Raw genomic sequence first — 48532 nt, forward strand, 5'->3', positions numbered from 1 at the left:
GCGACTCGCCTGCCGTCGACGGTCTGCAGGCGGGCGACCAGCGACGACGGGTCCGACGCGTCCCCCGCGCGGCCGGTCGCGAAGGTGCCCGTCAGGTCCCAGTACTCAGCGGAACGAAACGCGATGCGCTCGCGTTCCCGCTCCACCACGAGTCGAGTGGCGACCGACTGGACGCGGCCCGCCGACAGGCGCGGCATGACCTTCTTCCACAGCACCGGCGAGACCTCGTAGCCGTAGAGGCGGTCGAGGATGCGGCGGGTCTCCTGGGCGTCGACCATGCGCTGGTTGAGGTCGCGCGGGTTGGCGACGGCCTCGCGGATCGCGTCCTTGGTGATCTCGTGGAAGACCATCCGCTTGACCGGGACCTTGGGCTTGAGGACCTCCAGGAGGTGCCACGCGATGGCCTCGCCCTCGCGGTCCTCATCGGTGGCGAGGAAGAGCTCGTCGGAGTCCTTCAGCAGGTCCTTGAGCTTCTTGACCTGGGCCTTCTTGTCAGCGTTGACGACATAGATCGGCTCGAAGTCGTGTTCGACGTCCACGCCGAGGCGGCGGACCTCGCCGGTGTACTTCTCGGGCACCTCCGCGGCGCCGTTGGGGAGGTCGCGGATGTGCCCGACGCTCGCTTCGACGACGTAGCCGGGGCCGAGGTAGCCCTTGATCGTCTTCGCCTTGGCAGGCGACTCGACGATGACGAGTCGGCGGCCGCCCTGTGCGGTCTCGCTGGTCGGGGACAACTTCGCTCTTCTCTCCGGTCGACGCTGGGGCCTCCCCAGGCCTTGGTCCCGGGGTCGCGGCGTTGCTGTGTGGCTCACTCGTGTGACGCTGCGGAGTGTGACGGTACATCCCGCCCCCGTGTCAAACGGGAAAAGCCCACAACGGCCACTCGAACGGTAACCCGACTACCGCCCTTCCTGCCGCCCGGAGTCCTCAGCGGCCCTTCCGCCCCCGTCCGGAGCGTGACGCTCCCCTTACTCCCGGGACACGGCGTGCGGCCCCTTCAGACGCGGGTCAGGCAGTACGTTCCGAGGGCCAGCGCGATCACCGCGGCGAGGCTCGCGAGGGTCGCCGATGCGACCTGGTTCACACCGAGGGCGACCGGCTCGCGTCGCCGGACCCGGGTGGCGGTCCACACCAGCAGTGCGGCCCCGAACAGGGCGAACACCACTCCCGCGAAGATCGCCGGTCCGCTCTCCATGACCCCGTGCGCCTCTTTTCCGCCGTCCGCGAGTGCCCTGCGCCGGGAGACTGCCACGCGCGGGCGGCGGGCGGGCGAACCCGAGGTGAACGCCGGGCCGACAACCCCTCGCGCGCTCCCTCACGCGCCCCGGGCGACCAGCGGGGCGCCAATATTTTTCCCGTCGATTTCTTGTCATCGGCGAGTCCCTGGATCACCGCGGTCCGATTCCCACACTTCTTGGCCGGTTTCCGACGCCTGTGGTGGCGGGTGCGTGCGGTGGCGGCGGAGGCGTGGCCGCGTGGACGCTGTCCGGCCGGTCGCGGGCGTGTGCTGCGGCCGACCGGGCGGGGCGGCACCGTCTGGGCTGCCGTCGGGGGGAGCCCCTCAGCTCGCCGGTTCCAGGAACCCCTGCTCGACCAGGAGCCGGATCTGGGCCGGGGTGCGGTCGCGGAGCAGTACCGGGTCCTCGCCCATGAGCTGGGCGATGGCGTCCAGGATGCGGCCGGCGCTGAGCGTGCCGTCGCAGACGCCCGCGAAGCCGGCGCCGACCGTGTCCACCTTGGTGGCCCGGCGCATCCCGCGGTGCTGGCGCAGCACCACGTGCTCCGGGTCCTCGGCGCCGGGCAGCCCGACCTGCTCCTGGACCACCTCGGCGGCGAGCCTGAAATGCCCGGCGAGCAGGGCCGCGTCGTCGTGTTCCCGCAGGTAGTCGAGGCGTTCGAAGTGGGCCAGGATCGTGTCCCCGAGTGGCTGTTCGATCGGATGCGGCCACTCCTCCACGGTGACCGAGGGCTCGGCGGCATCCGTCCTGCGCAGGGTGATCCAGCCGAAGCCCACCCCCTTGACCTTCCGCGCCTCGAACTCCTCCAGCCAGGCGTCGTACCGCGCCTGGTACTCGGCCGGGTCACCGCGGTGGTCGCCCGCGTCCCTCAGCCACAGCTCGGCGTACTGCGCGACGTCCTGCACCTCGCGCTGCACGATCCAGGCGTCGCACCCGCGCGGCACCCACGACCTGAGCCGGTCCTGCCAGTCCTCCCCCTCCACGTGCTGCCAGTTGGCGAGGAACTGCGCGAAGCCGCCCCGGTTCAGGCGGTCGCTCGCCCCTTGAACGAGCGATCGGCACAGATCGTCCCCGCCCATCCCGCCGTCGCGGTACGTCAGCCGGGCGCCCGGCGAGATCACGAAGGGCGGGTTGGACACGATCAGGTCGTACGTCTCCCCCTCCTTGACCGGCTCGAACAGCGAGCCGGGGCGCAGGTCGGCGGCGGGGGCGCCGGACAGCGCGAGGGTCAGCGCGGTGATGTGCAGCGCGCGCGGGTTGAGGTCGGTCGCCGTCACGCGCGTGGCGTGCCGGGTGGCGTGCAGCGCCTGGATGCCGGAGCCGGTGCCGAGGTCGAGCGCGGAGGCGACGGGCGTACGGACGGTGATGCCCGCGAGGGTCGTGGAGGCACCGCCCACGCCCAGCACGACCGCGGAATCCGTCTGACGTCCCTGGCCGCCGATGCCGCCCGCGCCGCCCACCGCGCACCCGAGGTCGGACACGATGAACCAGTCCTCGCCGCCGGGCCCGCCGTACGGCCGTACGTCCACGGTCGCGGCGACCTCGTCGCCACCCGTGCGCACCAGCCACCCGCTCTCGAGGCACTCCTCGACGGGCAGGACGTCCGCCACGCGCGCGTGCGGCACCGGCTGCTGGAGCAGGAAGAGCCGGACGAGCGCCTCCAGGGGCGTGTCGCCGCGGGTCGCCCGGAGCGCGGGCACGGTCTCACTACGGGCCAGCGCGGCGTACGCGGGGGCGCCGAGCAGCTCCAGCAGCCCGTCGGCGGTGAAGGACGCGCCGAGCAGGGCGTCGCGCAGCCGGGCGGCGACGTCGGGACGGTCGGGGGACGGCAGCGAGGGCAGAGTGGCGTTACTCACGCCCCTATTGTGACCCGCGCGCCGGGCTCAGCTGCTGGTGGCCGACGACGCCGTGGACACCTTCTTGCAGCTCGCCTGCTTGGCGATGGCGTCCTTGACGTCGCCCTGCTCCAGGTTCTGCAGGGCGGCGGTCCCGCTCTGGCTCTGCTTCTGCAGGTCCGTCATCTGGGCGGCGATGTCGTGCAGCCCGGTGGCGAACTTCCCCTGGTTCTTCGTGTCCAGCGCGTCGACCTTCTTCTTCAGGTCGGCGTAGGCCGCGGAGAGATCGTTGAGGTTCTTGACGGCGTCCTTCTGCCGCTTGGCGCCGTCGTCCACACCGGGGGGCGCCCCGGCGCTGCTGATGGCCGTGGCGAGCGCCTTGTAGCCGTCGGACATGTCCTGGAACGCCTGCGAGTCCGTCTTCTGGATGGTCGCCGGCGGGTTGCTGGTGTCCGAGGCGGTCTTCGTGATGGCGGCGTTGGCGGCCTTGATCTTGGCATCCTGCGCCGGCACCGCGTCGCAGACCTGCTTGGCCCACGCGTCCAGCTTGGGGTTGCCCTCGTCGCCGCTACTGCATCCCGTCAGCGCCACTGCCAGTACCGCACCGCCGGACAGCGCGGCCGCGAGCTTCTTGTTCACGGGTTTGGTCCCTTCCATGGCTCTCGGCCCCCGGAATCTACACGCCGCACGGCGGACACCCCAGACATAACATCCGCTAAGAGCCGTATTGTCACTATTTGAACCTGCGAGAGAAGGCTCACGGTGAGGTGGCGCCCACAACGCAGAGGCGGGCGGACGGCACGTCAACGCGTGCCACCCGCCCGCCCCTTGAGCAGGCCCCGTAAGACCGCCTACGAAACCACCGCGGGGTCAGCCGACTTGGACACCCGTTCCGCGTTTCCCTCCTCGTCCCCCACGGCGATGCCGCGCCGCTTGGAGATGTACACCGAGCCGACGATGACGAGCAGCGCGAGGACCGCGATCGCGATCCGCACACCCGTGTTCTTGTCGTCGCCGTAGGAGAACCGGATGACCGCGGGCGCGATCAGCAGCGACACCAGGTTCATGACCTTCAGCAGGGGGTTGATCGCGGGACCGGCGGTGTCCTTGAACGGGTCACCGACCGTGTCGCCGATCACCGTGGCCGCGTGGGCGTCGCTGCCCTTGCCGCCGTGGTGACCGTCCTCGACCAGCTTCTTGGCGTTGTCCCAGGCGCCACCGGAGTTGGCGAGGAACACCGCCATCAGCGTGCCCGCGCCGATCGCGCCCGCCAGAAACGAGCCGAGCGCGCCGACGCCGAGCGTGAACCCGATGAAGATGGGCGCCATCACGGCGAGCAGACCGGGCGTGGCGAGTTCCCGCAGGGCGTCCTTGGTACAGATGTCGACGACCTTGCCGTACTCGGGCTTCTCGCTGTAGTCCATGATCCCGGGGTGCTCGCGGAACTGCCGCCGCACCTCGAACACCACCGAACCCGCCGAGCGCGACACCGCGTTGATCGCCAGCCCCGAGAAGAGGAAGACGACCGCGGCGCCCGCGATCAGGCCGACGAGGTTGTTGGGCTGCGAGATGTCCATGATCAGGTTCATCGGCGCACCCGGTCCGGACACTCTCTCCCCGACGTCGCGCGCGCCGGTGGTGATGGCGTCCCGGTACGACCCGAAGAGCGCCGAGGCCGCCAGCACCGCGGTGGCGATGGCGATGCCCTTGGTGATGGCCTTGGTGGTGTTGCCGACCGCGTCCAGGTTGGTGAGCACCTGCGCGCCCGCGCCCTGGACGTCGCCGGACATCTCGGCGATGCCCTGCGCGTTGTCGGAGACCGGCCCGAAGGTGTCCATCGCGACGATCACGCCGACCGTGGTGAGCAGGCCGGTGCCGGCCAGCGCCACCGCGAACAGGGCCAGCATGATCGACGTACCGCCGAGCAGGAACGCCCCGTACACGCCGAGGCCGATCAACAGGGCGGTGTAGACGGCCGATTCGAGACCGACCGAGATACCGGCGAGGACGACGGTGGCCGGGCCCGTGAGGGAGGTCTTGCCGATGTCCCGCACCGGACGCCGGGTGGTCTCGGTGAAGTAGCCGGTCAGCTGCTGGATCACGGCGGCGAGCAGGATGCCGATGGCCACCGCGACCAGGGCAAGGACCCGCGGGTCGCCGTCCTTGCCCCGGATCGCCGCGTCGGTGACTCCGTCGAGGTCCGCGTACTTCGCGGGCAGGTAGACGAAGACCGCCACCGCCACCAGGGCGAGCGAGATCACCGCGGAGATGAAGAAGCCGCGGTTGATCGCCGTCATGCCGCTGCGGTCGGTGCGGCGCGGGGCGACCGCGAAGATGCCGATCATCGCGGTGAGCACGCCGATCGCGGGCACGAGCAGCGGGAAGGCGAGCCCGGCGTCGCCGAAGGCCGCCTTGCCGAGGATCAGCGCGGCGACCAGGGTCACCGCGTACGACTCGAACAGGTCGGCCGCCATACCGGCACAGTCGCCGACGTTGTCGCCCACGTTGTCGGCGATGGTCGCGGCATTGCGCGGATCGTCCTCCGGAATGCCCTGTTCGACCTTGCCGACCAGGTCGGCGCCGACGTCGGCGGCCTTGGTGAAGATGCCGCCGCCGACCCGCATGAACATGGCGATGAGGGCGGCACCGAGGCCGAAGCCCTCGAGCACCTTCGGCGCGTCGGCCGCGTACACCAGCACCACACAGGAGGCGCCCAGCAGGCCGAGCCCCACCGTGAACATGCCGACGACGCCGCCCGTGCGAAAAGCGATCTTCATGGCCTTGTGCGAGACGGTGGTGAGATCCTTTTCCGGCTCACCCTCCGCCGGAGTCGCTTCCCGGGCCGCGGCGGCGACGCGCACATTGCTGCGCACCGCGAGCCACATGCCGATATAGCCGGTGGCCGCCGAGAAGGCGGCACCGATCAGGAAGAACACCGACCGTCCGGCACGCTGGTTCCAGTCGTCCGCGGGCAGCAGCATGAGCAGGAAGAACACGAGGACGGCGAATACGCCGAGCGTGCGCAACTGTCGGCCCAGATATGCCTTGGCGCCTTCCTGGACCGCCTCCGCGATCTTTTTCATGCTGTCGGTGCCCTCGCCTGCCGCCAGGACCTGGCGCACCAGGACGCCCGCGACCACGAGCGCGGCCACGGCGACGGCCGCGATGACCGCCACGATGATCCGGTTGTCGTGGGTCAGGACTGCGGCTGCGAAGGTTGTGGGGTGGTCCAACTGATGAGGGGTAGAAAGCCCCGCCATTCGTCCTCCTTGACGCTTGGGCTGAGCTCAAGATGTGGACGGATTCTAGGTACCGGAACCTGATCTAAACAGACCGCGGTAAACGGAATTGGCCTTCACATGCTCTTCAGCAAATGATCGACGTCACGCCACTCAACCCGAAAGAGGTAATGCCTCAAAGCCATTGACACTTGATCAAATTATCGGGCGATTGATCGTGAATTCATTCACGAATTCTGGTGGCGTGCGGACAATAAGACAAAAGGACCCTGCTGAGCAGGGCCCTTCGGGTGATGCGGGGTCGGTCAGGCGAGTCGGTCAGGCGAGTCGGTCAGGCGAGTGCGGCGGCCGGCGGTGTGGTCGGCCAGGTCATACGGATCAGGCCGCCGTGTTCCCCGGTGGAGACCTCCACGTCGTCGACGAGGCCGCTGATGACCGCGAGGCCCATCTCGTCCTCCTCGGCCTCCACGTCCGCGTCGGGGGCGGCTCCGTCGGTCGGGTGACCGTCCGGGACCGAGTGCGGGGCCTCGTCGCCGACCTCGATGGAGAACTGCTTCTCGTCCTCGATCAGCGCCACCTTCACCGGCGCCGTGATGCCGACGCTCTGGTGCAGTCCGACGGCACGGGAGCACGCCTCGCCCACGGCGAGGCGGACCTCGTCCAGGACGGCCTCGTCCACTCCGGCCCTGCGCGCCACCGCTGCCGCCACCAGCCGGGCGGTCCTGACGTGCTCGGGCAGCGCGCTGAAGCGGAGTTCAACGGTGGCCATGCGTCCCCCTCGGAACTACGGGCGTGCGGTCGGGGGCCGGGCCGCCGAGAGCCCGGGCCCCCTGATGAACTTCTTCCGCCCGGGCGATCGACGCCCGGGACACGGGCCGACCGGACGACCGGACCGGTCACCGGTCCCAGGTCGCCTCGACAGCTCGGGAGACCCGAGTCAGTCGGTGGCCGCCACCGCTTCCTCGACCGAGGTGTGAATCGGGAACACCTTGGTGAGGCCGGTGATGCGGAAGATCTTCAGAATGCGCTCCTGGTTGCAGACCAGGCGCAGCGAGCCCTCATGGGCACGCACCCGCTTCAGGCCGCCGACCAGCACGCCGAGCCCGGTGGAGTCGAGGAAGTCCACGCCCTCCATGTCGACGACGAGGTGGAAATTCCCGTCGTTCACCAGCTCGACCAGCTGCTCGCGCAACTTTGGCGCGGTATATACGTCGATTTCGCCACCGACCTCGACGACCGTACGATCGCCGACGGTACGGGTCGACAGGGACAGGTCCACGGATCCTCCAGCACCTTGCTATCGAGCGGGTCGCCCCTCGGGCACCTCGGCTTGCGGCCCCCGGGACGCATCGCCAGCCGCGATGGCATTCAATCACTTACCGGCAGGCGTGCACGACGCCTTGGCTCCATTGTCCGTCACGTCAGTGACACACTCGGTGCCGATGGCCAAGAATCACCGATCCGATCGACCTCCGGCGGAGCCCGCGACCCGGTTCTCCCCGGGCACGGTCCTGGACCGGCTCGCCTCGGGGCCGAGCCGGGCTTCGCGCATCACTCATACGGAGCACTTGCCCCCGCGCGCGGGTCGCCATGCCGTTTGGCCTGATCGAATTCGCTCGGAAGTGATTGCCGCCGTACAGGCGTGCGGTATCGAGCACCCCTGGGCCCACCAGGCGCGCGCCGCCGAGCACGCCCTGGACGGCGACTCGGTGGTCGTCGCCACGGGCACGGCGTCCGGCAAGTCCCTCGCCTACCTCGTCCCCGTCCTGTCCACCCTCACGGATGGCGCCGAGACGGCGAACGGCCGAGGCGCCACCGCCCTGTACCTGGCACCCACCAAGGCGCTCGCGGCCGACCAGTGCCGTTCGGTGAAGGAACTTTCACAACCGCTGGGCACCGCGGTTCGCCCGGCCGTGTACGACGGCGATACTCCGTTCGAGGAACGCGAGTGGATCCGCCAGTACGCCAACTACGTCCTCACCAACCCCGACATGCTGCACCGCGGCATCCTGCCCTCCCACCCGCGCTGGGCCTCCTTCCTGAAGGCGCTCAAGTACGTCGTCATCGACGAGTGCCACACCTACCGGGGCGTCTTCGGCTCCCATGTCGCCCAGGTCCTGCGCCGGCTGCGCCGCCTGTGCGCGCGCTACGGCGCCTCGCCGGTGTTCCTGCTGGCCTCCGCGACCGCCGCCGAGCCCTCCGTGGCCGCCCGCCGACTGACCGGCCTGCCGGTGGTCGAGGTCGCCGACGACGCCTCTCCGCGCGGGGAGCTCGTCTTCGCCCTGTGGGAGCCCCCGCTGACCGAGCTGCACGGCGAGAAGGGCGCGCCCGTCCGCCGTACCGCCACCGCCGAGACGGCCGACCTGCTGACCGACCTCACCGTGCAGGGCGTCCGCTCGGTCGCCTTCGTGCGCTCCCGGCGCGGGGCCGAGCTGATCTCGGTGATCGCCCAGGAACGCCTGGCCGAGGTCGACCGCTCCCTGGCCCGGCGTGTCGCCGCCTACCGCGGCGGCTACCTCCCCGAGGAGCGCCGCGCCCTGGAACGCGCCCTGCACTCCGGCGAACTCCTCGGCCTCGCCGCGACGACGGCCCTGGAGCTCGGCGTGGACGTCTCCGGCCTGGATGCCGTGGTGATCGCCGGATACCCCGGCACGCGCGCGTCCCTGTGGCAGCAGGCGGGCCGGGCGGGCCGCTCCGGCCAGGGCGCCTTGGCGGTGCTGGTCGCCCGCGACGACCCGCTGGACACCTTCCTGGTCCACCATCCCGAGGCCCTGTTCGACCAACCGGTGGAATCCACCGTCCTCGACCCCGACAACCCCTACGTCCTCGCCCCGCACCTGTGCGCGGCCGCCGCGGAGATCCCGCTCACCGAGGAGGACCTGGAGCTGTTCGGCCCCGCCTGCGCGGAGCTGCTGCCGCAGCTGGAGGCCGCGAAGCTGCTGCGCCGCCGTACGAAGGCCTGGCACTGGACCCGCCGGGAGCGGGCCGCCGACCTGACCGACATCCGCGGCGAGGGCGGCCGGCCCGTGCAGGTCGTCGAGGAGGCCACCGGACGCCTCCTCGGCACGGTGGACGCCTCGGCCGCGCACTCGACGGTGCACGAGGGCGCGGTGCACCTGCACCAGGGCCGTACGTACCTGGTGCGCTCCCTCGACCTGGAGGACTCCGTCGCCCTGGTCGAGCAGGCCGACCCGCCCTACTCCACGGTCGCCCGCGACACGACGGCGATCTCCGTCCTGGAGACGGACACCGAGATCTCCTGGGGCGCGGGACGGCTGTGCTACGGCTCGGTGGAGGTCACCAACCAGGTGGTCTCCTATCTGCGCCGGCGTGTGATCACCGGTGAAGTGCTGGGCGAGACGAAGCTCGACCTCCCTCCTCGTACGCTGCGCACGCGTGCGGTGTGGTGGACGGTCACCGAGGACCAGCTGGACGAGGCCCGGATCAACCCGGAGATCCTCGGCGGCGCCCTGCACGCCGCCGAGCATGCCTCGATCGGCATGCTGCCGCTCTTCGCGACCTGCGACCGCTGGGACATCGGCGGCGTGTCGGTCCCGCTGCACCCGGACACGCTGCTGCCCACGGTCTTCGTGTACGACGGCCACCCCGGCGGCGCGGGCTTCGCGGAGCGCGCCTTCCACACCGCCCGCGACTGGCTGACCGCCACCCACCAGGCCATCGCCTCCTGCGAGTGCGACGCCGGCTGCCCGTCCTGCATCCAGTCCCCCAAGTGCGGCAACGGCAATGATCCGCTGCACAAGCGGGGCGCGGTGCGCCTGCTCACGGTGCTGTTGCGGGGCGCGCCGCAGGAGAAGCCGGCCGAAGAGGGGACGGAAGACTCCGCGCAGGCGCCGTGCCTGTCGGTCCCGCGGGACCCGCCCGTGACCTGACCTCCGCCGCGAACGGCCCCCGGCCCGACGCCGCCGTCACGTCCGAGGTCTCACCCACGAGCGCGCACCGCACCAGCCGCGCCCCCTGGGCCCGCGCCACCCGGCCGGCCCGGGCGCAGGCCGCCGTGCGGCCGTCGGCCCAGTGGTCCGCCGCCGCGAGCGCCGCGAGGTCCGCGCCGCCGGCCGCGCGGTGCCGGACGACCACGGCCTGGCCCAGGGCGAGGACGACACCGAAGACCACGCACAGCACGGCGATCCCGGCGACGCTCCACACGGTGGCGGACCCCCGGTCGGAGCCGCGGCACGAGGAACGGCATCTCATGGCCCCGCCCCCGCCGTCTCCTCCGCCGCGGCCACGGCCTCCTCCCGCACCTCGAAGGGCAGGCCGGTCAGCACCGGCGGCCTCGCGACGACCGTCACGCGCACGTGGTCGCCTTCGCGGGCCACGGTGACCCGCGCGCCGGACGGTGCCGCCGCACGGGTCACCGCCACGACCGCGTCGGGGGCGTCCTGGCGGGCCGCCGCCCGGGCGCCGGTGCGCGCGGCGTCCACGCACTGGATCCGCGCGGCCACCGCTAACAGCGCCCAGACCAGCGTCATGGTGAACGCCACCAGCACCGGCAGCACCACGGCCGCCTCGGCGGTCACGAACCCCCTGTCGGCCGCCCCTCGCTCACATCCGCGCACTGAGGGCTCGCTTCACGATGGCCTGCAGTTCCGCCCGGACCTGACCGCTCGTCACGACCTCGTAGAGCAGCAGGGCGAACCCCACCGCCGCGACGATGCCCATGGCGTACTCCGAGGTGACCATTCCCGTGTCCCGGCGCCACCGCGCCCGCAGCCGTCGCCCCGCGTCCTTCAGCCTCTTGCCCATCTCAACCCCCGTGAGGTTCGTTCCATCGACCACTACTGATCACTTCGCCGGTTTCATCCCTGCTGCCGCCTCCGTTCAGCCACCACCTCCTCCCGCCACTCCGCTCGCCAGCCCGATCACCACGGGCAGGACGCCGACCGCGACGAAGGCGGGCAGGAAGCACAGCCCCACCGGTGCGCTGACCAGAACGGCCGCCCGGCGGGCCCGTGCCGTCGCGCCCCGCGCCCAGTCCGCGCGCGCGTCCGCCGCGAGCCGTGCGACCGGCGCTGCGGCCGGGAGCCCCGACTCGTCCGCCCGCTCCAGCAGCCGGGCCAGCGCCTCGGCACCCGGCATCGAGGCCAACAGGCGCCAGGCGTCCGCCGGTTCGCCGCCCAGCCGCACTTCCGCCGCACCCCGCTCCAGTGCCTCCCCGACGGGCCCCCCGAGGGCCTCGCCGACGGCCTGGGAAGCGATCACCGGCCCGGCACCGGCCGCGATGCAGGCGGCCAGGAGGTCCGCGGCGAGCGGGAGTTGACGGGCGGCCGAGGCGGCGTCGAACCGCGCCGTCCGTCCCGCGCTCTCCCCTTGCCGGTGCCGCCACCGCCACAGCCCCGCGGCGGCCCCCAGGCCCACCGCCACCCCGGGGACTCCGCCGACCAGCGCCCACCCGGCGGCCACCACCCCGGCCACGGGCAGCCACCGCCGTACGGCACCGCGCACCTCGACGGGCCGCCGAGGGGCCGCGGTCTCCAGGGCCAGCAGTCCGGCCAGCCGGCGTCGCGCCCGGCGCTCGCGCCGCGCCGCGTCGAGCCGCCGTGCGAGCCATGCGAGGGCCAGGGCCGCCGCGACGGTCATCCCCAGCCTGTGGACGACGTCGGTGCTCATACCGCCTCCGCTCCCCGCACGATCCGCGCCGACCACCACAGCCCGGCGGCCTCCAGCAGCCCGCCGACCAGCAGACAGCCCAGCCCCGCCCCGGTGTGCAGCAGCACGTGCAGCGGGCCGGCGCCCATGGCCGTGCCGAGCAGCAGGCCCAGGGCCGGCAGAGCGGCGAGCATCACCGCCGTGGCCCGGGCGCCCGCCAACTGGGCGCGCAGGTCGGCGCGTTGGTCCCGCTCAGCACGCAGGGCCGCATCGAGCCGGTCGAGCCCGGCCGCGAGCCCGGCGCCCTGGTCCACGGCCACCCGCCAGCAGGCCGCGAGCCCCAACAGCCCCTCGGCGCCCGGTTGGCGGGCCGCCCCCGCGAGCGCGCCCGGCACATCCCCGCCGAACCTCGCCGCCGCGAGCACGGCCGCCTGCGCCTCCCCGAGCCCGCCGGAGTCCCGCGCGGCGTACAACAGCGCCTCCCCGGGCTGCCGTCCGGCGCGCACCTCACCGGCGAGCGCCCCGCACAGCGCGATCACCGCGTCCCCGCACCGCTCGCGCGCCCGCCGCGCCTCACGGGCCAGCCGCAGCCGGCGCAGCACCGGCACTCCGGCCGCCCCCGCGACGGCCGGCACGACCGAGGAGCCCAGCAGCGCCAGCACCAGCCCGGCGGCCGGCGACCACCACTCACTCCGCAACCGGCCGCGCAGCCGCCGCAGTTCACCGAGGATCCACTGGGCGGAGGGCGGGCCGGTCCCCACCACCCCACCTCCGGCCAGCAGCAGCCGCGCCCGCCGCGCCCCGCAGTGCCGTCCGCCCGTCAGCCACACCGCCGCGCCGACACACGCCAGGGCGGCGCCCATCGACACGTCGGTCGTCGAGACCTCACCCATCGCTCCCGCCTCCTCCATCGCCGTAGCCATTCGCCTCGCCACCGGTCTCACCGCGCAGCAGCCCCCGCAGCCGCTCCCACCCCCGCTCCCGCGCGAACGCCCGCGGGCCCCAGCGCAGCGCCGGCACCGTCCGCACCAGCCCCGAGGGATCCCGCTCCAGCACGTGCACCTCGGCGATGCGGCGCCGGCCGGTCCGGTCGCGTACCAGGTGCAGCACCACCGACAGGGCGGCGGCCAACTGGCTGTGCAGGGCCGCCCGGTCGAGCCCGGCGGCCGTGCCCAGCGCCTCCAGGCGGGCCGGAACGTCCGCCGCCGCGTTGGCGTGCACCGTGCCGCAGCCGCCCTCGTGACCGGTGTTGAGCGCGGCCAGCAGGTGCACCACCTCGGCGCCCCGCACCTCGCCCACGACCAGCCGGTCGGGACGCATCCGCAGCGCCTGCCGCACCAGGTCCTCGAGGGTGACCAGGCCCGCCCCCTCCTGGTTGGCGGGTCTGGTCTCCAGCCGTACGACGTGCGGATGGTCCGGCCGCAGCTCCGCGGAGTCCTCGGCGAGCACGATCCGCTCGTCCGGCCCGACCAGCCCGAGCAGCGCGCTAAGCAGCGTCGTCTTGCCGCTGCCCGTGCCACCGCTGACCAGGAAGGACAGCCGGGCCCCGAGCAGCGCCCGCAGAACCCGGTCCCCGCCGGGCGGCACCGTGCCCGCGGCGACCAGTTCGCCGAGCGTGAACGCCCGGGGGCGCACCACCCGCAGGGACAGGCAGGTGCAGCCGACGGCCACCGGGGGCAGCACCGCGTGCAGCCGGGTCCCGTCGGGCAGCCGGGCGTCGGCCCAGGGCCGGGCGTCGTCGAGCCGGCGTCCGGCCACCGCGGCGAGCCGCTGCGCGAGGCGTCGTACGGCCGCCGCGTCGGGGAAGGTGACCCCGGTCAGCTCCAGTCCGCCGCCCCGGTCCACCCACACCCGGTCCGGGGCCGACACCAGGACGTCGGTGACCGACGGGTCGGCGAGCAGCGGTTCCAGCGGGCCGCTGCCCACCAGTTCGGACCGCAACCGCTCGGCGGCGCCCAGGACTTCGGCGTCGCCGAGCACCCGCCCCTGTTCGCGCAGCGCCTGTGCCACGCGCGCGGGTGTCGGTTCGGCCCCGCTCTCGGCCAGCCACCGCCGCACGCCGTCGAGCAGCGCCGGGGAGTCCGCTCGCTGGAGTCCGGGAAGCGTGCTCATACGCCACCCGCCTCTGCCAGGGTCCGCTCCCAGAACTCCTTGCAGAAGCGCGCCAGCGGCCCGCGGCCGGCCGCGCCGGGCGGTTCGCCGCCGTCGTGCGGGCGCAGCAGTCCCGCCTCGACGGGCACCTCACCGGCCAGGGGCAGGCCGAGCAGCCGGGCCACCTCACGGTCGTCGAGGCCGGGCGCGTACGGCCCTCGTACCGCCACCCTGAGATCGCGCAGGACCATGCCGACGGCGGACGCCACCCGGCCGGCCGCCGCGACGGCGCGCAGTTCGGCCGGGACCACGAGGAGGGCGAGGTCGAGCTGGGCGAGGGCCTCGGCGACGCCGTCGTCCAGGCGGCGCGGCAGGTCGACGACGACCGTGCCGCCGCGCCGCCGGGCGGCTGCGAGCACCGCCCGTACGGCCTGGGGCGGGATGGCGACGCAGTCACCGCGGTCCCAGCTGAGCACCCGCAGGGAGTGCAACTGCGGCAGCGACTCCTCCAGGGCGCCGCCGCCGACCCGGCCGCGGGAGGCGGCGAAGGCGGGCCAGCGCAGTCCCTCGGCGGTCTCTCCGCCGAGGAGTACGTCGAGTCCGCCGCCGAGCGGATCGGCGTCCACGAGCAGGGTGCGCAGTCCCTCGCGCGCGGAGGTGACGGCCAGCGCGCAGGCCAGCGTGGACGCGCCGGCCCCGCCCCGGCCTCCTACGACGCCGACGGTGACCGCCGGGCGGCCGACGCCCTCGGCGACGTCGGCGATGCGGTCGACCAGCCACTGCTCGCCCTCGGGCAGCATCAGGACGTGGTCGGCGCCGATCTCGACGGCCCGTTTCCAGATGCCGGCGTCGTCCTGGTCGCGGCCGACCAGCACCACTCCGCGCCGGCGCGCGGCCCCGCGCACGCGCCGTGCCGCGTCGTCGCCGACCAGGACGAGCGGGGCCGACTCCCAGCCGCCGCCGCGTTCCGGTACGCCGGGGTGGACCTCGGGTGTGGCGCCGGCCGCCGCGCACAGGCGCAGCAGGTCGTCCAGGAGGTCGGTGTCCTCGGTGACGATCAGCGGCTGTGCCGGCCGTCCCGAGGTCTCGGGCGGCGGATCGTGAGTGACGGTTCCGGCCATGATGTGTTCCCCCTTCGCCGCGTCGGGCGCGCAGTCCCCTGCGGCCACGCGATTCACCAACGTGTGAAGAACCGGCAAGCGGCCTCCATATGAGCGGCCGATACGGAACCGGCCATAGACGCTCCGGCAAACAGAACCGGCCATGAACTCGCCACGGCGGAGCGCGCTGGAATCACGGTGAGGCGAACCCGGAAATCATGTGGATCTTGGTCGAAATCTGTGGACAACTCAGCGGTTGTGAATATCGCCATCACCCATACCGGTGAGCTCCGCACCGACCCCTGTGCGACTTCCGCAGAGCAGCCCGACGGCTACCCTGAGTGACGAACTATGGGCATGCCGAAGCGGTGGTCACCGCCGCACACCGGCGGCCGGCAACCACGTGAACCAAGGAGAAAACCCACCCGGACATGCGACGACCCCCGCCGGGGGGGAGAGCGGGGGTCGTCCCCACGGCCGACTCGGGGGGGGAGGAGTCGGACCGGGTTAGCACGGTCGCGAACGATCCGTGACTTCCATGGTGTACCCGAGAGCCCTCTCAGGCAAACCCACGCGCCCCACCTTACGCCGAATGGTGGGCCCCTATGCTCATGCTCGTGGAAAACCACTCCTTGCCCCGCACAGCGGCCTTCTTTGACCTGGACAAGACGGTCATTGCGAAGTCGAGCACGCTCACCTTCAGCAAGTCGTTCTACCAAGGCGGGCTGATCAACCGCAGGGCCGCCTTGCGTACCGCCTATGCCCAGTTCGTCTTCCTGGTCGGCGGCCTCGACCACGACCAGATGGAGCGCATGCGCGAGTACCTGTCGACCCTGTGCCGCGGCTGGAACGTGCGGCAGGTGAAGGAGATCGTCGCCGAGACCCTGCACGACCTGATCGACCCGATCATCTACGACGAGGCCGCCTCCCTCATCGAGCGGCACCACATGGCCGGACGCGACGTGGTGATCGTCTCCACGTCGGGCGCCGAGGTGGTCGAGCCGATCGGCGAGCTGCTCGGAGCGGACCGGGTGGTCGCCACCCGCATGGTCGTCGGCGACGACGGCTGCTTCACCGGCGAGGTGGAGTACTACGCCTACGGCCCGACGAAGGCCGAAGCCATCAGGGAGCTGGCCGAGTCGGAGGGGTACGACCTCTCCCGCTGCTACGCCTACAGCGACTCGGCGACCGATCTGCCGATGCTCGAGACCGTCGGGCACCCGCACGCCGTGAACCCCGACCGCACACTGCGCCGCGAGGCACTCGCGCGCGGGTGGCCGATCCTGGACTTCCACCGCCCGGTGCGCCTCAAAAAGCGGCTGCCCAGACTCTCCGTACCGCCGCGGCCGACCCTCGTCGCGGCGGCGGCGATAGGCGCGGCCGCGGCCACCGCCGGCCTCGTCTGGTACACCAGCCGACGCCGCGGCTCCATGGCCTGACCCATTTGGAACCTGTTTGGGCCTAAAAAGTAAAGAAGCGTGGGCGGGGGTTCCGCTTGCTCCGGGCTTGCAGTACAAATGACTTAAGGCCCGCGAGACCGAAGGACATCCGAGAGGATCCCCTTTTAATACGCATTTGGCCCACGGACCTCGCATGAACATCGGGCACCCACGCGACGTCGACCCGTCGATTACGGGCCAGCCGCACCAGGTGACGGGCAAAGTTCCCGGCCTGATGGGCAACATATCGAGGACGCCTGGTAACTCGTTGGGCATGCCAGCGGCGGTACGAGTCACTCGTACCGCCGCAACCCTGTTCAGCCCCCTCACGGGGGCTTTTTTCGTCAGGCCGCCCCGCGCTGCAGCGCCTCGCACACCGCGGTCGACTCACGCACGCCCAGCTCAACCGCCCGGCCGCAGTGGGCGATCCACGCCGCCATGCCCTCCGGAGTCCCGGAGGCATAGCCGTCCAGGGCCGCGAGGTAGGCCGCGCGGCCGAGTTCGGCGTGGCCCACCTCGGCCGGGCAGATCGCCTTCGGGTCCAGGCCGCTGCCGATCAGGACGATCCGCTCGGCCGTGCGCGCGACCAGGCCGTTGTGGGACACGAAGGGGCGCAGCGCGAGGAGCTCGCCGTGCACGACGGCGGCCGTCACCAGCGCGGGCGCCGAACTGCCCGCGATGATCAGCTGGGAGAGTCCCTCCAGCCGGCCGGACACCTCGGCCGCGTCCGGCAGCGCGAGCTCGATCAGCGACTCGTCGACCGGCTCGCCCGCCTGGCGCGGCCGTCCCACCTCGTCGTCCTTGCCCGCCGCGGCCACCAGGTGCAGCCTGGCCAGCACCCGGAGGGGAGACTGCCGCCAGATGGACAGCAACTGGCCGGCCTCCGCGGTCAGCCTCAGGGCCGCGCCCACCACGCGTGCCTCGTCGTCGCCGCTGAAGTCGGTGCGCCGGCGCACCTCCTCCAGGGCCCAGTCGGCACCGGACAGCGCCGCGGAACCGCGGGCGCCGCGCAGCGCCGCCTCGGAGGTGACCGCGTTGCTGCGGCGCCGCATGATCCGGTGTCCGTAGACCCGGTCCACGGCCTTGCGCACGGACTCCACGGACTCGGCCACACCGGGCAGTGAGCCCAAGGCCGCAAGCGGATCGGCGGACGCGCCTGTCGTACTCATGAGTACGACCCTACGCACCCCGGCGCCACACCCCACGAAGGAGTGGTCTTCTTCACTCCCATCGACACACACAGCTATCGCTTCACTACGCTTGGTGAACATGAAAATTGCTTTCGTCGGGAAGGGCGGCAGCGGCAAGACCACGCTGTCCTCCCTCTTCATCCGCCATCTCGCGGCGGGCGGCGCGCCGATCGTCGCCATCGACGCCGACATCAACCAGCACCTCGGCGCCGCGCTCGGCCTCGACGAGACACAGGCGGCCGCGCTGCCCGCGATGGGCGAACGGCTGTCGGTGATCAAGGACTATCTGCGCGGCAGCAACCCGCGCATCGGCTCCTCCGCGACGATGATCAAGACAACCCCGCCCGGGAAGGGCTCGCGACTGCTGCGGGTACGGGATCCCAACCCGGTGTACGACGCCTGCGCACGGCCGGTGGAACTCGACGGCGGTGCCGTCCGTTTGATGGTCACCGGCCCCTTCACGGCCGCCGACCTGGGGGTCGCCTGCTACCACTCCAAGACGGGAGCGGTGGAGCTGTTCCTGAACCACCTGGTCGACGGCCGCGACGAGTACGTCGTGGTCGACATGACGGCGGGCTCGGACTCCTTCGCCTCCGGCATGTTCACCCGCTTCGACATCACGTTCCTCGTCGCCGAGCCGACCCGTAAGGGGGTGTCCGTCTACCGCCAGTACAAGGAGTACGCCCGCGACTTCGGCGTCACCCTGAAGGTCGTCGGCAACAAGGTGCAGGGCCAGGACGACATCGACTTCCTGCGCGCGGAGGTCGGGGACGACCTGCTGGTGACCGTCGGGCACTCGGACTGGGTGCGCGCGATGGAGAAGGGCCGGCCTCCCCGGTTCGAGCTCCTGGAGGACGTCAACTACCGCGCTCTGCGCACCCTTCGGGCCGCCGTCGACGCGACCTACGAGCTGCGGGACTGGGAGCGCTACACCCGTCAGATGGTGCACTTCCACCTCAAGAACGCCCAGTCGTGGGGCAATGAGCGTACGGGGGCCGACCTGGCGGCGCAGGTCGACCCCGAATTCGTGCTCAGCGAGGCGGTGGCCGCGCCCGCCTGACGGCCACCGCCCCGGTGGCTACTGCCTGACCGCCGGCGCGCCCGGCACCCCCTTCGGGGCCGGGGCGGTGCGGCCCGACAGGAAGGACGCCCAGCCCTGCCGGGGCACCTCGCCCACCTTCAGGGTGCGCAGCCTGGCCAGCACCTGCGGGTCCTGGGCGTCCAGCCAGTCGGCGAGCTGCCGGAAGGAGACGCAGCGCACCTCGGGCTTGTTGCACACCTGCTCGACGACCTCGTCGATGGCGCGCATGTAGGTGCCGCCGTTCCAGGACTCGAAGTGGTTGCCGATGACCAGGGGAGCGCGGTTGCCGTCGTAGGCGCGGTAGAAGCCCTTGAGCAGGCCGTCCCGCACCTGGTCGCCCCAGTAGTCGTACTTGTCCGGGTCACCCTGGGTCGAGGTGCCGGACTGGTTGACCATGAAGTTGTAGTCCATGGTCAGTTGCTCGTAGGAGTGCCCGGGGAAGGGCACGAGCTGCATCGACAGATCCCACAGTCCGGACCTCTTCTTCGGCCAGACCTGGTCGTTGACCCCGCTGGTGTCATAGCGGAAGCCCAGCTCGCGGGCCGCCTCGACGAAGTTCTTCTGCCCCTCCAGGCAGGGGGTGCGGCCGCCGATGAGCTCCTTGTCGTAGTCGAAGGGCAGCGGCGGCGCCTGCTTCATGCCGGTGTTGGTCTTCCAGTTCTTCACGAACTGCTTGGCCTGGGCGATCTCGCTCTTCCACTCCGCCACCGACCACTTGCCGACTCCGCCCTCGTTGCCGCAGAAGTGGCCGTTGAAGTGGGTGCCGATCTCGTTGCCCTCCAGCCAGGCCAGCCGCAACTGCTTGACGGTGTCGGCGATGCCCTGATCGTCGTTGAAGCCGATCTCGGAGCTGCCCTGCTCGTGCTGCGGTGGCCGGTAGAGATCGCGCTTCTCCTCCGGCAGCAGGTACACGCCGCTGAGGAAGTAGGTCATGGTGGCGTTGTTGGCCTTGGCGACCTTGCGGAAGTGGGAGAACAGCTTCTGGCTGTCCTCGCCCGCGCCGTCCCAGGAGAAGACCACGAACTGGGGAGGTTTCCGGCCGGGCTCGAGCCGCTCGGGTGTGGGCAGGTGCGGCTGCGTCCCGGTGTACGCGGTGGAGCCGTCGCCGATCAGACGGAGCACGCTGCCCGGCGCCGCCGCTCCCTTCTGCGGGCCGGGCGCCCCTTCCGTCGAACCGCTGGAGCCGGTCGCGCAACCGGTCAGCGACGCGGCACAGGCCGCGGCGACCATGGCGCCCGCGGCGATCCTCTGGGTGGCGGCCATGTTCCGCCCACCTTCTTCCTTCTCTCAGACAAACGCTGACGAGGGCGTTTTGCGGTGATCTGTCGGTTTGTGCCGACAGAGCCGCCAAGGTCGCACGGGGCCGAGAAGGAATTAATACGACAAGCCGATAAAAAGCTCACATCACTCGGGCGAGTGAACTAATGCACCATTTGCGCCAAAAATCCATGCCTGACCTTTACTCTGCATTACGATTCATTTACCGAGCGTTGATCCTTGCGTTGATCCATCCCGCCACTGCACGCCGTGACCCACGGCCGCGACCAGTTCCGCGACCGCGCAGCCCCGGAGGAGACGGGAAACATGTCAGCCTGTGCACCCACCCAGCCCCAGCCCCCGGCGCAGACCAAGCGTCCCCGCCGACCACGCCCGCCCCGCCGCTTCGGCATCGCGGGCGCCGATCTGTCCGCGTCGATCGCCGTCTTCCTGATCGCCCTGCCCCTGTCCCTCGGTATCGCCCTCGCCACGGGCGCCCCATTGCAAGCGGGGCTGGTCGCCGCCGCCGTCGGCGGGATCGTCGCCGGGCGGCTGGGCGGCTGCCCGCTCCAGGTCAGCGGTCCCGCCGCCGGGCTCACCGTCGTCACCGCCGACCTGATCGACCGCTACGGATGGCGGGCGACATGCGGCATCACCGTCCTCGCCGGTATCGCCCAACTCGGCCTGGGCTGCCTGCGCGTGGCGCGCTCGGCGCTCGCCGTGAGCCCGGCCGTGGTGCACGGCATGCTCGCCGGCATCGGCGTCACCATCGCCGTCGCCCAGCTGCACATCGTCCTGGGCGGCAGTCCGCACAGCTCCGTACTCGACAACCTCCGTTCACTGCCGGATCAGTTGGCCCAGCTGCAGCCCGCGTCCGTGACGATGAGCGTGCTGACGCTGACCCTGCTGCTGACCTGGCCACGGCTCCCCGGCCGCACGGGCCGCCTGGTGCGCAAGGTCCCGGCCGCGCTCGTCGCCGTCACGGGTGCCACCGTGACCGCCTCGCTCACCGGGCTGACGCTGCCCAGGGTCGACCTGCCCTCCTGGAGCAGCCATGCCCTGGCCGGACTGCCCGAGGGGCCGGTGCTCGGCGTCGCCGCCGCCGTGCTCACGACCACTTTGGTGTGCAGCGTGCAGTCGTTGCTCGGGGCGGTCGCCGTGGACAAGCTGGTCACCGCCCGCCCCGCTCCACAGGCCCAGGTCGGCCGCTCGGACCTGGACCGGGAACTGCTCGGTCAGGGTGCCGCCAACATCGTCTCCGGGGCACTCGGCGGGCTGCCCGTCGCCGGGGTGGCCGTGCGGAGTTCGGCGAATGTGCAATCCGGTGCCGTGAGCCGGAACTCCACGATGCTGCACGGCGTTTTCGTAGTAGTCGCCACGCTGCTGATGGTTCCGATCCTGGAGTTCATCCCGCTCGCCTCACTCGCCGCCCTGGTGATGGCCGTCGGCATCCAGATGGTGTCCCTGCACCACATCCGCACGGTGACCCGCCACCGCGAAGTGCTGGTGTACGCCGTCACCACCCTCGGCGTGGTGGCCCTCGGCGTCCTGGAAGGTGTGCTGTCCGGTGTCGCCGTGGCCGTCGCCGTCTCCCTGCACCGCCTCACCCGTACCCGTATCACCCACGCGGAGAAGGAAGGAGTCCATTACGTCCATGTGAGAGGCCAATTGACGTTCCTCGCGGTGCCGCGGCTCAGCCGGGCCCTGCATCTCGTACCCCACGGCGCCCGCGCCGTCGTGAAGTTGCACGGTTCGTTCATGGACCACGCGGCGTACGAGTCACTGCGGGACTGGCAGCACGCGCACACCGCTCAGGGCGGCTTCGCCGAAGTGACCGGCCGCCGGGGCGGTGTCCGGGCCGCCGGACCGGCCGAGCACGACGACCACCTCACCGACAGCCGTCCCACACCCGGCGAGGACGGATCCGGCGAGGCCACCACCGGCATGGCCGCACCCACCGAGGAAGCGAGTCCGACCGAGCCGAGACCGGCCGAGACCAGACCGTCCGACACCAGACCGTCCGACGCCAGACCGGCTGAGACAAGACCGACCGACACCAGACCAGCTGCGACCAGACCGGGAAGGTTCAGGGCCAGTGCCGGTCGGCACGACCTGGCACGCGGCATCCGGGCGTTCCAGCGCGACACCGCGCCCCTGGTGCGGGGCGAGCTGGCGCGGCTGGCGCGGGAGGGGCAGCGACCGTCGCAGCTCTTCCTCACCTGTGCCGACTCCCGGCTGGTCACCTCGATGATCACCTCCAGTGGTCCGGGCGATCTCTTCGTCGTCCGCAACGTCGGCAACCTGGTCCCGCTGCCGGGCGAGGAGAAGGGCGACGACTCGGTGGCGGCGGCCATCGAGTACGCGGTGGACGTGCTGAAGGTCCGGTCCATCACGGTGTGCGGGCACTCCGGGTGCGGCGCCATGCAGGCGCTGCTCGACTCCGAGCCCGGCCGCGCGCGGACCCCGCTGAAGCGGTGGCTCGGCCACGGGCTGCCGAGCCTGGAGCGGATGACCGACGGCACCCGCCCCGGCGCACGGCTGGCCGGCCGCCCCGCCGCGGACGCGTTGGAGCAGCTCTGTCTGACCAACGTGGTGCAGCAACTGGACCACCTGCGCGCACACGAGTCGGTCGCGCGGGCACTGAAGGAAGGAGCGCTGGAGTTGCACGGGATGTACTTCCACGTGGGCGAGGCCCAGGCGTACCTGCTCAACACGGCGAGCGTGGACGAGCTGTTCGACCATGTGCGGGCTGCGGACCTGACGGCGTGACCCGCTTGCTCCCCGGGCGGCAGCCCCCTCCCCGCCGACGTGGGGGGCCGCCCGCGGCGCACCCGGGGCTCGTCCACAGCCTGTCCAGCAACACGGGCAAGGGGCCCCCTCGTCTCCCGCGATCCGATCCGCCGGACAGCCCTAGCGGAACGACTCCGGTTCGCAGGGTGCGATCTTGCCCTTGACCGCGTAGAAGAGCTCGCTCGGCATCGCCGTGGCGTCCCTCTGGCTGATGTTCTCGATCGCCAGGGAGTCGCCGGGATGCAGGGTGACCTGCCAGCGGTGTCGCAGGGCCGGGTCGGTCGGGCCGACCGGGACGGAGCCCTCGTCGGGCCGCTTGTCCCCGATGAAGCCCCGCATCATCTGGCTCGACAGGAGCTCACCGCGTGGCTGCGCACACTGGTGGCCGTACTCCAGGTCGTCGATGGTGACGTGGACACCGTCGGCACGCAGCCGTTCGGCGAGTTGGCGCTGGCCCGCCGGGCCGATACCGACCTTCAGCAGGCTGAAGGTGACCGTGCCGTCGTGATGGCGCTCCACCGCGTACGCGGGTGAGTCGGCCGGGGAGCCGGGGACCAGCACCACCGCCAGTCCGGCGACGGCACAGGCACCGGCGGCGAGGAGGAGACGGCGGCGTGTGAACAGCCGGCGTCCCGGAGCGGGCGCTTCGGTCCGACCGGCGTTCCGGCCGGCGTTGCGGCCGGCGTTGCGGCCGGGGCCGCGCTCCCGCCGTGCGGCCTCACAGCGCTCGATCTCCTGCTGCAACTCCGCGAGCAGCCGGTCCTCGAACCTCGTCTTCGTGGTCATGCCTCTCCCCCCGTTCCTCCGTTGACGTACGACAGTGATGTGCCCCGTGGGTCGGCGGCGGGCGGATCCGCCTCCGTGCGCAGCGACTTGCGGGCCCGGTGGAGCCGTACACGGGCGGTGACCTGGCGGATGCCGAGCGCGGCCGCCGCTTCGGTGACCGTGAGCTGGTCGACGGCGATCAGTTCCATGACCGCCCGCTCCCCCTCCGGGAGCCGCTCCAGCGCGGCCAAAACGCGGCGGCCCGGGCTCTCCGCGTCGAGCTTGTCCTCCAGGCGGGCGATGTCGTCGGCCTCCAGCAGTCGCCGCCCCGAGATGCGCCGGTCGCGCTCGGTCTCACGGGCGACACGGCGGCGTTCTCCGGAGACGACGTTGCGGGCGATGCCGTAGAGCCAGGCCGTCTCGCTGCCCCGGGACGGGCGGTAGGTGTGGGCCGAGTCCAGGACCGCGAGGAAGACCTCGGCCGTCAGGTCGGCCACCGTGTGGGCGTCGGCGAAACGCCGGGCCACGAAAGACGTCACCGCGTCCACATGGCGCCGGTAGAACTCTTCGAACAGCTGTGGGTCGCGAGCCGCCGCAGCCGGCCCGCCCCGTATCCCTTCCACTCGGTCTCCCCCTCGTCGTCGGTGGCACTTCATCTGTACTTGGGCGGGGGTGGGAAAGGCGTTACAGGGGTTGAACTCCCCCTGGTCGGCGTCCGTGGGTACGGATGACCCCGGCCGCCGCGAGAACCGTGGAAGAGCAGCTGGACACATAGGTCTAAACCAATTTTCCGTCGGCCCTTGTCACCGGCCCCCCGGGTCTGATGAGCTGTGGCCTGGGACACAACGGACACCCTTCGAAAGGGAGATGTCGTGAGCAACGAGAGCCTGGCCAACCTGCTCAAGGAAGAGCGCAGGTTCGCGCCCCCCGCCGAGCTGGCCGCGAACGCCAATGTGACGGCGGAGGCGTATGAACAGGCCAAGGCTGACCGGCTCGGCTTCTGGGCCGAGCAGGCCCGGCGGCTGAGCTGGGCCACCGAGCCGACGGAGACGCTGGACTGGTCGAACCCGCCGTTCGCCAAGTGGTTCAAGGACGGCAGACTCAACGTCGCCTACAACTGCGTGGACCGGCATGTCGAGGCCGGGCACGGCGACCGGGTCGCCATCCACTTCGAGGGCGAGCCCGGCGACAGCCGTGCGATCACCTACGCCGAGCTGAAGGACGAGGTCTCCAAGGCCGCGAACGCCCTGCTGGAGCTGGGAGTTCGCAAGGGCGACCGGGTCGCGATCTACATGCCGATGATTCCGGAGACGGCGATCGCGATGCTGGCCTCGGCCCGTATCGGCGCCGCGCACTCCGTCGTCTTCGGCGGCTTCTCGGCGGACGCCCTGGCGACCCGTATCCAGGACGCGGACGCCAAGGTCGTGATCACCTCCGACGGCGGCTGGCGGCGCGGCAAGCCGTCCGCGCTCAAGCCGGCCGTGGACGACGCCGTCGCGCGCGTGGACAACGTGGAGCACGTGCTCGTCGTACGGCGCACCGGCCAGGAGGTCGCCTGGAACGGCGAGCGGGACGTGTGGTGGCACGAGCTGGTCGAGCGGCAGTCCGCCGAGCACACGCCGGAGGCGTTCGAGGCGGAGCACCCGCTCTTCATCCTCTACACCTCGGGCACGACGGGGAAGCCGAAGGGCATCCTGCACACCTCCGGCGGCTATCTGACGCAGGCGGCGTACACGCACTGGGCGGTGTTCGACCTCAAGCCGGAGACCGACGTGTACTGGTGCACGGCCGACGTCGGCTGGGTCACCGGGCACTCGTACATCGTGTACGGACCGCTGGCGAACGGCGCGACGCAGGTGATGTACGAGGGCACGCCGGACACCCCGCACCAGGGCCGGTTCTGGGAGATCGTGCAGAAGTACGGGGTGACGATCCTGTACACCGCGCCGACCGCGATCCGTACGTTCATGAAGTGGGGCGACGACATCCCCGCGAAGTTCGACCTGTCCTCCCTCCGTGTCCTGGGGTCGGTCGGTGAGCCGATCAACCCCGAGGCCTGGATCTGGTACCGCAAGCACATCGGCGCCGACCGGACGCCGGTCGTCGACACCTGGTGGCAGACCGAGACCGGCGCGATGATGATCTCCCCGCTGCCGGGCGTCACGGAGGCCAAGCCCGGCTCCGCGCAGCGCCCGCTGCCCGGCATCTGCGCGACGGTCGTCGACGACGAGGCGAACGAGGTGCCCGACGGAGGCGGTGGCTACCTGGTCCTGACCGAGCCGTGGCCGTCGATGCTGCGCACCATCTGGGGCGACGACCAGCGGTTCCTGGACACGTACTGGGCGCGGTTCGAGGGCAGGTACTTCGCCGGTGACGGGGCGAAGAAGGACGACGACGGGGACATCTGGCTCCTCGGGCGCGTCGACGACGTGATGCTGGTGTCGGGGCACAACATCTCCACCACCGAGGTGGAGTCGGCGCTCGTGTCCCACCCGTCCGTGGCCGAGGCGGCCGTGGTCGGCGCGGCGGACGACACGACCGGGCAGGCGATCGTCGCCTTCGTGATCCTTCGCGGTTCGGCGTCCGAGGACGACAAGCTCGTCGGTGAGCTGCGCGACCACGTCGGCGCCACGCTCGGCCCGATCGCCAAGCCGAAGCGGATCCTGCCGGTGGCGGAGCTGCCGAAGACCCGCTCCGGCAAGATCATGCGGCGCCTGCTGCGGGACGTCGCGGAGAACCGTCAGCTCGGTGACGTGACCACCCTGACCGACTCCACGGTCATGGACCTCATCCAGGCGAAGCTCCCGGCGGCGTCCAGCGAGGACTGAGCGGGGACTGAGCGGGGCCTTTCAGGGGCACCCGGTGCGAGCGCGCCGGGTGCCCCTTTCGCGCCTACCGTGGGGATCACCGGATCCGTCTCCGGCGCATCCCGGTCGCAGAACAGCACACGTTAGGTAAACTAAACAAAGCGAATGTCAACCTCAGGTGCGCCGGGAAGTCTGGTCGGCATGTACTCCGTCCTGCCCACCGACCGGAGGTCCCCGCCGTGCCCGCGCCCCGTACCACCACTCCCCGCAAGGTCCTCGGACGGCTCTCCCTGCCCGAGCGGACCTACGTCGCGGACGCCCTGCGCACCGAGACCGTCGGCGGCGTGCTGCTGCTGGTCGCCGCGGTCGCGGCCCTGGTCTGGGCGAACGTCCCCGCACTGCGTCACAGCTACGACAGCGTCAGCCACTACCACCTGGGCCCGGGCGCCCTCGGCCTGAACCTCACCGTCGCGCACTGGGCCGCGGACGGGCTGCTCGCGGTCTTCTTCTTCGTCGCCGGGATCGAGCTCAAGCGCGAGCTCGTCGCCGGGGACCTCAGGGATCCGAAGGCAGCCGTGCTGCCCGTCGTCGCCGCGCTGTGCGGCATGGCCGTACCCGCGCTCGTCTACACCCTGACCAGCGCCACCGGCGGCGGCTCGCTCGCGGGCTGGGCGGTGCCCACCGCCACCGACATCGCCTTCGCGCTCGCCGTGCTCGCGGTCATCGGCACGGCGCTGCCCAGTGCCCTGCGCGCCTTCCTGCTGACCCTCGCCGTCGTCGACGACCTGTTCGCGATCCTGATCATCGCGGTCTTCTTCACCGACCACATCGACTTCGCCGCGCTCGGCGGCGCGGTCGCCGGGCTCGCCGTCTTCTGGCTGCTGCTGCGGGTGGGCGTACGCGGCTGGTACGTGTACGTGCCGCTCGCGCTCGTCGTCTGGGCGCTGATGTACAACAGCGGCGTCCACGCCACCATCGCTGGTGTCGCCATGGGCCTGATGCTGCGCTGCACCACCCGCGAGGGTGAGGAGCAATCCCCCGCCGAGCACATCGAGCATCTCGTCCGCCCCCTGTCGGCGGGGCTCGCCGTGCCGCTGTTCGCGCTGTTCAGCGCCGGTGTCCCGGTCTCCGGCGGGGCGCTCGGGAAGGTGTTCACCATGCCGGAGACGCTCGGCGTGGTGCTCGGGCTGGTCGTCGGCAAGACGATCGGCATCTTCGGCGGCACCTGGCTGACAGCGCGCTTCACCCGGGCCTCGCTCAGCGAGGACCTTGAATGGGCGGACGTGTTCGCCGTGGCATGCCTCGGCGGGATCGGCTTCACCGTCTCGCTGCTCATCGGCGAGCTGGCCTTCGACGGCGACACGGCGCTGACCGACGAGGTCAAGGCAGCCGTACTGACCGGGTCGCTGATCGCGGCGGTGTGCGCGACGGTGCTGCTGAAGGTGCGCAACGCCAAGTACCGCGGGCTGTGCGCGGAGGAGGAGCGGGACGAGGACCGGGACGGCATCCCGGACGTCTACGAGCAGGACGACCCGGCGTACCACCTGCGCATGGCGGAGATCCTCGAACGCAAGGCGGCCGAGCACCGGCGCCTCGCCGCGGACCTCGGGGACGGGGCCGCCGGGCGCCACACGCGTGCCGAAGTGCCGGGCAGGGCAGGCGAGGAGCACCGCCGTCCGGCATGATCTGACGAGGCGGTACAAAACGAGACGCTATACAGACGAACGCTACGAAGAAGAAAAGGGAGACCGCGATGAGCGCACCCGACGGCAGCCCGGTCGGTGCCGAACGCAGCATCGGCCAGCTGTTCGCCTCGGCGACGACCGAATTGTCGGCCCTGGTGCACGACGAGATCGCGCTGGCCAAGGCCCAGCTGAAGCAGGACGTCAAGCGCGGCGCGACCAGCGGCGGCGCCTTCACGGTGGCCGGCGCGGTCCTGCTGTTCTCCCTGCCGATGCTCAACTTCGCCCTGGCGTACGGCATCCGGACCTGGAGCGACTGGAACCTCGCGGTCTGCTTCCTGCTGTCCTTCGCGGCGAACGTCCTGGTCGCCGGCGGCCTCGCGCTGATCGGTGTGGTCTTCGCCAAGAAGGCCCAGAAGAGCAAGGGCCCGCAGAAGGTCGCCGCGTCCATGAAGGAGACGGCGGGCGTCCTGCAGAAGGCCAAGCCCCACCCCCGTACGGCCCCGGCCCTGGAGGACCAGTCCCCCGCGGCCATCGAGGCTGTGGCACGCTCGTCGTCATGACGGACCCCGCCGCCACTTCGGCGCACCCCTTTTCGGTCGCACGGCTGGACGTTCCCGGTGGCCGAGAGGTGACGCACCGGGACGTCGCCGCCAACGGCGCCCGCTTCCACATCGCGGAGCTGGGCGACGGCCCGCTGGTGATGCTGCTGCACGGCTTCCCGCAGTTCTGGTGGACCTGGCGGCACCAGCTCGTCGCACTCGCCGACGCGGGCTTCAGGGCCGTGGCGATGGACCTGCGGGGCGTGGGCGGCAGCGACCGCACCCCGCGCGGGTACGACCCGGCCAACCTCGCCCTCGACATCACCGGCGTGGTGCGCTCGCTGGGCGAGCCGGACGCCGCGCTGGTCGGCCACGACCTGGGCGGCTACCTGGCCTGGACGGCGGCCGCGATGCGGCCCAAGCTCGTCCGGCGGCTCGCTGTGGTGTCCATGCCGCATCCGCGGCGCTGGCGCGCGGCGATGCTGCGGGACCCGCGGCAGACGGCCGCGAGCTCCTACATCTGGGGCTTCCAGCGGCCGTGGATCCCGGAGCGGAAGCTGACCGCCGACGACGGGGCGCTGGTGGGCGAGCTGATCCGGGACTGGTCCGGGCCGCGGCTGCCGGACGACGAGGCGGTGGAGACGTACCGCCGGGCCATGTGCATCCCGTCGACCGCGCACTGCTCGATCGAGCCGTACCGCTGGATGGTCCGGTCCCTGGCCCGCCCGGACGGCATCCAGTTCAACCGCCGTATGAAGCGGCCGGTGCGCGTGCCGACCCTGCACCTGCACGGCTCCCTCGACCCGGTGACACGCACCCGGAGCGCGGCCGGCTCCGGCGAGTACGTCGAAGCGCCGTACCGCTGGCGGCTGTTCGACGGTCTCGGCCACTTCCCGCACGAGGAGGACCCGGTCGCCTTCTCCACCGAGCTCATCAACTGGCTCAAGGACCCGGAGCCCGACCGATGACCTGGGCGAGGCGCTGACCTCGGCCGGGGGCCCGGGTGTTGCCCGCGAAGCTCACCAACTGGCTGAAAGACCCTGAGCCGGACCGGTGACCGAGTCAATGCGCCCGGTATCCGGACCTGAACACCTGTTCCCCGAACGGCCACATGCCCAGCGCATAGGCCAATTGGGGGCCGCCGGGGCGGTTATCGACCTTGGGGCACGGGCACACGTCGGGGTATGGGCTGGACGCACGACTACAGTGACGCACCCCGCAACCGACGCTCGGCCGCAGGCCTGAGCTCGCACCGGGGAGGCGCTCCGCAGATGCAGGGCACGGACCTCCGGGTGGGAATCCCGCGCATCCTGCGCCGCCGGGCCCGCTGGGTCTCGGTACGCCTGCGTCACCCGCGAGGCTGAGCGCGGCCCTCCCAGGGACTGTCCTGCGACCATTCCCGCCTGCCTCGCGGCGCCCGGCACGCATCCCCCGTCGAGGGCGCCCCGGCGCCTTGCGATCGCACGCACCGGACTGCCGCGAAGCGCGCCCTCCGGGCGGACGACGGGAATGGCCGGTCGGGCCCTAGAGGGCGCAGCTGTCGGTGCCCACCTGCTGGTTCGCGGTGCGTCCCTTGGTGATGTCCGACTGGATCTCGTCGGCGGTGAGCGCGTAACCGGTGTCGGCGTCGTCGAGGGACTTCGCGAAGACCACCCCGTACACCTTGCCCTCGGGCGTGAGCAGGGGGCCGCCGGAGTTGCCCTGGCGGACGGTCGCGTAGAGCGAGTAGACGTCACGGCGGACGGTGCCGCGGTGGTAGATGTCCGGGCCGTTGGCCGTGATGCGCCCGCGTACGCGCGCGGCGCGGACGTCGTACGACCCGTTCTGCGGGAAGCCCGCGACGATCGCGCTGTCGCCGCTCGACGCGTCCTTCGACGAGAAGTTCAGGGCGCGCGCCTTCAGGTCCGGCACGTCGAGCACGGCGATGTCGCGGTGCCAGTCGTAGAGGACGACCTTCGCGTCGTACTTGCGGCCCACACCGCCTATCTGCACGGTCGGCTCGTCGACGCCGCCGACCACGTGCGCGTTGGTCATCACGCGGCGGTCGGCGAAGACGAAGCCGGTGCCCTCCAGGACCTTGCCGCAGCTCGGGGCGGTGCCCATCACCTTGACTACGGACCGCTGGGCGCGCGCGGCGACCTGGCTGCCGGCCAGGGCCGGGTCGGGCGGCTGTACGTCGGTGATCGGCTCGTTGGCGAAGGGGCTGAAGACCTGCGGGAAGCCGTTCTGCGCGAGCACGGAGGAGAAGTCCGCGAACCAGGTGTCGGCCTGGGCGGGCAGCGCCCGGGAGACCCCGAGGAGCACCTTGGAGCTGCGGACCTCCTTGCCCAGCGTCGGCAGGGTGGTGCCCGCGAGGGCGGAGCCGATCAGCCAGGCCACGAGGAGCATGGCGACCACGTTGACCAGGGCGCCGCCGGTGGCGTCCAGGGCGCGGGCCGGGGACCAGGTGATGTACCGGCGCAGCTTGTTGCCCAGGTGGGTGGTCAGGGCCTGGCCGATGGAGGCGCAGACGATGACGACGACCACCGCGACGACGGCGGCGGTCGTGCTGACCTCCGCCTTGCCGGTCAGGGCGTCCCAGATGACGGGCAGCGTGTAGACGGCGACGAGGCCGCCGCCGAGGAAGCCGATCACCGACAGGATGCCGACGACGAAGCCCTGGCGGTAGCCGACGATCGCGAACCACACGGCGGCGACCAGCAGCAGGATGTCCAGCACGTTCACGGGGTTCACCCTGTCATGACCGCCAGTCGAGCGGGACCTGCTTCTCCCGGTCCCAGGGGCGCTCCCAGCCCGCGTAGTGCAGCAGGCGGTCGATGATCCCTGCGGTGAAACCCCAGACCAGGGCCGATTCGACCAGGAATGCCGGACCTCGGTGGCCGCTGGGGTGCACGGTGGTGGCGCGGTTGGCGGGATCCGTGAGATCCGCCACGGGGACGGTGAAGACACGGGCGGTCTCGTTCGGGTCGACGACGCCGACCGGGCTGGGCTCGCGCCACCAGCCGAGCACCGGAGTGACGACGAAGCCGCTGACCGGGATGTAGAGCTTGGGCAGGACGCCGAAGAGCTGGACGCCGGACGGGTCGAGCCCGGTCTCCTCCTCGGCCTCCCGCAGAGCGGCCCACAGCGGCCCGTCGGCCTTAGGGTCGCCGTCCTCGGGGTCGAGGGCGCCGCCGGGGAACGAGGGCTGCCCGGCATGGGAGCGCAGCGAGCCCGCGCGCTCCATCAGCAGCAGCTCGGGACCGCGCTCGCCCTCGCCGAACAGGATCAGCACGGCGGACTGCCGGCCCGCCCCGTCCTCGGGCGGCAGGAAGCGGCTGAGCTGCAGCGGCTTGATCGTCTCCACGGCCCGCGCCACCGGGTCCAGCCAGTCCGGCAGGCCTTCCTTGCTGAGCGTCACCGCGCCGCCCTGGGTATTGCTCGCGTGTGTCATCGCCGCCCCCCGTTCTGCCGTGTCCAACGCCCGAGGGCACCGAGATCGTTCCGTCATACGGCCCCCAGCGGCGGCGCCGGCCGGCCGCCGGCGTCGAGGTAGGCCTGCGGGGGCTTCAGGCGCTGCCCCGGGAAGCCGCCCTTCTCGTACTTCAGGAGCTTCTGGGCCTTCTCGGGGTCGGTCTCGCCCTCGCCGTAGGACGGGCAGAGCGGGGCGATGGGGCAGGCGCCGCAGGCGGGCTTGCGGGCGTGGCAGATGCGGCGGCCATGGAAGATCACGTGGTGCGACAGCATCGTCCACTCGCTCTTCGGGAACAGCGCGCCGATGGCGGCCTCGATCTTGTCGGGCTCGGTCTCCGCGGTCCACTTCCAGCGCCGCACCAGCCGCTGGAAGTGCGTGTCCACGGTGATGCCGGGCCGCCCGAAGGCGTTGCCGAGGACGACGAAGGCGGTCTTGCGGCCCACGCCGGGCAGCTTGACGAGGTCCTCCAGCCGGCCGGGGACCTCGCCGCCGAACTGCTCGGCCAGGGCCTTGGACAGCCCTATGACCGACTTGGTCTTGGCCCGGAAGAAACCGCACGGGCGGAGGATCTCCTCGACCTCCTCCGGGTTCGCGGCGGCCAGGTCCTCGGGGGTGGGGTACCTGGCGAAGAGCGCCGGGGTGGTCTGGTTGACCCTCAGGTCCGTGGTCTGGGCGGACAGCACCGTGGCGACCAGGAGCTGGAAGGGGTTGTCGAAGTCCAGTTCCGGATGCGCGTACGGGTAGACCTCGGCGAGCTCGCGATTGATCCGGCGGGCGCGGCGGACGAGGGCGGTGCGCGACTCGTCCGCGGGTACCTTTTTTACTGCTTTCACTGTTTTCCTACTGTTGCCGGGATCCTGTTCGCCCACAGCGGAATCGCGACGTACAACCACCCGCCCAGCCCCCTTGGCCTGTGCTCTCACCGGCGATTTGGACACCCGGCCAGCCTAAAGCCCGGCACCGACATCCGCCCCGGACCCGGAAGATCAGCGCCCGATTGGACCCCTGCCGCTTACCTCGGGACACCTGTGCGGCATCCTTGTGACAGATCACACTGTTTGGATCGTCCGGCAAAATGGGGAACACGGTCCCCTGGCACATGGGGGAGCAAGATCCCCTGAGCAGGTCGACAAGGGAGATAACTCGTGGACGACGTTCTGCGGCGCAACCCGCTCTTCGCGGCGCTCGACGACGAGCAGGCCGCGGAGCTCCGCGCCTCCATGAGTGAGGTGACCCTCGCGCGCGGTGACTCACTTTTCCACGAGGGCGACCCCGGTGACCGGCTCTACGTCGTCACCGAGGGCAAGGTCAAGCTCCACCGCACCTCGCCCGACGGCCGCGAGAACATGCTGGCGGTCGTCGGCCCCGGCGAGCTCATCGGCGAGCTGTCGCTGTTCGACCCGGGCCCGCGTACGGCGACGGCCACCGCCCTCACGGAGGTCAAGCTCCTCGGCCTCGGCCACGGCGATCTGCAGCCCTGGCTGAACGTACGGCCCGAGGTTGCCGGCGCCCTGCTGCGCGCCGTCGCGCGCCGCCTGCGCAAGACCAACGACGCGATGTCCGACCTGGTCTTCTCGGACGTCCCCGGCCGGGTGGCCCGGGCCCTGCTGGACCTCTCCCGCCGCTTCGGCGTGCAGTCGGAGGAGGGCATCCACGTCGTCCACGACCTGACGCAGGAGGAGCTGGCCCAGCTGGTCGGCGCCTCGCGCGAGACGGTCAACAAGGCGCTCGCGGACTTCGCCCAGCGCGGGTGGCTCCGCCTGGAGGCGCGTGCGGTGATCCTGCTGGACGTGGAGAGGCTGGCGAAGCGGTCGCGGTGACCGCTGTGCGCGGTTGTCCGGCGCTGTGATCAACAAATCCAGCCGCCGGTCACCATCCCCGGGGGCACAGTGACCCCATGGCCGAAACGATTCCTCCCAAGGGTCTCGACCCCCAGGGCTACATCGCGCGCGAAGGCTCCCTCGCGCGCGTCCCGCACCCCTTCCGCCCCGTCGTCGCCGCCGCCCGCGACCGTCTCCCGGACGCCTTCGGGGCGCGCATGCACAGCGCGTACCTCTACGGGTCGCTTCCGCGCGGCACCGCGCGCGTGGGCCGCAGCGACCTCGATCTGCTGGTCGCCCTGCGGGAGGAGCCGACGGACACCGACCGGGAGGCGGCCCGGCTCCTCGGGGAGGCGCTCGACGAGGAGTTCCCGCAGATCGACGGGGCCGGGACGCTGCTGTTCGGCAGGCGGCGGCTGCTGAGCGACCTGGAGAGGTACGACCTGGGGTGGTTCGTCGCCTGCCTGTGCACCCCGCTGCTCGGTGAGGACCTCGCCGGGCACCTGCCCCGCTACCGGCCCGACTCACTGCTGGCCCGCGAGACCAACGGCGACCTCGCGCTCCTCCTCCCCCGCTGGCGGGACCGCGTCGCGGGCACCGAGGACTCCGAGGAGGCCCGGCGCCCCCTCGTGCGCTTCATGTCACGGCACCTCGTGCGCACCGCCTTCACCCTCGTCATGCCCCGCTGGCAGGGCTGGACCAGCGATCTGCGCGAGATGGCCGGGGTCTTCGGCGCGTACTACCCTCAGCGCGCCGCACCGCTGCGCGCGGCGGCCGAGTACGGGTACGAGCCGGTCGGCGACGCGGACGTCCTGCGCTCGTACGTCGACGACCTCGGCCCCTGGCTCGCGCGGGAGTACGCGCGCGTGCACGGCATCAAGGCCGCACGTCCCGGCGACGGCTAGGGGGACACCCCCTAGATGAGCCCGTGGTCCTGGAGATAGTCCATCTGCGCCCGCACCGACAGCTCCGCCGCCGGCCACAGGGAGCGGTCCACGTCGGCGTATACGTGGGCCACGACCTGGGCGGGGGTGCGGTAGCCGTTCTCGACGGCCGTCTCCACCTGGGCCAGGCGGTGGGCGCGGTGGGCGAGGTAGAACTCGACGGCGCCCTGGGCGTCCTCCAGGACGGGTCCGTGGCCCGGGAGCACCGTGTGGACGCCGTCGTCGACCGTCAGGGACCTCAGCCGCCGCAGCGAGTCCAGATAGTCGCCCAGGCGGCCGTCGGGGTGCGCCACGACCGTCGTACCGCGTCCGAGGATGGTGTCGCCGGTCAGGACGGCCCGGTCGGCCGGGAGATGGAAGCACAGGGAGTCCGCGGTGTGGCCGGGGGTCGGTACGACCCTCAGCTCCAGCCCGCCGACCGTGATCACGTGCCCGGCGGCCAGGCCCTCGTCACCGAGCCGCAGCGCCGGATCCAGCGCGCGCACCTTCGTGCGGGTCAGCTCGGCGAAGCGGGCGGCACCGTCGGCGTGGTCGGGGTGGCCGTGGGTGAGCAGGGTGAGCGCGACCCGCTTGCCGGCCCGCTCGGCGGTGTCCACGACCGCGCGCAGATGACCGTCGTCCAGCGGCCCCGGGTCTATGACCACGGCCAGGTCCGAGTCCGGCTCGGCGACGATCCAGGTGTTCGTGCCGTCCAGGGTCATCGCGGAGGCATTGGGCGCCAGGACGTTCACGGCCCGCTCGGTGGCCGGCCCCGAGACGACCGCCTCCCGGGGCTGGCCCGGCAGAGCTGCTGCGTCCGTCATGCGGGCACTCCTTCCAGGGTGGCGCTTTCCGACTGCGCCACCAGCGCGCCGAGCCCCCGGCCAGAGGCCGATGCGGCACCTCGCCGCCCGTGCAGCGGCGCGACGGGCACACGGAGAACCGGGGCCCCGCCCGGCAGAGCTGCTGCGCCCGTCATGCGCGCACCCCTTTCCGACTGCCCCACCAGTGCCACGAGCACCCCGCCGGAGCCCGACGCGGCACCTCGCCGCCCACGCGGCGGTACGAGGGGTGCGCGGAAGGCCGGGTCCCCGCCCCGGGATCCGCCCGGCAGGGCTGCTGCGTCCGTCATGCGGGGCCTCCGCCGGGTGTCGGGAGGGTCGGGATGTGTTTGGTGAACTCTTCGTGGCCCGGCCAGGACAGGACGATCTCGCCGTTCACCAGGCGGGCCCGGGCGAGGACGGGTGTCAGGTCGCGTGCGGGGGCGGCGGCGAGCGCCTCGGTGGCGGTGCCGTACGGCGCGAGCTCGCGCAGGGTGGCGATGGTGGGCGGCATCATCAGCAGCTCGCCCTTGTCGTACCGGGCCGCCGCGTCCGCCGGGCGGATCCACACCGTGCGGTCGGCCTCCGTGGAGGCGTTCCGGGTGCGCTGGCCCTCGGGGAGGGCGGCCACGAAGAACCAGGTGTCGTAACGGCGGGACTCGAACTCGGGAGTGATCCAGCGGGCCCAGGCACCCAGCAGGTCGGAGCGCAGCACCAGGCCGCGCCGGTCCAGGAACTCCGCGAAGGACAGCTCACGGGCGACCAGGGCGGCGCGGTCCGCCTCCCAGTCGGCGCCGGTGGTGTCGCCGACCACCGAGTCGGGGGTGGCGCCGGCGAGCAGGACGCCCGCCTCCTCGTACGTCTCCCGCACGGCCGCGCAGACGATCGCCTGGGCGCCGGCCTCGTCCACGCCGAGCCGGTCGGCCCACCACGCGCGCGTGGGGCCCGCCCAGCGGATGTCACGGTCGTCGTCGCGCGGGTCGACACCGCCGCCCGGATACGCGTACGCGCCTCCGGCGAAGGCCATGGAGGCGCGTCTGCGCAGCATGTGGACGATCGGGCCGGTGTCGGCGTCCTTCAGGAGCATCACCGTGGCCGCGCGCCGGGCGGGCACCGGTGTGAGGGTGCCTTCCGTGAGCGCACGGATGCGTTCCGGCCACTCCTCGGGATACCACTGCCCATTCGCCATGTGCCGGAGGCTATCCCGTGGCGCGCGAATGTTCGAGAGGTGCCCGGGACCAGCGGCTACGCCGGAGCGTTACGGGACGAGCTCCACCTGGATCTCGACCTCGACCGGCGCGTCCAGCGGCAGCACGGCGACACCCACCGCGCTGCGCGCGTGCACGCCCTTGTCGCCGAGGACCTCGCCGAGCAGCTCGCTGGCACCGTTGACGACACCGGGCTGGCCCGTGAAGTCGGCGGCCGAGGCGACGAAGCCCACGACCTTCACCACGCGCGCGATGCGGTCCAGGTCGCCGGCGACGGACTTCACGGCGGCCAGGGCGTTCAGCGCGCAGGTGCGGGCCAGCTCCTTGGCCTCCTCCGCGGTGACCTCGCCGCCCACCTTGCCGGTGACCGGGAGCTTGCCCTCCACCATCGGCAGCTGGCCGGAGGTGTAGACGTAGGCACCGGACACCACGGCGGGCTGGTAGGCGGCCAGTGGCGGCACCACCTCCGGCAGGGCCAGGCCGAGTTCGGCCAACCGCTCCTCGACGGCGCTCATGACTGCTTCTCCCGCTTCAGGTAGGCCACGAGCTGCTCGGGGTTGTTCGGCCCGGGCACGACCTGGACGAGCTCCCAGCCGTCCTCGCCCCAGGTGTCCAGAATCTGCTTCGTGGCGTGGACGAGCAGCGGCACGGTTGCGTATTCCCACTTGGTCATGTGGCCGACTGTAGCCGCTGTTATCCACAGCCTCCCGCGTAGCCCGCGGGCGGACTGGTTAGGCTCGAAGACGTGAGCAGGCTCCAGGTCGTCAGCGGTAAGGGCGGGACCGGAAAAACGACGGTCGCCGCCGCCCTAGCGCTGGCCCTCGCGACCGAGGGGAAGCGGACGCTTCTCGTGGAGGTCGAGGGTCGGCAGGGCATCGCGCAGCTCTTCGAGACGGAGGCGCTGCCTTATGAGGAGCGGAAGATCGCCGTCGCTCCAGGGGGCGGGGAGGTGTACGCCCTTGCCATCGACCCCGAACTGGCCCTTCTGGACTATCTCCAGATGTTCTACAAGCTGGGTGGAGCGGGCCGGGCCCTGAAGAAGCTCGGCGCGATCGACTTCGCCACCACCATCGCGCCGGGCATCAGGGACGTACTCCTCACCGGCAAGGCGTGCGAGGCGGTGCGGCGCAAGGACAAGAGCGGGCGGTTCGCGTACGACTACGTGGTCATGGACGCGCCGCCCACCGGTCGCATCACCCGCTTCCTCAACGTCAACGACGAGGTCGCCGGGCTGGCCAAGATCGGCCCGATACACAATCAGGCGCAGGCCGTGATGCGGGTGCTGAAGTCGCCCGAGACGGCCGTGCACCTGGTGACGCTCCTGGAGGAGATGCCCGTCCAGGAGACCGCGGACGGGATCGCCGAACTGCGCACGGCCCGGCTGCCGGTGGGGCGGGTCGTCGTGAACATGGTCCGGCCCGGGCTGCTGGACGCGGCCGACCTGGATCTCGTACGGACCGTGCCGCGCACCGCCGTCGCCCAGTCGCTGTCCGCCGCCGGGCTGGGCGGGGCGCGCCGGGGCGGCAACGCCGAGCGGCTGGTGGATCCGCTGCTGGAGCAGGCGGCGGAGTACGCCGAGCGGTACGCGCTGGAGGAGGAGCAGCGAGCGGTCCTGACCGAGCTGGGCCTGCCGCTGCACGAGCTGCCGCTGCTCGCCGAGGGCATGGACCTGGCGGGCCTGTACGAACTCGCCACCGAGCTGCGGAATCAGGGGATGTCATGAGTCCGGACCCGACCCACGCGCAGGACACCGCCCGGCACCGTCTCTCCCCCGCGCGCGTGCTCGACGTCGATCCGCTGCTCGACGACCCCAAGACCCGGATCGTGGTGTGCTGCGGTTCGGGCGGGGTCGGCAAGACCACGACCGCGGCGGCGCTGGGCCTCAGGGCCGCCGAGCGGGGCCGCAAGGTGGTCGTCCTCACCATCGACCCGGCGCGCCGGCTGGCCCAGTCCATGGGCATCGACTCGCTGGACAACGTGCCGCGCCGGGTGAAGGGCACCGAGGGCGACGGCGAGCTGCACGCCATGATGCTCGACATGAAGCGCACCTTCGACGAGGTCGTCGAGGCGCACGCGGACCGGGAGCGGGCGGCCGCGATCCTGGCCAACCCCTTCTACCAGTCGCTCTCGGCGGGCTTCGCGGGCACGCAGGAGTACATGGCGATGGAGAAGCTGGGGCAGCTGCGGGCGCGGGACGAGTGGGACCTCATCGTGGTCGACACGCCGCCGTCGCGCTCGGCCCTGGACTTCCTGGACGCCCCCAAGCGGCTCGGTTCCTTCCTGGACGGCCGGCTGATCCGGCTGCTGACGGCCCCGGCGAAGCTCGGCGGGCGCGCGGGGATGAAGTTCCTGAACGTCGGCATGTCGATGATGACCGGCACGCTGGGCAAGCTGCTGGGCGGTCAGCTGCTCAAGGACGTCCAGACGTTCGTGGCCGCGATGGACACCACCTTCGGTGGCTTCCGTACCCGCGCGGACGCCACGTACAAGCTGCTGCAGGCGCCCGGCACGGCGTTCCTGGTGGTGGCGGCCCCGGAGCGGGACGCGCTGCGCGAGGCCGCGTACTTCGTCCAGCGGCTGGCCGCGGAGGACATGCCGCTGGTCGGTCTGGTGCTCAACCGGGTCCACGGCAGCGGCGCCGACCGGCTGTCGGCCGAGCGGGCGCTCACCGCCGCGGAAAATCTTGAAGAGCCCCGCATTGTGGATCAGGGGGACGGGAAAGCTGGACTTCGTAACTCTCCCGACACGGACGGCAGTTCAGAATCTCCCGCGTCAGCGACACCCGCGGCGGATGCTCCGGCGCCGGAATCCCCCGTCGACCGGCTCGCCGCAGGCCTGCTGAGGTTGCACGCCGAGCGCATGCAGCTGCTCTCCCGCGAGCAGCGCACGCGTGACCGCTTCACCGCGCTCCACCCCGAGGTGGCGGTGGTCGAAGTGGCCGCGCTGCCCGGCGATGTGCACGACCTCGCGGGGCTGCGGGACATCGGTGACCGGCTCTCGGCCGGCCGGCCGGAGCTTTCCTGAGCCCGTAGGGCTAGCTCACGGCCGCGTAGTTCTCGTACACCTCGTCGTCGTCGAGGGGCACGATCCCGGTTCCCCGCTCGTACTCCGAGCGGGCGGTCTCCAGGAGCCTGCGCCAGGAGGTCACGGTGGGCCGCCTGCGCAGCAGTGCGCGGCGCTCGCGCTCCGTCATGCCTCCCCACACGCCGAACTCGACGCGGTTGTCCAGCGCGTCGGCCAGGCATTCGGTGCGTACCGGGCATCCGGTGCACACCGCCTTGGCCCTGTTCTGCGCTGCTCCCTGAACGAACAGTTCATCCGGATCGGTAGTGCGGCAGGCGGCCTGCGCACTCCAGTCGGTTACCCAGCCCATACCGGCGCCGTCCTCTCCCGAATCGAGGCTCCCCCACGGCGGCAGCGGCATATTCACCGCCGCCAGTTGAGGACGTTACGGAAGGTGGGCACAGCGCAACACCCCCTTCGGGCCCAATCTTGAATGGCCCGAACGGACTATGGGTAAGCGGCAGATCACCCGCGGGAGTGAGCTGGCGACATGCGCGACCATCCCGGCAAAGCGGGACAGCTGTGATGCGTCACAACGGGCGCCGAGTGACACACGAGGCGGATTCGGACACGCCGCCCACAAAAAAGTTGGGCTACTTCCGGAACGATTCGGGGTCGCCGGACGTATTGATACGTGGCCGCACTGCTGTGACAGTTGAGAGCAGCTTAGGCCAATGCCTTCACGCCTGTCCGGCGAATGAGAACGTAGGCGCCTGACGTTGCCGTGCCGCCGGTTCCCGGCACGGCCCCGGTCGACACGGCACCGGCCCGGCTGTCCCCGTATGTCACGATCCGGCACTCGAACATTCCGAGAAGCACCCGCTCCGCCGGAACGCTCAGCACTACGGATTAGGCTGCCCTCATGCCAAAGAAGCGCTCGGGCGGTGGCCTGTCGGCGACACAGCAGGCCGCGAAGTTCCTCGGTGTCAGTGTGCTCGCGGGAGCGGTGATGGCCGGTATCGCGCTGCCCGCGGCCGGTGCGCTCGGACTCGCGGCCAAGGGTTCGGTGCAGGGATTCGACGAGATCCCCGCCAATCTCAAGAGCCCTCAGCTCAGCCAGCGGACCACCATCCTGGACGGCGAAGGCCACAAGATCGCCTCGGTCTACTCCCGGGACCGCACGGTGGTGGACCTCAAGGACATCTCGCCGTACATGCAGAAGGCGATCGTCGCGATCGAGGACTCCCGCTTCTACCAGCACGGCGCGATCGACCTGAAGGGCGTCCTGCGCGCCCTGAACAAGAACGCGCAGAGCGGCGGGGTCGCCCAGGGCGCCTCCACCCTCACCCAGCAGCTGGTGAAGAACTACTTCATCGAGGAGGCCGGCGACGACCCGACCAAGGTCGCGCAGGCCACCCAGCAGACGCTCGGCCGCAAGATCCGCGAGCTGAAGTACGCGATCCAGATCGAGGACAAGCTCGGCAAGAAGGGCATCCTCGAGAACTACCTGAACATCACCTTCTTCGGTGAGCAGGCGTACGGCGTCGAGGCCGCCGCCCAGCGCTACTTCTCCAAGCACGCCAAGGACCTCAACCTCCAGGAATCGGCGCTGCTCGCCGGCATCGTCCAGTCCCCTAGCCGGTACGACCCGGTGAACGACGAGGCCGAGGCCACCAAGCGCCGCAACGTGGTGCTGCAGCGCATGGCCGAGGTCGGCGACATCTCCCGGGCGGATGCCGACAAGGCCAAGAAGGAGCCGCTCGGACTGCACGTCAGCCAGGCGAAGAACGGCTGCATCACCGCCACCAAGGGCGCCGCGTTCTTCTGCAAGTACGTCGAGTACGTCTTCCTCAACGACCCGGTCTTCGGCAAGACCCGCGAGGCCCGCGCCAAGGTCTGGAACCGCGGCGGCCTGACGATCCGTACGACACTCGACCCGCAGTCCCAGAAGTCGGTGCAGGCCTCCCTCAAGGACCACGTCTACAAGTCCGACCGGGTCGCCGCGGCGGCCACCCTGGTCGAGCCCGGCACCGGCAAGATCCTGGCGATGGGTCAGTCGAAGCCGTACGGCTACGGCAAGAACGAGACCGAGTACAACTTCTCCGTCAACCGCGACATGGGCGGCTCGAACTTCGGCTTCCCGACCGGTTCGACCTTCAAGCCGTTCGTGGCCGCGGCCGCCATCGAGGGCGGCAAGCCCGCGACGCAGGAGTACTCCTCGCCGTACAAGATGGACTACCCGAGCCCCGTCCAGACCTGCTCCAGCAACCCGTGGGTCAACCGCAGCGGCGAGAAGGTCGAGAACGAGAGCGAGTCGGAGGTCGGCCCGTACCGCATGAACAAGGCGATGGCCAAGTCGGTCAACACCTACTTCGTGCAGCTCATCTCCGACATCGGGCTGTGCCCGGTGGTGAAGATGACCGACGCGCTGCACGTGGTGCAGGGCAACGGCGACAAGCTCCCCGAGAGCCCCTCCATCGCCCTCGGCGCGGTGGGCCTGTCCCCGCTGACGATGGCCGGCGCGTACGCCACCTTCGCCTCCCGGGGCATGTACTGCACGCCGGTCGCCATCGAGTCGATCACCCAGAAGGTCGGCGACCAGCAGAAGTCGCTCGAGGTGCCCAAGTCCACGTGCTCGCGCGCGATGAGCGAGAAGACCGCCGACACGGTCAACACCCTGCTGCGCGGAGTGGTCGACTCCGGTACCGGAAAGGAGGCCGGCCTCAGCGACCGCGAGAGCGCCGGCAAGACGGGTACGACGGACGAGCGCAAGAACGCCTGGTTCGTCGGCTACACGCCCAACCTGGCCGGCGCGGTCTGGGTCGGCAGCGCCAAGCAGAACGTGAAGATGGTCAACATCCGCATCGGCGGCGTCTACAACGACCTCGTCTACGGCGGCCGGGTCCCCGGCCCGATCTGGCGGGACGCCATGGCCGGCGCCCTGACCGGCAAGGACGCCCCGGAATTCAACCTCGTCGACATCCCCGACGACGAGGACAAGGGCGACGGGAACGGTGACGGCGGCGACAACGGGGACAACGGCGGCGTCATCGGCGGGATCATCGGAGGCCTGACGAACGGCGGTACGACCGGCGACAACACCGGCTTCCCCACGCCCCGCTTCTCCATCCCGGAGAACTTCATCCAGGGGCAGGGCAACGGAGGGAACAACGGGAACGGCAACGGAGGACAGCGGGGCTGAGCCCCGCCGGCGGGGCCGCTTCCGGATCCACGGTCGGATCCGGGGTGCGGCCCCGTCGCCGTACCGTCTCCGGTCAGCCCGCCAGCAGCTTCTTGACCACGGCGGCGACCCGGCCGCCCTCGGCCAGACCGGCCACCTTCGGGTTCACGATCTTCATCACGGCGCCCATGGCCCGCGGGCCCTCGGCACCGGCCGCCCTGGCCTCCTCGACGGCCTGGGCCACGATCGCGTTCAGCTCCTCGTCGGACAGCTGCTTGGGCAGGTACTCGGCGAGCACCTCGCCCTCCGCCTTCTCCCGCTCGGCCTGCTCCGCACGACCACCCTGCGCGAAGGCCTCGGCCGCCTCCCGGCGCTTCTTGGCCTCCTTGGCGATCACCTTCTGGACCTCGTCGTCGGAGAGCTCGCGCTTCTCCTTGCCCGCGACCTCCTCCTTGGTGATCGCGGCGAGCGTCAGCCGGAGCGTCGAGGAGCGGAGCTCGTCGCGCTCCTTGATCGCGGCGTTGAGGTCGTCGTGCAGCTTCGACTTGAGCGTGGTGGTCATGGCTCGATTGTCGCAGGTGCCCCGGCGCGAACGCCCCCTGATTTAGGGGGCGCCCGGTCTCCGGGCCCGCCGCGGTCTGACACGATGGTCGTATGCGTGCGCGATACGGAGTACCCCTGGGAGTCGTGGCGGCCGGCGCCGCCGGTCTGGTGTATGCGGCGGGCTTCGAGGCCCGCTCCTTCCGCCTGCGCCGGGTGACGGTGCCCGTCCTGCCCCCCGGCATGCGCCCCCTGCGCGTGCTCCAGGTCTCCGACATCCACATGGTCGGCGGCCAGCGCAAGAAGCAGCGCTGGCTGCGCTCGCTGGCGGGCCTGCGCCCCGACTTCGTGATCAACACGGGCGACAACCTCTCCGACCCGGAGGGCGTGCCGGAGGTGCTGGACGCGCTCGGCCCGCTGATGGAGTTCCCGGGCGCCTACGTCTTCGGCTCCAACGACTACTACGGCCCCAGGCTCCGCAACCCCGCCCGCTACCTCCTGGAGAAGGCCAGCGGCCGGCACGGCCTGAACGGCAACGCGCCGGCGGTGGGCGTGATCCACAACCCCTGGGAAGACCTGCGGGACAGCTTCGACGCGGCGGGCTGGCTGAACCTGACCAACACCCGGGGCGAGCTGAAGATCGAGGGCGTCTCGGTGGAGCTGACCGGCCTGGACGACCCGCACATCAAACGCGACCGCTACGCCCGGGTGGCCGGCGGCCCCTCCACCTCGGCCGACTTCTCGATGGGCGTGGTGCACGCACCGTACCTGCGCGTACTGGACTCGTACGCGGCCGACGGCTACCCCCTGATCCTGGCCGGCCACACCCACGGCGGCCAGCTGTGCATCCCCTTCTACGGCGCCCTGGTCACCAACTGCGACCTCGACACCGAACGGGTGAAGGGGCTGTCGACGCACACGGCGGAGGGGCGCACGTCGTATCTGCACGTGTCGGCGGGCTGCGGGACGAACCGGTACACGCCGGTACGGTTCGCGTGCCCGCCGGAGGCTACGTTGCTGACGCTGGTGGGGCGCGAGTAAAGAGCGGATTCCGGGTAACCCACCCGGTTCACCCGGATCGCCCCTTTCGCATGCCCTGCTTAGCGTGTGCGCATGAGCTCCTCGATACCCCCGATACCGAGGGACATCCCGGACCTGCCGCCGGTCCCCCGCACGCCCGCGCTCCTCCTCCCACCCGTACCGTCCAGGGCGGTGGTACCCCCCGTCCACCGCCCCCTGACCGCGGCCTTCCGCCTGCTGGTGGCGCTGACGGCGACGGCGGGCGTCGCCCTGGAGCTACTTCTCGGCAGCCCGGCCCGGACCCTGAGCTACTTCAGCGTCCAGAGCAACGCGCTGCTGGCGGTGATCCTCATCGCCTCCGCCCACCGGGCCCGGACCGCCCGCCACCCCCTGCCATCGGCCCTCACCGGCGCCGCGCTGCTGTACGCCGTGATCACGGCAGCGGTCTACCACCTGCTCCTGGACCACACGACTCCCCCGTTCTCCATGACGGACGCCACCCCACCTCCGGCGCGCTGGCACGCCCAGTGGGCCGCCCTCCAGCTCCTCCACACGGTGGCCCCGCTCGGCGCGGTCCTGGACTGGCTCCTGCTCACCGCCCCCGGCCGCCTCCACCTCCGCCAGGCCGCCGGCTGGCTCCTCTACCCCCTCGCCTACCTGGCCTTCATCCTCGCCCGCGGCGAACTGCTCCTCCCCGGCACCACGGCCCGCTACCTCTACCCCTTCCTCGACGTGGACCAGCACGGCTACAAGAGCACCCTCGCGAACGCCCTCCTCCTCGGCCTCTCCTTCTACGCCCTGGCCGTCCTCCTCGTCGCCCTCGACCACACCCGCCCGAACCCCGTCCGCCGCCGCCACAAAACCGGATTTCGTCTCCGGCCACCAGTGGGCTAAAGTAAACGTCGTCGCCGCGACAAGCAGCGACATCGGGGTGTAGCGCAGCTTGGCAGCGCGCTTCGTTCGGGACGAAGAGGTCGTGGGTTCAAATCCCGCCACCCCGACAGAGAAGTACCAGGTCAGGGGCCTGATCCGCATCGCGGGTCGGGCCCCTGAGTGGTTTTCTGGCTCCCTTGGGAGCCGGATTCGTAATCCGGCTCCCAACCCTCAAAGGCAGCACCGGGTCCATCATGCGGAGGCGGTCGATCACACGCGCGACTGCGGTGCAGCACAGCGCGAAGCGGCTGCTGACACGAACGGCCCGTGCAGGCGCCTGCCCCTCCCGATATGCCACCGTCCCCGGGTCCAACCTGCAGGCCCTGCGACGGACAAGGCCGCATAGCACACCACGCCGCCTCGATGGGCGTGCGGATCTCGCCCCGGTGGGGCGTGCCGGCCCGGCGGGCGGCGCATGGGCGAAGCTCAGCGGCGCCTGATACACGCCCGAATGCCCCCACACGGCACGATCAGCTCGTCCACCGGCCGCGTGGTCACCCCGCCGCTGCTACTTGTCTCCTCGCAGGCGACCGAGCAGGACCTCCGCCCTCTACACGGGGGTTCCCCTTCCCTACGACTCCTGGCGGGCCCGTATGTGGCTCGACTCGTGGGTCTAGCGGGTTCCGGGTCATATCACGAGTTGCCGGTGGGCATAGGACAACCAAGTCATTACCACCGTAGGGGCTCATCTGGTGCTCTAGTGTTGGCGGGCTTGCAGGCCGGCCGTCAGGGCGTTCAGGGGCTCAGGGGTGGCCTGTTCGGGGGGTGCGGTGTGGCTGGTGTGGGGCGGTACGACGCGTTCGTTTCGTATGCGCACAGGGATGAGGCGTGGGCGACGGCGCTGGCGGAGAACTTGCATCGGCTGGGTCTCGATGTATGGCTGGATCAGTGGGAGCTGGTCGGTGGTCAGCTGACGGTGTCGAGACTGCAGCAAGGGCTGGCGAGTGCTGACGCACTGATCGCCGTCGTCAGTCCGCACTGGACGGCGTCCGGGTGGTGCGATGAGGAGTTCGCGGCAGCTGTTTCGACCACACGACGGGTGATCCCGGTCCTGTGGGGCGAGGTGGATCTGCCGCCCTTCATCGCCGCGCGGCTGTACTTCGACTTCCGTCAGGTGGCTTCTCCGGCACGGTACGAGGAGCTGGTGCGGCAACTGGTTCGGGCGGTACGGGGGTTGCCGACGGCGGAGCGTCCGGCGCGGGACGGGACACTGGTGGTGCCCCAAGGGCTGGCCTATCGGCCGGACGGGCCGGCGTACGCGCAGTTGCGGGTCGACTCGGGGTCGGTCGCGTTCTCCACCGCGGACTCTGCGGCGTCCTGCCCACCGCGCGGTGTGGATCACGGGCTTGAGCAGCAGATGTGGATGCTGCAGCGAGTTCGGGCGCGAGCTGACAGCGGCTTGGCCACTCGGCGGCTGCTCTCCGCGGGGGCAGCGGTCTCTCCCGGGGGCGTCGCCGGGGCTCTGGTCGGTGTCGGTGAGGCGTTGGGCGAGGGGTTCGTACGTGGTGAGGTGGCGACGGCGCTGGCCAGGGAGGTGGGGCTGGCGCAGGCGCGTCACGCGCCGTTGCGGATCGGGTTGACGGTGGATGATCCGCGGTGGGTGGATCTGCCGTGGGAGACGCTGGTCGTCCCGGGTACGGGGCAGCCGTTGGTGCTGTCGGAGGACGTGGAGCTGTACCGCATGGTGCGGCGGGAGAGTCCCGCCGTCGCGGTGCAGGTGCCGGGGCCGTTGCGGATCCTGGCGGTGGTGGCGAGTCCGGAGTCCGGTGGGGGTGAACTGCTCGACTACGAGCGGGAGTTGGACCGGATTCTGGACGCGGTGGATCCCGCGCGGTCCGGGCAGGGCGCGTATGTGCGGGTGCTGAACTGGGGCAGTCTGGCCGAGATTCGCACCGCACTGGAGCAGGAGCGCTTCCATGTGCTGCACCTGTCCTGTCATGCCATGCCGGGGACGTTGCTGCTCGAGGACGAGCGGGGGCGGGTGGACCTGGTGGATGCGGAACGGTTCATGGCGGAGGGGTTGCCGACCGGTCGGGGTGTTCCCCTGGTGGTGCTGGCCGGCTGCTCCACCGCCCGTACCCCGGTGGTGCGGGATACGGAGGTGCCGGGTTCCGAGGAGGAAGGGGACTCGGACTCGGGCGCCGGTACGGAAGGGACCGAGCGTCCTGAACCCAGCCCGGAGGGGCGGGCCCGGGCCGGTCTGGCGCGGGAGTTGCTGGCGCGCGGGGTGCCCGCGGTGCTGGCGATGACCGAAGCCGTCACGGACCACTACGCCACCGAGCTGGCCGCGGAGACGTACCAGGCACTGGCACGGGCCGAGAACCCTGATCCGCTGACCGCTCTGTCCCAGGCTCGCCGCACTCTGGAGGCCCGGCGTCGGCTGCTGCCGGACAATGACCCGCGCGCGGCCTGGCCGGAGTGGGCGACGCCGGCGCTGTTCCTGGCGGGGCCGCCGCTGCACCTGTTCGACCGCGCCGCCGGGGGCGGTCGGGTGCCGGTCGTGGCCGAGTCGGTGCTGGACGAGGGGATGGTGGTCCGCAAGGTCGGGGAGTTCGTCGGGCGCCGCGCCGAGCTTCGGCGGCTGCTGTCCGCCTTGCGGGATCCGGGGCGGGCCGGGGTGCTGGTGCACGGTATCGGTGGGGTCGGCAAGTCCACGCTGGCCGCTGAGCTGCTGCACCACTACGGGTTGCAGGGGCGGTTGATCGTGCCGGTGTCGGCCACCACGACCCGTACCGTCGACGCCGTCCTGGAGGCGCTGCGGCAGCGTCTGACCGCTTACTGCCTGGCCGAGGATCTGCCGGAGAACGACCAGCTGCGGCGCGTGGCGGTGGCCCTGACGGATGCGGGCGCGCCGTGGCGGGAGCGCTGGGGGCTGGTCCGCCAGATCGTGCTGCCGCGGCTGCCGGTGCTGTTGATCGTGGACAACGCCGAGGACCTGCTGACCCGTACGGCTTCGGGTGACGGCT

Annotated in this window: 44 protein-coding genes and 1 tRNA gene (1 of these 45 only partly in view); 18 read left to right on the plus strand and 27 right to left on the minus strand. The window is 71.4% G+C overall.

The features are described 5' to 3' along the window. The 7 genes from topA to bldG form a co-directional block, all read right to left on the minus strand. Positions 1–734: the 5' portion of a type I DNA topoisomerase gene (gene topA / locus ACZ7L0_RS35440; protein ID WP_471246660.1), read on the minus strand. Its footprint begins 2083 nt before the window's first position; only the first 734 of its 2817 coding nucleotides appear in the window; the start codon lies at positions 732–734; the stop codon falls past the left edge of the window. Between the two features lie 263 nt (positions 735–997). After that, the gene (locus ACZ7L0_RS35445; RefSeq protein ID WP_471246661.1) at positions 998–1195 is read right to left on the minus strand and encodes a hypothetical protein; all 198 of its coding nucleotides are present in this window, start codon (positions 1193–1195) and stop codon (positions 998–1000) included. Between the two features lie 366 nt (positions 1196–1561). Further along, positions 1562–3094, minus strand: coding sequence for a DUF7059 domain-containing protein (locus tag ACZ7L0_RS35450; RefSeq protein WP_471246662.1), 1533 nt, complete (start codon positions 3092–3094; stop codon positions 1562–1564). Between the two features lie 27 nt (positions 3095–3121). Then, positions 3122–3730, minus strand: a complete 609-nt coding sequence (locus ACZ7L0_RS35455) for a small secreted protein (protein WP_471246663.1) — start codon at positions 3728–3730, stop codon at positions 3122–3124. Positions 3731–3924: 194 nt separating this feature from the next. Continuing rightward, the gene (locus tag ACZ7L0_RS35460; RefSeq protein ID WP_471246664.1) at positions 3925–6333 is read right to left on the minus strand and encodes a sodium-translocating pyrophosphatase; all 2409 of its coding nucleotides are present in this window, start codon (positions 6331–6333) and stop codon (positions 3925–3927) included. 310 nt (positions 6334–6643) lie between these two features. Continuing rightward, positions 6644–7081 (minus strand): ATP-binding protein, encoded by a 438-nt coding sequence (locus tag ACZ7L0_RS35465; protein WP_471246665.1) that lies wholly within the window; start codon positions 7079–7081, stop codon positions 6644–6646. Between the two features lie 168 nt (positions 7082–7249). Beyond that, positions 7250–7591, minus strand: coding sequence for an anti-sigma factor antagonist BldG (bldG, locus tag ACZ7L0_RS35470; protein WP_010986038.1), 342 nt, complete (start codon positions 7589–7591; stop codon positions 7250–7252). 82 nt (positions 7592–7673) lie between these two features. Here bldG and ACZ7L0_RS35475 point away from each other — a divergent pair, with 82 nt between their 5' ends. Further along, positions 7674–10202 (plus strand): DEAD/DEAH box helicase, encoded by a 2529-nt coding sequence (locus tag ACZ7L0_RS35475; protein WP_471246666.1) that lies wholly within the window; start codon positions 7674–7676, stop codon positions 10200–10202. Here the strand turns inward: ACZ7L0_RS35475 and ACZ7L0_RS35480 are convergent. The 7 genes from ACZ7L0_RS35480 to ssd form a co-directional block, all read right to left on the minus strand. Then, the gene (locus ACZ7L0_RS35480; protein WP_471246667.1) at positions 10093–10524 is read right to left on the minus strand and encodes an Rv3654c family TadE-like protein; all 432 of its coding nucleotides are present in this window, start codon (positions 10522–10524) and stop codon (positions 10093–10095) included. The two genes, ACZ7L0_RS35475 and ACZ7L0_RS35480, sit on opposite strands and share 110 nt — an antisense overlap. Further along, positions 10521–10850, minus strand: coding sequence for a TadE family type IV pilus minor pilin (locus ACZ7L0_RS35485; protein WP_471246668.1), 330 nt, complete (start codon positions 10848–10850; stop codon positions 10521–10523). The genes ACZ7L0_RS35480 and ACZ7L0_RS35485 overlap by 4 nt, the downstream gene beginning before the upstream one ends. Positions 10851–10875: 25 nt before the next feature. Further along, positions 10876–11076 (minus strand): DUF4244 domain-containing protein, encoded by a 201-nt coding sequence (locus ACZ7L0_RS35490; RefSeq protein WP_471246669.1) that lies wholly within the window; start codon positions 11074–11076, stop codon positions 10876–10878. Between the two features lie 75 nt (positions 11077–11151). Further along, positions 11152–11940 (minus strand): type II secretion system F family protein, encoded by a 789-nt coding sequence (locus ACZ7L0_RS35495; RefSeq protein ID WP_471246670.1) that lies wholly within the window; start codon positions 11938–11940, stop codon positions 11152–11154. Then, complete coding sequence (locus ACZ7L0_RS35500; protein ID WP_471246671.1) at positions 11937–12812, minus strand: type II secretion system F family protein; 876 nt, start codon at positions 12810–12812, stop codon at positions 11937–11939. The genes ACZ7L0_RS35495 and ACZ7L0_RS35500 overlap by 4 nt, the downstream gene beginning before the upstream one ends. After that, positions 12805–14031, minus strand: coding sequence for a TadA family conjugal transfer-associated ATPase (locus tag ACZ7L0_RS35505; protein WP_471246672.1), 1227 nt, complete (start codon positions 14029–14031; stop codon positions 12805–12807). Before ACZ7L0_RS35505 ends, ACZ7L0_RS35500 begins: the two co-directional genes overlap by 8 nt. Continuing rightward, complete coding sequence (ssd, locus tag ACZ7L0_RS35510) at positions 14028–15131, minus strand: septum site-determining protein Ssd (RefSeq protein WP_471246673.1); 1104 nt, start codon at positions 15129–15131, stop codon at positions 14028–14030. Before ssd ends, ACZ7L0_RS35505 begins: the two co-directional genes overlap by 4 nt. 584 nt (positions 15132–15715) lie before the next feature. On the opposite strand from ssd, the gene ACZ7L0_RS35515 reads away from it, so the two are divergent. Beyond that, positions 15716–16549 (plus strand): HAD family hydrolase, encoded by an 834-nt coding sequence (locus tag ACZ7L0_RS35515; protein WP_471246674.1) that lies wholly within the window; start codon positions 15716–15718, stop codon positions 16547–16549. Between the two features lie 344 nt (positions 16550–16893). On the opposite strand, the gene ACZ7L0_RS35520 is transcribed toward ACZ7L0_RS35515, so the two are convergent. Next, entirely contained in the window at positions 16894–17718 is an 825-nt protein-coding gene (locus ACZ7L0_RS35520) for a Fic family protein (protein ID WP_471246675.1), read from the minus strand. Between the two features lie 100 nt (positions 17719–17818). Between ACZ7L0_RS35520 and ACZ7L0_RS35525 the strand changes: the two genes are divergently transcribed. Further along, complete coding sequence (locus ACZ7L0_RS35525; RefSeq protein WP_471246676.1) at positions 17819–18799, plus strand: ATP-binding protein; 981 nt, start codon at positions 17819–17821, stop codon at positions 18797–18799. An 18-nt stretch (positions 18800–18817) separates the two neighbouring features. On the opposite strand, the gene ACZ7L0_RS35530 is transcribed toward ACZ7L0_RS35525, so the two are convergent. Then, the gene (locus ACZ7L0_RS35530) at positions 18818–20083 is read right to left on the minus strand and encodes a polysaccharide deacetylase family protein (RefSeq protein ID WP_471246677.1); all 1266 of its coding nucleotides are present in this window, start codon (positions 20081–20083) and stop codon (positions 18818–18820) included. 321 nt (positions 20084–20404) lie between these two features. Here ACZ7L0_RS35530 and ACZ7L0_RS35535 point away from each other — a divergent pair, with 321 nt between their 5' ends. Further along, the gene (locus ACZ7L0_RS35535; protein ID WP_471246678.1) at positions 20405–22846 is read left to right on the plus strand and encodes a bifunctional SulP family inorganic anion transporter/carbonic anhydrase; all 2442 of its coding nucleotides are present in this window, start codon (positions 20405–20407) and stop codon (positions 22844–22846) included. Between the two features lie 141 nt (positions 22847–22987). Here ACZ7L0_RS35535 and ACZ7L0_RS35540 read toward each other — a convergent pair whose 3' ends face one another. Further along, positions 22988–23653 carry a hypothetical protein gene (locus ACZ7L0_RS35540; RefSeq protein WP_471246679.1) on the minus strand — a complete coding sequence of 222 codons (666 nt, stop codon included), beginning with the start codon at positions 23651–23653 and terminating at the stop codon, positions 22988–22990. Further along, positions 23650–24288 (minus strand): RNA polymerase sigma factor, encoded by a 639-nt coding sequence (locus tag ACZ7L0_RS35545; RefSeq protein ID WP_471246680.1) that lies wholly within the window; start codon positions 24286–24288, stop codon positions 23650–23652. The genes ACZ7L0_RS35540 and ACZ7L0_RS35545 overlap by 4 nt, the downstream gene beginning before the upstream one ends. 216 nt (positions 24289–24504) lie before the next feature. Here ACZ7L0_RS35545 and acs point away from each other — a divergent pair, with 216 nt between their 5' ends. The 5 genes from acs to ACZ7L0_RS35570 all read left to right on the plus strand — a co-directional run bounded on the left by acs (position 24505) and on the right by ACZ7L0_RS35570 (position 30027). Beyond that, complete coding sequence (gene acs, locus ACZ7L0_RS35550) at positions 24505–26460, plus strand: acetate--CoA ligase (RefSeq protein WP_471246681.1); 1956 nt, start codon at positions 24505–24507, stop codon at positions 26458–26460. Positions 26461–26678: 218 nt separating this feature from the next. After that, positions 26679–28124: a Na+/H+ antiporter NhaA gene (gene nhaA / locus ACZ7L0_RS35555; RefSeq protein WP_471246682.1), complete on the plus strand. Its 1446-nt coding sequence runs from the start codon at positions 26679–26681 to the stop codon at positions 28122–28124. 68 nt (positions 28125–28192) lie between these two features. Continuing rightward, positions 28193–28684: a phage holin family protein gene (locus tag ACZ7L0_RS35560; protein ID WP_471246683.1), complete on the plus strand. Its 492-nt coding sequence runs from the start codon at positions 28193–28195 to the stop codon at positions 28682–28684. After that, a complete protein-coding gene (locus ACZ7L0_RS35565) occupies positions 28681–29631 on the plus strand; it encodes an alpha/beta fold hydrolase (protein ID WP_471246684.1) in 951 nt (316 codons plus the stop codon). Before ACZ7L0_RS35560 ends, ACZ7L0_RS35565 begins: the two co-directional genes overlap by 4 nt. A 216-nt stretch (positions 29632–29847) precedes the next feature. Continuing rightward, a complete protein-coding gene (locus ACZ7L0_RS35570; protein WP_471246685.1) occupies positions 29848–30027 on the plus strand; it encodes a hypothetical protein in 180 nt (59 codons plus the stop codon). 160 nt (positions 30028–30187) lie between these two features. Here ACZ7L0_RS35570 and ACZ7L0_RS35575 read toward each other — a convergent pair whose 3' ends face one another. Genes ACZ7L0_RS35575 through nth form a run of 3 tightly spaced genes read right to left on the minus strand, consistent with a single transcriptional unit; the run spans position 30188 to position 32986 of the window. Then, positions 30188–31387 carry a MarP family serine protease gene (locus ACZ7L0_RS35575; RefSeq protein WP_471246686.1) on the minus strand — a complete coding sequence of 400 codons (1200 nt, stop codon included), beginning with the start codon at positions 31385–31387 and terminating at the stop codon, positions 30188–30190. Positions 31388–31400: 13 nt separating this feature from the next. Continuing rightward, positions 31401–32096 carry an NUDIX hydrolase gene (locus tag ACZ7L0_RS35580; protein ID WP_471246687.1) on the minus strand — a complete coding sequence of 232 codons (696 nt, stop codon included), beginning with the start codon at positions 32094–32096 and terminating at the stop codon, positions 31401–31403. A gap of 53 nt (positions 32097–32149) precedes the next feature. Next, positions 32150–32986 carry an endonuclease III gene (nth, locus tag ACZ7L0_RS35585; RefSeq protein ID WP_471246688.1) on the minus strand — a complete coding sequence of 279 codons (837 nt, stop codon included), beginning with the start codon at positions 32984–32986 and terminating at the stop codon, positions 32150–32152. Between the two features lie 276 nt (positions 32987–33262). Here nth and ACZ7L0_RS35590 point away from each other — a divergent pair, with 276 nt between their 5' ends. Together ACZ7L0_RS35590 and ACZ7L0_RS35595 are read left to right on the plus strand one after the other, a co-directional pair. Beyond that, on the plus strand, positions 33263–33937 hold the full coding sequence (locus ACZ7L0_RS35590; RefSeq protein WP_030734182.1) for a Crp/Fnr family transcriptional regulator: 675 nt from the start codon (positions 33263–33265) through the stop codon (positions 33935–33937). 77 nt (positions 33938–34014) lie between these two features. Next, positions 34015–34842 carry a nucleotidyltransferase domain-containing protein gene (locus ACZ7L0_RS35595; protein WP_471246689.1) on the plus strand — a complete coding sequence of 276 codons (828 nt, stop codon included), beginning with the start codon at positions 34015–34017 and terminating at the stop codon, positions 34840–34842. 11 nt (positions 34843–34853) lie between these two features. On the opposite strand, the gene ACZ7L0_RS35600 is transcribed toward ACZ7L0_RS35595, so the two are convergent. The 4 genes from ACZ7L0_RS35600 to ACZ7L0_RS35615 form a co-directional block, all read right to left on the minus strand. Next, entirely contained in the window at positions 34854–35684 is an 831-nt protein-coding gene (locus ACZ7L0_RS35600) for an MBL fold metallo-hydrolase (protein WP_471246690.1), read from the minus strand. A gap of 304 nt (positions 35685–35988) precedes the next feature. Further along, positions 35989–36870 carry an NUDIX hydrolase gene (locus ACZ7L0_RS35605; protein ID WP_471246691.1) on the minus strand — a complete coding sequence of 294 codons (882 nt, stop codon included), beginning with the start codon at positions 36868–36870 and terminating at the stop codon, positions 35989–35991. A gap of 69 nt (positions 36871–36939) precedes the next feature. Further along, positions 36940–37404: a RidA family protein gene (locus tag ACZ7L0_RS35610; RefSeq protein ID WP_471246692.1), complete on the minus strand. Its 465-nt coding sequence runs from the start codon at positions 37402–37404 to the stop codon at positions 36940–36942. Next, positions 37401–37562 carry a DUF4177 domain-containing protein gene (locus ACZ7L0_RS35615; protein WP_121891618.1) on the minus strand — a complete coding sequence of 54 codons (162 nt, stop codon included), beginning with the start codon at positions 37560–37562 and terminating at the stop codon, positions 37401–37403. The genes ACZ7L0_RS35610 and ACZ7L0_RS35615 overlap by 4 nt, the downstream gene beginning before the upstream one ends. 72 nt (positions 37563–37634) lie before the next feature. On the opposite strand from ACZ7L0_RS35615, the gene bagA reads away from it, so the two are divergent. Then, the gene (gene bagA, locus ACZ7L0_RS35620) at positions 37635–38612 is read left to right on the plus strand and encodes an ATPase BagA (protein WP_471246693.1); all 978 of its coding nucleotides are present in this window, start codon (positions 37635–37637) and stop codon (positions 38610–38612) included. Beyond that, positions 38609–39913 (plus strand): ATPase BagB, encoded by a 1305-nt coding sequence (gene bagB, locus ACZ7L0_RS35625; RefSeq protein WP_471246694.1) that lies wholly within the window; start codon positions 38609–38611, stop codon positions 39911–39913. Before bagA ends, bagB begins: the two co-directional genes overlap by 4 nt. A gap of 10 nt (positions 39914–39923) precedes the next feature. On the opposite strand, the gene wblA is transcribed toward bagB, so the two are convergent. Then, entirely contained in the window at positions 39924–40262 is a 339-nt protein-coding gene (gene wblA / locus ACZ7L0_RS35630; RefSeq protein WP_189956079.1) for a transcriptional regulator WblA, read from the minus strand. Positions 40263–40814: 552 nt separating this feature from the next. Here wblA and ACZ7L0_RS35635 point away from each other — a divergent pair. Then, complete coding sequence (locus ACZ7L0_RS35635; RefSeq protein ID WP_471246695.1) at positions 40815–43094, plus strand: transglycosylase domain-containing protein; 2280 nt, start codon at positions 40815–40817, stop codon at positions 43092–43094. Positions 43095–43167: 73 nt separating this feature from the next. On the opposite strand, the gene ACZ7L0_RS35640 is transcribed toward ACZ7L0_RS35635, so the two are convergent. Then, positions 43168–43635 (minus strand): GatB/YqeY domain-containing protein, encoded by a 468-nt coding sequence (locus ACZ7L0_RS35640; RefSeq protein ID WP_471246696.1) that lies wholly within the window; start codon positions 43633–43635, stop codon positions 43168–43170. A 92-nt stretch (positions 43636–43727) separates the two neighbouring features. Between ACZ7L0_RS35640 and ACZ7L0_RS35645 the strand changes: the two genes are divergently transcribed. The 4 genes from ACZ7L0_RS35645 to ACZ7L0_RS35660 form a co-directional block, all read left to right on the plus strand. Then, the gene (locus tag ACZ7L0_RS35645) at positions 43728–44654 is read left to right on the plus strand and encodes a metallophosphoesterase (protein WP_471246697.1); all 927 of its coding nucleotides are present in this window, start codon (positions 43728–43730) and stop codon (positions 44652–44654) included. 72 nt (positions 44655–44726) lie between these two features. Then, complete coding sequence (locus tag ACZ7L0_RS35650; protein WP_471246698.1) at positions 44727–45527, plus strand: Pr6Pr family membrane protein; 801 nt, start codon at positions 44727–44729, stop codon at positions 45525–45527. A gap of 33 nt (positions 45528–45560) precedes the next feature. Further along, a tRNA-Pro gene (locus ACZ7L0_RS35655) sits at positions 45561–45634 on the plus strand. 383 nt (positions 45635–46017) lie between these two features. Beyond that, positions 46018–48532 (plus strand): TIR domain-containing protein (locus ACZ7L0_RS35660; RefSeq protein ID WP_471246699.1); only part of this gene is annotated, 2515 nt, incomplete at its 3' end.

It is taken from the genome of Streptomyces sp. NPDC039424, assembly GCF_055639495.1.

Bases quoted from the DNA above. Each gene is read 5' to 3' on its own strand.
- ACZ7L0_RS35505 (WP_471246672.1), bottom strand. From the start codon at position 14,031: ATGAGCACGCTTCCCGGACTCCAGCGAGCGGACTCCCCGGCGCTGCTC.
- ssd (WP_471246673.1), bottom strand. From the start codon at position 15,131: ATGGCCGGAACCGTCACTCACGATCCGCCGCCCGAGACCTCGGGACGG.
- ACZ7L0_RS35490 (WP_471246669.1), bottom strand. From the start codon at position 11,076: ATGGGCAAGAGGCTGAAGGACGCGGGGCGACGGCTGCGGGCGCGGTGG.
- ACZ7L0_RS35545 (WP_471246680.1), bottom strand. From the start codon at position 24,288: ATGAAGTGCCACCGACGACGAGGGGGAGACCGAGTGGAAGGGATACGG.
- ACZ7L0_RS35500 (WP_471246671.1), bottom strand. From the start codon at position 12,812: ATGGGTGAGGTCTCGACGACCGACGTGTCGATGGGCGCCGCCCTGGCG.
- ACZ7L0_RS35530 (WP_471246677.1), bottom strand. From the start codon at position 20,083: ATGGCCGCCACCCAGAGGATCGCCGCGGGCGCCATGGTCGCCGCGGCC.
- wblA (WP_189956079.1), bottom strand. From the start codon at position 40,262: ATGGGCTGGGTAACCGACTGGAGTGCGCAGGCCGCCTGCCGCACTACC.
- ACZ7L0_RS35650 (WP_471246698.1), top strand. From the start codon at position 44,727: ATGAGCTCCTCGATACCCCCGATACCGAGGGACATCCCGGACCTGCCG.
- ACZ7L0_RS35610 (WP_471246692.1), bottom strand. From the start codon at position 37,404: ATGAGCGCCGTCGAGGAGCGGTTGGCCGAACTCGGCCTGGCCCTGCCG.
- ACZ7L0_RS35540 (WP_471246679.1), bottom strand. From the start codon at position 23,653: ATGACCACGAAGACGAGGTTCGAGGACCGGCTGCTCGCGGAGTTGCAG.
- ACZ7L0_RS35595 (WP_471246689.1), top strand. From the start codon at position 34,015: ATGGCCGAAACGATTCCTCCCAAGGGTCTCGACCCCCAGGGCTACATC.
- ACZ7L0_RS35645 (WP_471246697.1), top strand. From the start codon at position 43,728: ATGCGTGCGCGATACGGAGTACCCCTGGGAGTCGTGGCGGCCGGCGCC.
- ACZ7L0_RS35465 (WP_471246665.1), bottom strand. From the start codon at position 7,081: ATGGCCACCGTTGAACTCCGCTTCAGCGCGCTGCCCGAGCACGTCAGG.
- ACZ7L0_RS35580 (WP_471246687.1), bottom strand. From the start codon at position 32,096: ATGACACACGCGAGCAATACCCAGGGCGGCGCGGTGACGCTCAGCAAG.
- ACZ7L0_RS35560 (WP_471246683.1), top strand. From the start codon at position 28,193: ATGAGCGCACCCGACGGCAGCCCGGTCGGTGCCGAACGCAGCATCGGC.
- ACZ7L0_RS35495 (WP_471246670.1), bottom strand. From the start codon at position 11,940: ATGAGCACCGACGTCGTCCACAGGCTGGGGATGACCGTCGCGGCGGCC.
- ACZ7L0_RS35565 (WP_471246684.1), top strand. From the start codon at position 28,681: ATGACGGACCCCGCCGCCACTTCGGCGCACCCCTTTTCGGTCGCACGG.
- ACZ7L0_RS35570 (WP_471246685.1), top strand. From the start codon at position 29,848: ATGGGCTGGACGCACGACTACAGTGACGCACCCCGCAACCGACGCTCG.
- ACZ7L0_RS35600 (WP_471246690.1), bottom strand. From the start codon at position 35,684: ATGACGGACGCAGCAGCTCTGCCGGGCCAGCCCCGGGAGGCGGTCGTC.
- bagB (WP_471246694.1), top strand. From the start codon at position 38,609: ATGAGTCCGGACCCGACCCACGCGCAGGACACCGCCCGGCACCGTCTC.
- ACZ7L0_RS35640 (WP_471246696.1), bottom strand. From the start codon at position 43,635: ATGACCACCACGCTCAAGTCGAAGCTGCACGACGACCTCAACGCCGCG.
- ACZ7L0_RS35635 (WP_471246695.1), top strand. From the start codon at position 40,815: ATGCCAAAGAAGCGCTCGGGCGGTGGCCTGTCGGCGACACAGCAGGCC.
- ACZ7L0_RS35615 (WP_121891618.1), bottom strand. From the start codon at position 37,562: ATGACCAAGTGGGAATACGCAACCGTGCCGCTGCTCGTCCACGCCACG.
- ACZ7L0_RS35515 (WP_471246674.1), top strand. From the start codon at position 15,716: ATGCTCATGCTCGTGGAAAACCACTCCTTGCCCCGCACAGCGGCCTTC.
- ACZ7L0_RS35535 (WP_471246678.1), top strand. From the start codon at position 20,405: ATGTCAGCCTGTGCACCCACCCAGCCCCAGCCCCCGGCGCAGACCAAG.
- ACZ7L0_RS35480 (WP_471246667.1), bottom strand. From the start codon at position 10,524: ATGAGATGCCGTTCCTCGTGCCGCGGCTCCGACCGGGGGTCCGCCACC.
- ACZ7L0_RS35520 (WP_471246675.1), bottom strand. From the start codon at position 17,718: ATGAGTACGACAGGCGCGTCCGCCGATCCGCTTGCGGCCTTGGGCTCA.
- ACZ7L0_RS35445 (WP_471246661.1), bottom strand. From the start codon at position 1,195: ATGGAGAGCGGACCGGCGATCTTCGCGGGAGTGGTGTTCGCCCTGTTC.
- ACZ7L0_RS35475 (WP_471246666.1), top strand. From the start codon at position 7,674: ATGGCATTCAATCACTTACCGGCAGGCGTGCACGACGCCTTGGCTCCA.
- ACZ7L0_RS35605 (WP_471246691.1), bottom strand. From the start codon at position 36,870: ATGGCGAATGGGCAGTGGTATCCCGAGGAGTGGCCGGAACGCATCCGT.
- ACZ7L0_RS35525 (WP_471246676.1), top strand. From the start codon at position 17,819: ATGAAAATTGCTTTCGTCGGGAAGGGCGGCAGCGGCAAGACCACGCTG.
- ACZ7L0_RS35455 (WP_471246663.1), bottom strand. From the start codon at position 3,730: ATGGAAGGGACCAAACCCGTGAACAAGAAGCTCGCGGCCGCGCTGTCC.
- ACZ7L0_RS35460 (WP_471246664.1), bottom strand. From the start codon at position 6,333: ATGGCGGGGCTTTCTACCCCTCATCAGTTGGACCACCCCACAACCTTC.